36 protein-coding genes and 2 pseudogenes are annotated in these 41,734 nt (G+C 71.6%); 27 read left to right on the top strand and 11 right to left on the bottom strand.

Annotated features, from left to right (window positions below; all coding sequences use genetic code 11):
* Both E1289_RS16935 and E1289_RS16930 read right to left on the bottom strand, forming a co-directional pair.
* A partial coding sequence (locus E1289_RS16935) for an MFS transporter (protein WP_131981178.1) occupies positions 1-1,194 on the bottom strand: 1,194 nt, incomplete at its 3' end.
* Positions 1,195-1,347: 153 nt separating this feature from the next.
* Entirely contained in the window at positions 1,348-1,881 is a 534-nt protein-coding gene (locus tag E1289_RS16930; protein WP_131981176.1) for a TetR/AcrR family transcriptional regulator, read from the bottom strand.
* 148 nt (positions 1,882-2,029) lie between these two features.
* On the opposite strand from E1289_RS16930, the gene E1289_RS16925 reads away from it, so the two are divergent.
* Together E1289_RS16925 and E1289_RS16920 are read left to right on the top strand one after the other, a co-directional pair.
* Positions 2,030-3,205 carry a cysteine desulfurase family protein gene (locus E1289_RS16925; protein WP_131981184.1) on the top strand — a complete coding sequence of 392 codons (1,176 nt, stop codon included), beginning with the start codon at positions 2,030-2,032 and terminating at the stop codon, positions 3,203-3,205.
* Between the two features lie 74 nt (positions 3,206-3,279).
* Entirely contained in the window at positions 3,280-4,125 is an 846-nt protein-coding gene (locus tag E1289_RS16920) for a DUF1206 domain-containing protein (protein ID WP_131981174.1), read from the top strand.
* Positions 4,126-4,150: 25 nt separating this feature from the next.
* Here E1289_RS16920 and E1289_RS16915 read toward each other — a convergent pair whose 3' ends face one another.
* Positions 4,151-5,227: a DUF695 domain-containing protein gene (locus E1289_RS16915; protein WP_131981172.1), complete on the bottom strand. Its 1,077-nt coding sequence runs from the start codon at positions 5,225-5,227 to the stop codon at positions 4,151-4,153.
* Between the two features lie 67 nt (positions 5,228-5,294).
* Here E1289_RS16915 and mnmA point away from each other — a divergent pair, with 67 nt between their 5' ends.
* The 5 genes from mnmA (at position 5,295) to E1289_RS16890 (ending at position 12,910) form a co-directional block, all read left to right on the top strand.
* The gene (gene mnmA, locus E1289_RS16910) at positions 5,295-6,383 is read left to right on the top strand and encodes a tRNA 2-thiouridine(34) synthase MnmA (protein ID WP_131981170.1); all 1,089 of its coding nucleotides are present in this window, start codon (positions 5,295-5,297) and stop codon (positions 6,381-6,383) included.
* A gap of 70 nt (positions 6,384-6,453) precedes the next feature.
* A complete protein-coding gene (locus tag E1289_RS16905) occupies positions 6,454-7,272 on the top strand; it encodes an LLM class F420-dependent oxidoreductase (RefSeq protein WP_131981168.1) in 819 nt (272 codons plus the stop codon).
* A 25-nt stretch (positions 7,273-7,297) separates the two neighbouring features.
* A complete protein-coding gene (locus E1289_RS16900) occupies positions 7,298-8,314 on the top strand; it encodes a methionine synthase (RefSeq protein ID WP_131981166.1) in 1,017 nt (338 codons plus the stop codon).
* A gap of 51 nt (positions 8,315-8,365) precedes the next feature.
* On the top strand, positions 8,366-10,537 hold the full coding sequence (gene ligA / locus E1289_RS16895) for an NAD-dependent DNA ligase LigA (RefSeq protein ID WP_131981164.1): 2,172 nt from the start codon (positions 8,366-8,368) through the stop codon (positions 10,535-10,537).
* Positions 10,538-10,792: 255 nt separating this feature from the next.
* Positions 10,793-12,910 (top strand): EAL domain-containing protein, encoded by a 2,118-nt coding sequence (locus tag E1289_RS16890; RefSeq protein ID WP_131981162.1) that lies wholly within the window; start codon positions 10,793-10,795, stop codon positions 12,908-12,910.
* Positions 12,911-13,132: 222 nt separating this feature from the next.
* Here E1289_RS16890 and E1289_RS16885 read toward each other — a convergent pair whose 3' ends face one another.
* Positions 13,133-13,378 carry a DUF6458 family protein gene (locus tag E1289_RS16885; protein ID WP_131981160.1) on the bottom strand — a complete coding sequence of 82 codons (246 nt, stop codon included), beginning with the start codon at positions 13,376-13,378 and terminating at the stop codon, positions 13,133-13,135.
* 147 nt (positions 13,379-13,525) lie between these two features.
* Between E1289_RS16885 and E1289_RS39005 the strand changes: the two genes are divergently transcribed.
* The 4 genes from E1289_RS39005 (at position 13,526) to gatB (ending at position 17,226) form a co-directional block, all read left to right on the top strand.
* Entirely contained in the window at positions 13,526-13,837 is a 312-nt protein-coding gene (locus tag E1289_RS39005) for a hypothetical protein (protein ID WP_207929006.1), read from the top strand.
* A 94-nt stretch (positions 13,838-13,931) separates the two neighbouring features.
* A complete protein-coding gene (gene gatC, locus E1289_RS16875; RefSeq protein ID WP_131981158.1) occupies positions 13,932-14,231 on the top strand; it encodes an Asp-tRNA(Asn)/Glu-tRNA(Gln) amidotransferase subunit GatC in 300 nt (99 codons plus the stop codon).
* A complete protein-coding gene (gatA, locus tag E1289_RS16870; protein ID WP_207929005.1) occupies positions 14,231-15,727 on the top strand; it encodes an Asp-tRNA(Asn)/Glu-tRNA(Gln) amidotransferase subunit GatA in 1,497 nt (498 codons plus the stop codon). Before gatC ends, gatA begins: the two co-directional genes overlap by 1 nt.
* Positions 15,728-15,741: 14 nt before the next feature.
* A complete protein-coding gene (gatB, locus tag E1289_RS16865) occupies positions 15,742-17,226 on the top strand; it encodes an Asp-tRNA(Asn)/Glu-tRNA(Gln) amidotransferase subunit GatB (RefSeq protein ID WP_131981180.1) in 1,485 nt (494 codons plus the stop codon).
* A gap of 34 nt (positions 17,227-17,260) precedes the next feature.
* Here gatB and E1289_RS16860 read toward each other — a convergent pair whose 3' ends face one another.
* On the bottom strand, positions 17,261-18,376 hold the full coding sequence (locus E1289_RS16860) for a PQQ-dependent sugar dehydrogenase (RefSeq protein ID WP_131981154.1): 1,116 nt from the start codon (positions 18,374-18,376) through the stop codon (positions 17,261-17,263).
* Positions 18,377-18,845: 469 nt separating this feature from the next.
* Between E1289_RS16860 and E1289_RS16855 the strand changes: the two genes are divergently transcribed.
* The 4 genes and pseudogenes from E1289_RS16855 (at position 18,846) to ilvC (ending at position 25,264) form a co-directional block, all read left to right on the top strand.
* Positions 18,846-21,686: a GGDEF domain-containing phosphodiesterase gene (locus E1289_RS16855; protein ID WP_131981152.1), complete on the top strand. Its 2,841-nt coding sequence runs from the start codon at positions 18,846-18,848 to the stop codon at positions 21,684-21,686.
* Between the two features lie 229 nt (positions 21,687-21,915).
* Positions 21,916-23,670, top strand: a pseudogene (locus E1289_RS16850) (acetolactate synthase large subunit); the annotation flags it as partial.
* 5 nt (positions 23,671-23,675) lie between these two features.
* Positions 23,676-24,200 (top strand): acetolactate synthase small subunit, encoded by a 525-nt coding sequence (gene ilvN, locus E1289_RS16845; protein ID WP_131951572.1) that lies wholly within the window; start codon positions 23,676-23,678, stop codon positions 24,198-24,200.
* 80 nt (positions 24,201-24,280) lie between these two features.
* Positions 24,281-25,264 carry a ketol-acid reductoisomerase gene (ilvC, locus tag E1289_RS16840; protein ID WP_131981148.1) on the top strand — a complete coding sequence of 328 codons (984 nt, stop codon included), beginning with the start codon at positions 24,281-24,283 and terminating at the stop codon, positions 25,262-25,264.
* Between the two features lie 60 nt (positions 25,265-25,324).
* Here the strand turns inward: ilvC and E1289_RS16835 are convergent, their stop codons facing one another.
* Positions 25,325-26,113, bottom strand: coding sequence for a hypothetical protein (locus tag E1289_RS16835; protein WP_131981146.1), 789 nt, complete (start codon positions 26,111-26,113; stop codon positions 25,325-25,327).
* A gap of 580 nt (positions 26,114-26,693) precedes the next feature.
* On the opposite strand from E1289_RS16835, the gene E1289_RS16830 reads away from it, so the two are divergent.
* The 7 genes from E1289_RS16830 (at position 26,694) to E1289_RS16800 (ending at position 34,776) form a co-directional block, all read left to right on the top strand.
* Positions 26,694-27,332: a hypothetical protein gene (locus tag E1289_RS16830; protein WP_243712863.1), complete on the top strand. Its 639-nt coding sequence runs from the start codon at positions 26,694-26,696 to the stop codon at positions 27,330-27,332.
* 161 nt (positions 27,333-27,493) lie between these two features.
* Entirely contained in the window at positions 27,494-29,083 is a 1,590-nt protein-coding gene (serA, locus tag E1289_RS16825; protein ID WP_131981142.1) for a phosphoglycerate dehydrogenase, read from the top strand.
* A gap of 495 nt (positions 29,084-29,578) precedes the next feature.
* Positions 29,579-30,268, top strand: coding sequence for a (2Fe-2S)-binding protein (locus E1289_RS16820; protein ID WP_131981140.1), 690 nt, complete (start codon positions 29,579-29,581; stop codon positions 30,266-30,268).
* 38 nt (positions 30,269-30,306) lie between these two features.
* Positions 30,307-31,362: a 3-isopropylmalate dehydrogenase gene (locus E1289_RS16815; protein WP_131981138.1), complete on the top strand. Its 1,056-nt coding sequence runs from the start codon at positions 30,307-30,309 to the stop codon at positions 31,360-31,362.
* Between the two features lie 171 nt (positions 31,363-31,533).
* Positions 31,534-32,637, top strand: coding sequence for a branched-chain amino acid aminotransferase (locus E1289_RS16810; protein ID WP_131981136.1), 1,104 nt, complete (start codon positions 31,534-31,536; stop codon positions 32,635-32,637).
* A 243-nt stretch (positions 32,638-32,880) separates the two neighbouring features.
* Positions 32,881-34,458: a citramalate synthase gene (cimA, locus tag E1289_RS16805; RefSeq protein ID WP_131981134.1), complete on the top strand. Its 1,578-nt coding sequence runs from the start codon at positions 32,881-32,883 to the stop codon at positions 34,456-34,458.
* A gap of 36 nt (positions 34,459-34,494) precedes the next feature.
* Positions 34,495-34,776: a GNAT family N-acetyltransferase gene (locus E1289_RS16800; RefSeq protein WP_131981132.1), complete on the top strand. Its 282-nt coding sequence runs from the start codon at positions 34,495-34,497 to the stop codon at positions 34,774-34,776.
* 6 nt (positions 34,777-34,782) lie between these two features.
* On the opposite strand, the gene E1289_RS16795 is transcribed toward E1289_RS16800, so the two are convergent.
* Complete coding sequence (locus E1289_RS16795) at positions 34,783-36,108, bottom strand: cyclic nucleotide-binding domain-containing protein (RefSeq protein ID WP_131981130.1); 1,326 nt, start codon at positions 36,106-36,108, stop codon at positions 34,783-34,785.
* A gap of 381 nt (positions 36,109-36,489) precedes the next feature.
* Between E1289_RS16795 and E1289_RS16790 the strand changes: the two genes are divergently transcribed.
* Positions 36,490-36,735, top strand: coding sequence for a hypothetical protein (locus tag E1289_RS16790; RefSeq protein ID WP_131981128.1), 246 nt, complete (start codon positions 36,490-36,492; stop codon positions 36,733-36,735).
* Between the two features lie 24 nt (positions 36,736-36,759).
* On the opposite strand, the gene E1289_RS16785 is transcribed toward E1289_RS16790, so the two are convergent.
* The 4 genes from E1289_RS16785 to E1289_RS16770 all read right to left on the bottom strand — a co-directional run bounded on the left by E1289_RS16785 (position 36,760) and on the right by E1289_RS16770 (position 39,639).
* Positions 36,760-37,368 (bottom strand): GNAT family N-acetyltransferase, encoded by a 609-nt coding sequence (locus E1289_RS16785; RefSeq protein ID WP_165970516.1) that lies wholly within the window; start codon positions 37,366-37,368, stop codon positions 36,760-36,762.
* Between the two features lie 38 nt (positions 37,369-37,406).
* The gene (locus E1289_RS16780) at positions 37,407-38,294 is read right to left on the bottom strand and encodes a GntR family transcriptional regulator (protein ID WP_131981124.1); all 888 of its coding nucleotides are present in this window, start codon (positions 38,292-38,294) and stop codon (positions 37,407-37,409) included.
* Between the two features lie 88 nt (positions 38,295-38,382).
* On the bottom strand, positions 38,383-38,772 hold the full coding sequence (locus E1289_RS16775) for a DUF6292 family protein (protein WP_131981122.1): 390 nt from the start codon (positions 38,770-38,772) through the stop codon (positions 38,383-38,385).
* A gap of 45 nt (positions 38,773-38,817) precedes the next feature.
* Complete coding sequence (locus tag E1289_RS16770; protein ID WP_131981120.1) at positions 38,818-39,639, bottom strand: GntR family transcriptional regulator; 822 nt, start codon at positions 39,637-39,639, stop codon at positions 38,818-38,820.
* 220 nt (positions 39,640-39,859) lie between these two features.
* On the opposite strand from E1289_RS16770, the gene E1289_RS16765 reads away from it, so the two are divergent.
* From E1289_RS16765 to E1289_RS16755, 4 genes and pseudogenes are all read left to right on the top strand, one after another.
* On the top strand, positions 39,860-40,138 hold the full coding sequence (locus E1289_RS16765; protein WP_131981118.1) for a hypothetical protein: 279 nt from the start codon (positions 39,860-39,862) through the stop codon (positions 40,136-40,138).
* 176 nt (positions 40,139-40,314) lie between these two features.
* Positions 40,315-40,458 carry a hypothetical protein gene (locus E1289_RS38250; RefSeq protein ID WP_165970515.1) on the top strand — a complete coding sequence of 48 codons (144 nt, stop codon included), beginning with the start codon at positions 40,315-40,317 and terminating at the stop codon, positions 40,456-40,458.
* 279 nt (positions 40,459-40,737) lie between these two features.
* Positions 40,738-41,052 carry an SEL1-like repeat protein gene (locus tag E1289_RS16760; RefSeq protein ID WP_243712862.1) on the top strand — a complete coding sequence of 105 codons (315 nt, stop codon included), beginning with the start codon at positions 40,738-40,740 and terminating at the stop codon, positions 41,050-41,052.
* A 79-nt stretch (positions 41,053-41,131) separates the two neighbouring features.
* Positions 41,132-41,734, top strand: a pseudogene (locus E1289_RS16755) (hypothetical protein); the annotation flags it as partial.

Here is a 41,734-nt window from a genome sequence, read left to right as displayed (position 1 = left end):
GGCCCTGGTCATCGCCGCCGGGGCGGCGACGTCCGTGCCCGTGCCCAGCCGGACGAAGTGGGCACCGGCGGCGATGACCAGGGCCAGGACGATGACCGACCCTACGCCGACCCGCAGCGACGTGGCCTCCGCCAGGAAGCCGACGACGACCGGGCCGAGCAGGAGCCCGCCGTAGCCCATCGCGCCGACCTGCGCGACGGCCGCGGCGGGACGGTCCGGGGCGGCGGTGCCGGCCAGCGAGATCGCCGTCGGGACGACCGTGCAGACCACCAGCCCGGTCACGAAGAACCCGGCGATCGCGACGGCCGGGCCCGGGGACAGCGCGACCACGGTCATGCCGAGCGCGGTGCCCAGCCCCGCGCCGGTCAGCAGGCGCCGGGTGCCGACGCGCGTCCGGATCCGGTCGCCGACGAGCCGGCCGAGCAGCATCGCCAGCTCGAACACCGGGTACCCCGCCGCCGCGACCGCCTCACTGGCGCCCAGCTCCTCGTGCAGGAACAGGCCGCTCCAGTCGGCGATCGACCCCTCGGTCATGAACGCGAGGAAGCCGAGCACGCCGATCAGGTACACCGCGGCCGGCATGCGCCGCGCGCCGCGTCCGGTCCCGGAGGCGGCGCCCTGGCCGCCCGGGGCCGCCGGGCGGGGCGGGTCGGGCAGGTAGCTGCGGCCGAGCGCGAGACCGGCGGGCAGCGCCACCAGCGCGGCGGCCAGCACGGTCGCGGTGAACCCGAGCCCGGCCGCCGCCGTGGCGACGCCGAACACGCCGCCGCTCATCGCGCCGACGCACCAGCCGGCGTGCATGCCGCTCATCACGGGCCGGCGGTACGCCCGCTCGACGACGCTGCCCTGCGCGTTCATCGCGATGTCGGTGACGCCGAACGCCATCCCGAACAGGACGACGGCGCCGAGCAGCAGGCCGTAGGTGGGCGCGAGCGCCACCGCCGCGAACGCCAGCGAGGTCAGCGGCAGCGCGGCCCACAGGACGGCGCGGCTGCCGGCGCGGGACATCAGCCCGCGCAGCGCCTGCATGGCCGCGACCGCGCCGAGCCCCCAGACGAGGACGACGATGCCGATCTCGCCCTCGCCGGCCCCGAACTTCGCGGCCAGCGCGGGCAGGCGCGCCACCCACACTCCGATCAGCAGGCCCGCCAACGCGAAGGTCAGGAACGTCCCCGTACGGGCGCGGGACAGCATGGTTCACCTCTTTCTGGGCTCGGTTCTTCCCCGGTTCGCGGGGCGCGGCGGGGCGCACCCCGTGGCGGGACGGTGTGACGGACGTCATGGAACGATCCAGGCCGTTCCGGGCCCGGACCTCGGGTGGTCTCCCGGCGCGGCTCGCGCCGGGCTCTATCGCTCCAGCAGGCCCAGGAGCCGCTGCCGCAGAGCTTCGAGCTGGTCCGCGCCGTACAGCGCGGGTTCATGGCTCAGCACTTCCCACAGCCCCTCGGCCGCCAGCCGGACCACCGCCGCGAGGCCCGGGTCGGGATCCTCCGCGGGGTCGCGGCCGTGCCAGCGCCGCATCGCCTCGGTCAGCGGCTCGGCCTGCTCCGGGTCGGCCGCGGCCGCCGTGATGGCCGACCAGCGCCGGTAGGAGCGGGCCTCCCCGGTCAGGATCTCGAACGTGGCCTCGACGTAGGCCCGGGTGTAGGCGCCCGGTACGCCGTCGCCGTAGGAGGCGACGTAGGACGCGATCAGGTCGTCGAACTCCTCGATGACCCGCGCCACCATCGCCCGGACGAGCGCGTCCTTGGTGGGGAAGTGGTAGAGCAGCCCTCCCTTGCTGACGCCGGCGCGGTCGGCGACCGCGGTGAGCGTCAGCGCCTGCGTCCCCTGCTCGGAGAGGACGGTTTCGGCGGCGTCCAGGAGGGTGTCCTTCATCATGGTCCTCGCACTGTACCGTCTGGACGGTATACCGGCCAACGCCGGCCCCGCCGCCGCCATTCCCCGGCCGCCCGCCGTGCCCCGGACCGCCCGCAACCGGCGGGCAGCGGCGGGGAACACGAGTGCCGCGGCTACTGTTGACCACGTGGTGACCTACCTCGACCATGCGGCGACGACCCCGATGCTGCCCGAGGCGATCGAGGCGATGACCGCCCGGCTGCGCGAGCTCGGGAACCCCTCCTCGCTGCACGCGGTCGGCCGGCACGCCCGCCGGGTCGTCGAGGAGTCCCGCGAGATCATCGCGGAGGCGTTCGGCGCCCGCCCGAGCGAGGTCGTGTTCACCTCCGGCGGCACCGAGGCCGACAACCTCGCCGTGAAGGGCGTCTACTGGGCCCGCCGTGCCGCCGACCCCGCCCGGAACCGCGTGCTGGCCAGCGCGGTCGAGCACCATGCCGTCATGGACGCCGTGCACTGGCTCGCCGGCCACGAGGGCGCGCGGGTCGACTGGATCCCGGTGGACGAGCGGGGCCGCGTCCGTCCCGAGGCGCTGCTGGAGGCGATGGGCTCCGGCGACGACGTGGCGCTCGCGACCGTGATGTGGGCCAACAACGAGGTCGGCACCGTCCAGCCCGTCGCCGAGCTGGCCGCCGCGGCGCGCGAGCGCGGCGTCCCGCTGCACACCGACGCCGTCCAGGCGGCCGGGACGCTGCCCGTCGGGTTCGCCGCGAGCGGCGCGCAGGCGCTCACCCTCACCGGTCACAAGCTGGGCGGCCCGCTCGGCGTCGGCGCGCTGCTGCTGGCCAAGCCGAAGGAGCCCGTGTTCCTCGACCCGGTCCCGCTGCTGCACGGCGGCGGGCAGGAGCGCGACGTCCGGTCCGGGACGCTCGACGCGCCCGCGATCGCCGGGTTCGCCGCCGCCGTCCAGGCCACGGTCGCGCACCGGGACGCCGAGGCGCGGCGCCTCGCCGAGCTCCGCGACCGGCTGATCGAGGCCGTCCGCGCCGCCGTCCCCGACGCGATCCTGAACGGCGACCCGGTCGACCGGCTGCCCGGCAACGCGCACTTCTCCTTCCCCGGCTGCGAGGGCGACGCCCTGCTCATGCTGCTGGACGCCCGCGGCATCGCCTGCTCCACGGGCTCGGCCTGCTCGGCGGGCGTCTCCCAGCCCAGCCACGTGCTCATGGCGATGGGCACCGGCGCCGAACGCGCCCGCGGCTCCCTCCGCTTCACCCTCGGCCACACCTCCACCGAGGCCGACGTGAAGGCCCTCGCCGACGCGATCGGCCCGGTCGTGGAGCGCGCCCGCCGCGCCGGTCTCGGCTGACACGCGTTTGACCATCCCTTTAACGGGGACAGCCCTGCCGTCCTTGAGGGCCGTCCTTGAGAAAAGGGAGCGCGATGGCGACGGAAGGCGATGTGAAGCAGGCCGGCCGCAGGGCCGCCGGACACCCGTGGTTCCACCACCTCTCCCGGGTGGGCCTGGTCGCCCGCGGCCTCCTCTACCTGCTCATCGGCTGGCTGGCGCTCCGGGTCGGGTTCGGTGACGGCGGCGGCAAGGAGGCCGAGCGCAAGGGCGCCCTCCAGATGGTCGCGGACGGGCCGGGCGGCACGGTCGTCCTGTGGCTCATGGCGGCCGGGTTCGCCGCGCTCGCCGTCTGGCAGTTCGCCGAGGTCCTGTACGGCCGTCCCATACCGGACGGTGACAAGTTCCACGAGCGGCTGGGGTCGGCGGCCCGCAGCGTCGTCTACGCGGGCGGTGCCGCGGTGACCCTCGGTTTCCTGTTCGGCTACCAGGGCACGTCGAGCGACAAGCAGTCCCAGACGTTCACCGCGCGGGCGATGGGCGAGCCCGGCGGCCGATGGCTCGTGCTGGCCGTCGCGGCGGGATTCCTGGTGTGGGGCGGGTACGTGATCGTCGACGCCGTCCGCCGGGGATTCCTGGAGGAGCTGGACACCGGCCGGATGAGCCGGGCCGCGCGCCGCTTCGTGCAGCCGTTCGGCATCGCGGGCAACACCGCCCGCGGCCTCATCGGGGCGGGCGTCGGGGTGTTCCTCGGCTACGCCGCCATCACGTTCCAGCCGGACAAGGCCAAGGGCCTGGACGGCACCCTCCGCGAGTTCGCCGACGCGCCCGCAGGGACCTGGGGCCTGCTCGCCGTGGCCGCGGGACTGGTCGTCTTCGGCCTCTACTCCTTCTGCGAGGCGCGCTGGCGCAAGGTCGACGCATCGCGTCCGGGCTGGTAGGCCCCCGGCGGCTCCCCGCGCCGCGTCAGGGCTGGTAGGGCGCCAGGGCGCGCCAGCCGGGATCGCTGGTGGAGGCGACCTTGGCCTTGCCCTCCGGCCACGCGGCGGCGAGCTGGTCCAGCTCGGAGATGACCCCGGAGTCGGGATCGGCGTAGAGGTGGAAGACGCGCAGCCCGTCGCCGGTCTCGTGGACGGCGAGGACGGCGCGGTCGCCCAGCTTGGCGAGCTTCTTCTCGAAGGCGCGCAGCGCGCCCGACGACGGCTCGACGGGGAGGCGGTCGGGGTTGCTGTTGGCGTACGGGACGCTGATCGCCACGTGCAGGTCGCAGAGCGGGTAGTCCTGGCGGTGCAGCGGGAACCGGGCGCCCAGCCGGGCGGGGTGCCCGCGGGGCGTGCGGCCCTCGCCGGTGAGCCAGGCGGGCTCGGCGAACGGCTCGGCGACCTGCTCGACGACGGCGGCCAGCATCGACGGCGGCAGCGCGTCGATCGGCGCCTCCGTGGCGATGGTCACCTCGCCGATCCAGCGGGCGACGTCGTCCTCGCCGAGGGCCCAGTGCAGGACGTTCAGCGCGACCTGGAGCCGCTGCTCCTCCGACACGAACAGGAAGTCGGGATGGTAGGCGGTGATGTGCACGCGGGCCCGGTCGGTGTCGGCGCGCATGCCGAGGCGGACGTACTCCAGGTCGAACTCGTGGTCGCCGAGGGCGAGGTCCTGGGCGAGCATCTCGGGGTCGGGCTGGCGCGCCGGGTGGAAACTCCATCCGCCCGCCGCGGCGCCGGACGGCGCGGACCGCGCCCAGCGCTCGGTCAGCCCGCGCAGCTCGGGGGCGCCGCCGCCGGTCACGGTGAGCGAGGGGGCGCGGTCCTCGGCGCCGCCGATCTCCCACTGCAGCCCGGAGTGGATCTTGTGGACGCGGCGGGACAGCTCCTCGATCGCCTCCGCGGACAGGCCCTCGCCGGGCGTTTCGGGCTCGGGCTGGTCGGGCCCGGCGGCCAGCGACGCCTCGATCGTCGGGCGCGCCTGTGCCCACCACTCCCAGAACTCGCTGATCGCGGGCGGTGTCACCGGTGACGCCTCGCGCGGACGACGGAAGATTCCCATAGCGGCCCCAATCGTACGCGTAAATGCTGTCGGGGGATCGGGCCACGCCGCGTACGCTCGAAGGACTATGACTTTGCGCGTACTCGCCGCCATGTCCGGCGGCGTCGACTCCGCCGTGGCCGCCGCCCGTGCCGCAGAGGCCGGGCACGATGTCACCGGCGTCCACATGGCCCTGTCCAGCAACCCCCAGTCCTACCGTACGGGGGCGCGCGGCTGCTGCACCCTGGAGGACTCCAGGGACGCGCGCCGCGCCGCCGACGTGATCGGCATCCCGTTCTACGTGTGGGACCTCGCCGAGCGCTTCCACCGGGACGTGGTGGAGGACTTCGTGAGCGAGTACGCGGCGGGCCGCACCCCGAACCCGTGCCTGCGCTGCAACGAGAAGATCAAGTTCGCGGCGCTGCTGGACCGCGCGATGGCGCTCGGCTTCGACGCCGTCTGCACCGGCCACTACGCACGGCTGGACGCCTCCGGCCCGGCCCCCGTCCTGCGGCGCGGCGTCGACGCGGGCAAGGACCAGTCGTACGTGCTGGCCGTGTGCACCCCCGAGCAGCTCGCCCACGCCCTGTTCCCGCTCGGCGACACGTCCAAGGCCGACATCCGGCGTGAGGCGGAGCGGCGCGGCCTGCAGGTGGCCGACAAGCCCGACAGCCACGACATCTGCTTCATCGCCGACGGCGACACCCGCGGCTTCCTGGCCGAGCGGCTCGGCGCGGCGCCCGGCCCGATCGTCGACACCGACGGCAACGAGGTCGGCGAGCACGAGGGCGCCTACGCCTACACGATCGGCCAGCGCAAGGGCCTCCGCATCGGCACCCCGGCGCCCGACGGGCGTCCCCGCTACGTCCTGGACATCTCCCCGGTGACGAACACCGTGACCGTGGGGCCGCGCGAGTCGCTGGACGTCACCGAGATCGTCGGCGAGCGTCCGGTGTGGCTGAGCGACGTCCGGAGCGGTCCGTTCGACTGCGAGGTGCAGCTCCGCGCGCACGGCGAGGTGTACGCCTGCACGGCCGAGGAGGACGGCGATGACCTGCGCATCCGCCTGGCCGCCCCGGCCCGCGGCGTCGCGCCGGGCCAGGCCGCCGTCCTGTACGACGGCGACCACGTCCTGGCCTCCGCGACGATCATCGACACGGCCCGCGTCCCCGCTTAGCCGAGGGCCTGGGAATCAGGCCGGGCGCGCGGGGCTTATGGTCGCGTAGGCGATACATGGGAGGCGTGCCGTGGAGTTCGGTGTTTCGACGTTCGTGACCGATGACGGGATCGCGCCCGCCGCGCTGGGGCGGGCCCTGGAGGAGCGCGGGTTCGCGTCGCTCTACCTGGCCGAGCACACGCACATCCCGGTGAAGCGGGAGACGCCGTGGCCGGGCGGGAGCGAGCTGCCGCGGCACTACTACCGGACGCTCGACCCGCTGGTCGCGCTGACCGCCGCCGCGACCGTGACCGAGAGGCTGCGCGTCGGCACCGGCATCGCGCTGGTGATCCAGCGCGACCCGATCGTGCTGGCGAAGGAGGTCGCCTCGCTCGACCTGGTCTCCGGCGGGCGGGCCGTGTTCGGGGTCGGCGCCGGCTGGAACCGCGAGGAGATGCGCAACCACGGCACCGAGCCGGCGACCCGGATGCGGCTGCTCCGCGAACGCGTGCTGGCCATCAAGGAGCTGTGGACCGAGGACGAGGCGGAGTTCCACGGCGAGTTCGTCGACTTCGACCCGGTGTTCTCCTACCCCAAGCCCGTCCAGGACCCGCACCCGCCCGTCATGATCGGCGGCTCCGGGCCGACGACGTTCGACCGGGTCGTGGAGTTCGGCGACGGCTGGATGCCGATCTACGGGCGCAACACCGGCGAGCTGGCGGCGCAGATCACCGAGCTGCGGGAGCGGGCCGGCCGCCGCGTCCCGGTGACGCTCTTCGGCGTGCCGCGCGACCCCGGCACGGTCGAGGAGCTGAAGGACGCCGGGGTGGACGAGGTCCTGTTCAACCTGAAGACCCTGCCCGAGGACGACACGCTCCGCTACCTGGACCGGCTCGCGGAACTGCTGTGATCACCGCGCCGGTAGGGTGCCGTGTGTGACGACCAACTACCCGTGGCAGGCCGGGACGGCGACCGGGATCGGGTCGTGGCCCGGTGCGGACCCGGCGGAGGCGCTGCGGATCGTCCTCGGTGAGCTGCCGGAGCTGCCGCATCTGCCGGAACTGCCCGCGCGGGGCCCGGGCGCCGACATCACCGGCCGTACGGCCGGGCTGCTGATCGACATGCCGGTGCACCTGGAGCCGTCCGGGTGGCGCTTCTCCGACCGTCCAGGACGCGACACGCTCCGCTCCCGCGACCACCTCGCCCGGGACCTGGACGTCCTGGAGGAGCTCGCCGCGGCCCACGACGGGCCGTTCAAGATCCAGGTGTGCGGGCCGTGGACGCTGGCCGCCACGATCGAGCTGCGGCACGGCGACCGGGCGCTCAAGGACCCCGGCGCCGTCCGCGACCTGGCCGCCTCGCTCGCGGAGGGCGCCGCCGCGCACGTCGCCGACGTCCGGCGCCGGCTGCCCGCCGCGGAGATCGTCCTGCAGCTGGACGAGCCCGCGCTGCCCGCGGCGCTCGCCGGTACGGTCCCGACCGCCAGCGGCTTCTCCCGGCTGCGGGCGATCGAGGAGCCGGTCGCGGAGCACACGCTCCGGACGGTGATCGAGACGGTCTGCGCGGAGGGCGCCGCATACCCGGTCGTGCACTGCTGCGCCCGGGACGTCCCCTTCGCCCTGCTGCGGGGCGCGGGCGCGCGGGCGATCTCGGTCGATCTGAGCCGGGTGCCGCGGCGCGACGACGACGCGGTGGGCGAGACGATCGACGCCGGGACGGGCCTCCTGCTCGGCGCCGTCCCCGCCACCGACACCGCTCTGCCGTCCCTCCGGGCGACCGCGGAACCGGTGCGGGAGCTGTGGCGGCGGCTCGGCTTCCCGCCCGCGCGGCTGGCCGAGCAGGTGGTGATCACGCCCGCGTGCGGGATGGCCGGCGCGTCGCCGCGGTACGCCCGCGCCGCCCTCGCACGCTGCCGCGACGCCGCGAGGATGCTCTTCGAGGCGGCCGCGTAGCCGGGTGTGGCGGGGCTCGTATTGTCGGAGGCGTTGACGACAATAGGGGGCATGACCATGAGCGATGGCGTTCCCACCGAGGCCCGGCAGCGGCATCTGGAGCTGAGCCGGGAGATCGACGAGGCCAACTACCGCTACTACGTCCTCGACCAGCCGTCGCTCACCGACGCCGAGTACGACCGGCTGCTGCGGGAGCTCCAGGAGCTGGAGGAGCGGTATCCGGAGCTGGTCACCCCCGACTCGCCGACGCAGCGGGTGGGCGCGCCGATCATCACCGACTTCGCGACCGTCGAGCACCTCGAACGGATGCAGAGCCTCGACAACGCGATGAGCGCCGACGAGCTGGTGGCGTGGGACGAGCGCGTCGTCAAGGAGGTCGGCGAGGTCGCCGGGTACCTGTGCGAGCTGAAGATCGACGGGCTGGCCATCGCGCTCACCTACGAGAACGGGCGGCTGGTGCGCGGGGTGACCCGCGGTGACGGGCGCACCGGCGAGGACGTCACCAACAACGTCCGCACCATCGCCGACATCCCGCACCGGCTGGCGGGGGAGGGCTGGCCGGACCTCCTGGAGGTCCGCGGCGAGGTCTTCCTGCCCGTCGAGGGGTTCGACCAGGTCAACGCCGCGCAGGTGGAGGCCGGCAAGGACCCGTTCGCCAACCCGCGCAACGCGGCCGCGGGGTCGCTGCGGCAGAAGGACCCGCGGGTCACCGCGCACCGGCCGCTCGGCATGCTCGTCCACGGGTTCGGGGCCTGGCGCGGCGGCGGGACGCGGCCGGACAGCCAGTCCGGGTCCTACGAGCTGATGCGCGGCTGGGGGCTGCCCGTCAGCGACCGGTACCGGGTCCTCGACGGGATGGACGCCGTCCGCGCGTACATCGCCGAGTACGGCGAGAACAGGCACGGCACCCCCTACGAGATCGACGGGGTGGTCGTCAAGGTCGACCAGTTCTCGCTGCAGCGGCGGCTCGGCTCGACGAGCCGGGCGCCGCGGTGGGCGATCGCGTGGAAGTACCCGCCGGAGGAGGTCAACACCAAGCTCCTCGACATCAAGGTCGGTGTCGGCCGCACCGGGCGCGTCACCCCCTACGGCGTGATGGAGCCGGTCAAGGTCGCCGGATCGACCGTCGAGCGGGCCACGCTGCACAACGAGGGCGAGGTGAAGCGCAAGGGCGTGCTGATCGGCGACACGGTCGTCCTGCGCAAGGCCGGCGACGTGATCCCCGAGATCGTCGCGCCGGTGACCGCGCTGCGGGACGGGTCCGAGCGCGAGTTCGAGATGCCGTCGCACTGCCCCGAGTGCGGCACGGAGCTGGCCTACGAGAAGGAGGGCGCCGCCGACATCCGGTGCCCGAACACCCGGTACTGCCCGGGGCAGCTGCGCGAGCGGCTGTTCTTCGTCGCCAGCCGCAACGCGCTGGACATCGAGGCGCTCGGCTACGTGGGGGCGACCGCGCTGACGCAGCCGCTCGAACCGGCCGAGCCGCCGGTCAAGAACGAGGGCGACCTGTTCCACCTGACCGTCGACCGGCTCCTGCCGATCCGCAGCCTCGTGCTGGATCCGCGCACGGGGACCTCCAAGACCGACCCAAAGACCGGCGAGCCCAAGGTGGTGTCGTTCTTCGCCAACAAGGAGGGCGAGCCGAAGAAGACCGTCGAGGTCCTCTTCGAGGAGCTGGAGAAGGCGAAGAAGCAGCCGCTGTGGCGGGTGCTGGTGGCGCTGTCGATCCGGCACGTCGGGCCCTCGGCGGCGCGCGACCTGGCGCGCGAGATGCGCTCGATGGACGCGATCGCGAACGCCTCGGAGGAGGAGCTGGCGGCGGTCGACGGGGTCGGGCCGACGATCGCGGCGTCGATCAGGGCGTGGTTCGAGATCGGCTGGCATCGCGAGATCGTCGAGAAGTGGCGGGCCGCGGGCGTCCGGATGCAGGACGAGGGGGCGGCGGGCCCGCGCCCGCTGGAGGGCGTCACGGTGGTGATCACCGGGTCCCTGGAGAGGTACAGCCGCGACTCGGCGACCGAGGCGGTGCAGCGGCTCGGCGGCAAGGTGTCGGGTTCGGTGTCGAAGAAGACGGGCTTCCTGGTCGCGGGCGACAGCCCCGGGTCCAAATACGACAAAGCTGTCAAACTGGGCGTTCCGGTCCTGGCGGAGGAGGGCTTCCGCGTCCTGCTGGCCGATGGGCCGGATGCGGCCAGAAAAGTGACGGTGAGCGCCGACGGGTAACGCGGTGTGTTCGGGGTACTTCCACCAGGTTTGCGTTACTCAGGGGTACACTCCAACTACCCAACGGTGAGGGGTGGGTTGCAACATGGGCATAACGCAACGTACGCAATCGGTTTCGCGAAGTTGAGCGAAGGCCGTACTCTCCCTCTCATCACGACCTACACCTGAATCTCCGGACGTAACGCCCGGGGGGCGTCCCCCGAGGCCGGGGACGCCCGGTGCCGGGGGACGGCCCCCGAACCCCCCGAGGATGTGATGAAGGACCCGAACAACACGCGGAATACGGCCCCGCGCCGCGGCTCCCCGTTGTGGATCTACTTCGTCGTCGTCATCCTGCTCGGCGTGGCCGCCTGCGCCACCGCGTTCTCCGGGCTGAGCGGCGCCGACCTGGACGCGCTCGCCGGCGCGCCGGTCTTCTGGATCCTCGGCTGCTTCATCATCTACGGCGAGCTGCGCCCGATCATCACCCCGGGCTCCAGGGAGAACAACGGCGCGACCACCTCCACGACCTTCTCGTTCGCCGCGCTCCTCTACGCGGGCCTGCCGATCGCCGCCGCCCTCCAGGTCATCGCCGTCATCACCTGCGGGGTACTGCGCGGCCGCGGCCCGCAGCGCATCGCCTTCAACGCCGCCCAGTACACCCTCAGCCTCGGCGCGGCCCAACTCGTCCTCGCCGTCTTCGGCGTCCTCGCCACCCCCACGAACCCGTGGGTGCCGGACGGCGGCGACCTGCCCGCGATAGCGCTCGCCGGCGCCGTCTACTTCGCCTGCAACCACACGCTCGTCGGCTCCGCCGTCGCCCTGCACGAGCGGATCTCGCTGACGAAGGCGCTCCGCGTCGACCTCGGCTACCAGGTCCTCGTGCACCTCGCGCTGCTCGGGCTGGCCCCGCTGATGGTCGTGGCGATGGACCGCTCCGCCCTGTTCGTGCCCCTCATCGTCCTGCCGTTCATCGCGGTGTACCTGAACGCCTCGGTCTCCGTCCGGCGCGAGCACCAGGCCCTGCACGACGGGCTCACCGGCCTCCCGAACCGCAAGCTCCTCATCGTCCGGACCGAGGAGGCGCTCACCGAAGTGCGGGGCGCGGAGGCGCGCGGCGCCGGGAGGCGCGGCCCGTTCGCCGCGGTGGGAAGACCACGCCGCCGCAGCGAGCCGCCGCACGACCGCGCCGGCCTGTTCCTGCTCGACCTCGACCGCTTCAAGGAGGTCAACGACACCCTCGGGCACCCCACCGGCGACCGACTCCTCCAGCTCGTCGCGCACCGCCTCACCCACAGCGTCCGGCCCGGCGACCTCGTCGCGCGGCTCGGCGGCGACGAGTTCGCGGTGCTGCTGCCGTCCGTCCGCGACGAGGCCGCCGCCCGCGAGGTCGCCGCCCGGCTCCGGGCCGCGCTCAGCGAACCCGTGCGGCTCGACGGCATGTCGTTCGAACTGGAGGGCAGCGTCGGCATCGCGCTGTTCCCCGACCACGCGCCCGACTTCGAGCTGCTCCTCCAGCGCGCCGACGTCGCCATGTACAACGCGAAGGAGGCCCGCACGGGCGTCGAGATCTACTCGCCCGCCAAGGACCGCAACTCCCCGGCCCGGCTCAGCATGCTCGGCGACCTCCGCCGCGCCATCGACCGCTCCGAGCTGGAGCTGTTCTACCAGCCGAAGGTCTCCCTCCGGGACGGCCAGCTCGTCGGCATGGAGGCCCTCCTGCGCTGGCGGCATCCCGACAAGGGCGTCCTCGAACCGGAGGCGTTCCTGTCCGTCGCCGAGCAGACGTACCTGATGCGCTCGATCACCCACCACGTCGTGGAGGCGGCCCTCACCCAGGCCGCCGCGTGGTGGCGCGAGGACCTCACCGTCCAGGTCGCGGTCAACGCCTCCGGACGCGACCTCCTCGACACCGGCCTCACCGAGACGATCGAAGAGGGCCTGCTCGCCCGCGGCCTGCCCGCAGCGGCCCTCCAGCTTGAGATCACCGAGCGGATCCTGATGAACGAGCCCGCCTACGCCTCCGACACCGTCAGCGCCCTCGCCGACCTCGGCATCCCGCTCAGCCTCGACGACTTCGGCACCGGCTACTCCTCGCTCGTCCGCCTCAAGCGCCTCCCCGTCGAGGAGATCAAGATCGACGCCTCGTTCGTGGGACGGCTCGCCGACTCCACCGAGGACGCCGTCATCGTCCGCTCCATCGTCGACCTCGTCCGCACCCTGGGCCTGCGCTCGGTCGCCGAAGGCGTCGAAGACCCCGCGACCGCCCAGACCCTCCGCGAGATGGGCTGCGACGCCGCCCAGGGCTGGCACTTCGGCCGCCCCATGGACGCCGACACCGCCACCGACTGGCTCCGCCGCCACATGCAACGAGCCCCCGAACCCGCTGCGTAGTTCATTGCATTGCCCTTGGCGTCAGGCGCTAGGGCGCCTTCCTTCGGCGGGCAATGCGCGCGATCGCTGCATCGCTCCGGCTCGCCTTGCGGCTCGCTGCGCGATCAGGTTTCTCGCTTCGCTCGAAACCTGCCTCCGGACGCGATCGCAGGCGTTGAGGTTGCCGCGGGGTTGCGGTGGTGGCTGATGTGGTCGCGTCAGTGAGTGCGGCCGGTGTGCAGCTCAGTATCCCCGGCGGTACTCGTCCTCGTAGTAGTGCTCTTCGCGGACTACGGGTGGGGGCGGGCGGCGGTCGACGGCGCGGCGGGCGGACACCATCCGGACGATGCCGATGACAAGGCCGACCAGGCCGCCGATCATCAGGATCACGCCGACCAGGCGGATGTCGATGCCGCTGACGTCGTAGTTGACCGCGTAGGCCAGGATCGCTCCGATGATGAGGAGCGCGATGCTGCCGCCGATGGTCACGGCGGTCTCCTCTCGCTCGTCCTGAGGGACGACCAGAGAGTTCCCGCACTGGGCGAACTAAACAATGTGGGTTGATTTCTGGAAAATTCATCGCAAGATCGTTGGACTCGGGGTCAACAGTCGGTGGGCGTCGCTACTGTTCCGCCCATGGGTAACAGTTCCCGGGTGGCCGTCGCGCTCATGTCCATGGCGGGCGCGATCGCCTGCTTCATCTTCTCCATGATCGCGGTGACCGCCGACAGCAACCAGAAGTACGCCGTCCAGGTGGCCATCCTCGGCGGGTTCGGCGTGCTCGCGCTCGCCACCTTCGCGGGGAGCATCCTCTCGGGCGCCTCCGCCGTCCCGCCGCCGTACCGGCCGCAGCCCATGCCGCCCGGTGCCGCGGGCTACCCGCCGTACCCCGGCCAGCCGCAGCCCGGCTACCAGCCCCATCCGGGCCAGGCGCCTCCCGGGCAGTAATGGCGGCTTGCCGGGTGGCGATCGGGTCGGGTGAGAGGGGTGCGGGCCATAGGATGGGCGGCGAATCCCATCGATCCGCAGGAACGGTTTTCTCATGTCCGCCATCACCCGTGATGAGGTCTCGCACCTCGCCCGGCTGTCCCGGCTGGCGCTCGGCGACGATGAGCTCGACCATCTCGCCGCCCAGCTCGACCAGATCATCTCCGCGGTCGCGCGGGTGCAGGAGGTCGCCGCGGAGGACATCCCGCCGACCTCGCACGCGCTGCCGCTGACCAACGTCTACCGGGCCGACGAGGTGCGGGAGTCCCTCGCGCCCGAGCAGGCCCTCGCGGGCGCGCCCGCGGCAGAGGAGCAGCGCTTCCGCGTCCCGCGGATCCTGGACGAGGAGGCCTGATGGAGCTGGTCGGGAAGGGGGCGGCGGAGCTCGGGGAGCTGCTGGCCGCCGGCGAGGTCTCCGCGGTCGAGGTCGCCGAGGCGCACCTGGACCGCATCGCCGCCGTGGACGGCAAGGTGCGGGCGTTCCTCCACGTCGATCGCGAGGCGACGCTGGCCCAGGCCCGCACGGTGGACGAGCGGCGCGCGGCGGGGGAGGAACTCGGCCCGCTGGCCGGGGTCCCCATCGCGCACAAGGACGTGTTCACCACGACGGACATGCCCACCACGGCGGGGTCCAAGATCCTGGAGGGCTGGCGGCCGCCGTACGACGCGACGGTGACGGCCCGCCTCCGCCGGGCCGGGCTGGTGATCCTCGGCAAGACGAACATGGACGAGTTCGCGATGGGCTCGTCCACGGAGAACAGCGCCTACGGCACGTCGCGCAACCCCTGGGACCTGGAGCGGATCCCGGGCGGGTCGTCGGGCGGCTCGTCCGCGGCCGTCGCCGCGTTCGAGGCGCCGCTGTCCACGGGCACCGACACGGGCGGCTCCATCCGGCAGCCCGCGGCGGTCACCGGCATCGTCGGCATGAAGCCCACCTACGGGGGGTCGTCCCGGTACGGCGTGATCGCGTTCGCGTCCTCGCTGGACACGCCCGGCCCCTTCGCCCGCAACGTGCTGGACGCGGCGCTGCTGCACGAGGCGTTCAGCGGCCACGACCCGATGGACGCGACGTCGGTGCCGGAGCCCGTGCCGCCGGTCGTGGAGGCCGCGCGCCGCGCCGACGTCGCGGGGCTCCGCGTCGGCGTCGTCAAGGAGTTCGCGGGGGAGGGCTACGAGCCGGGCGTGTCGGCGCGCTTCACCGAGGCGGTCGAGCTGCTGGAGTCCCTCGGCGCGAAGGTCGTCGAGGTGTCCTGCCCGAACTTCACGTACGCGCTGCCCGCGTACTACCTGATCGCCCCGTCGGAGTGCTCGTCCAACCTCGCCCGCTTCGACGCGATGCGCTACGGCCTGCGCGTCGGCGACGACGGCACCCGCAGCGCCGAGGAGGTCATGGCGCTGACCCGCGCCGAGGGCTTCGGGCCGGAGGTCAAACGGCGCATCATGCTCGGCACGTACGCCCTGTCGTCGGGCTACTACGACGCCTACTACGGCAAGGCCCAGCAGGTTCGCACGCTGATCAAGCGCGACTTCGAGGCCGCGTTCGAGCAGGTGGACGTGCTGGTGTCGCCGACCACCCCGACGACCGCGTTCCCGATCGGCGAGCGCGCCGACGACCCGATCGCGATGTACCTGGCCGACCTGTGCACGATCCCGGCCAACCTCACCGGCAACGCCGCGATCTCGGTGCCGTGCGGCCTCGCCGACGGCCTGCCGGCCGGCCTGCAGATCATGGCGCCCGTCCTCGGCGACGACCGCGTGTACCGCGTCGGCGCCGCCGTCGAGCGGGCCCTCGAAGACCGCTGGGGCGGCCCCCTGCTGGCGCAGGCCCCGGCACTGGTGGAGGCGAAGTGACCACTCCGACGCTGATGGACTACGACGAGGCGCTCGCCAGGTTCGAGCCGGTGCTCGGGATCGAGACGCACATCGAGCTCGGCACCGCGTCGAAGATGTTCTGCGGCTGCGCGACCGGGTTCGGCGCGGAGCCGAACACCCAGGTGTGCCCGGTGTGCCTCGGGCTGCCCGGGGCGCTGCCGGTCACCAACCGCGCCGCGATCGAGGGCATCATCAAGATCGGCCTGGCGCTGAACTGCGACATCGTCGAATGGTGCAGGTTCGCCCGGAAGAACTACTTCTATCCGGACATGCCGAAGAACTTTCAGATCTCGCAGTACGACGAGCCGCTGTGCGTCGACGGGCACCTGGACGTCGAGGTCGAGGGCGAGACGTACCGGATCGAGATCGAGCGCGTCCACATGGAGGAGGACACCGGCAAGTCGCTGCACGTCGGCGGCACGACCGGCCGCATCCACGGCGCCGAGTACTCGCTGGTCGACTACAACCGGGCCGGCATCCCGCTGGTCGAGATCGTCACCAAGCCGATCGTCGCGACCGGTGCCAAGGCCCCGCTCGTGGCCCGCGCCTACGCGACCGAACTCCGCGAGCTGGTCCGCTCGCTCGGCGTCTCGGACGTGCGCATGGAGCAGGGCTCGATGCGCTGCGACGTCAACGTCTCGCTCATGCCGCGGGGCGCGACCGAGTGGGGCACCCGGAGCGAGACCAAGAACGTCAACTCGCTGCGGTCGGTGGAGCGGGCCGTCCGGTCGGAGATCGAGCGGCAGGCGGGCGTGCTGGCGGACGGCGGCCGCGTGGTCCAGGAGACCCGCCACTTCCACGAGGACACGGGCCGCACCACCAGCGGCCGGAGCAAGGAGGAGGCGCAGGACTACCGCTACTTCCCCGAGCCCGACCTGGTGCCGATGGCGCCGGCGCGGGAGTGGGTGGCGGAGATCCGCGCGTCGCTGCCGGAGCTCCCGGCCGCGCGGCGGCGCCGCATCCAGCGGGAGTGGAACCTTTCCGACCTGGAGCTGCGGGACGTCGTCAACGCCGGCGCCGTCGACCTCATCGAGGCGACGGTCGCGCACGGCTCGGACGCCGCGGCCGCCCGCAAGTGGTGGATGAACGAGCTGTCCCGCCGCGCGACCGAGCAGGGCGTCGAACTGGCCGACCTGCCGATCACGCCCGAGCAGGTCGCCCGCGTCCAGGCGATGATCACCGCCGGTGAGCTGAACGACAAGCTGGCCCGCAAGGTGTTCGAGGGCGTCGTCGCGGGCGAGGGCACCCCGGACGAGGTCGTCGCCGCCCGCGGCCTCAAGGTCGTCAGCGACGACGGCGAGCTGTCCGCCGTGATCGACCAGGTCATCGCCGACAACGCCGACGTGGCCGACAAGATCCGCGCCGGGAAGGTCGCCGCCGCCGGCGCCCTCGTCGGCGCCGTCATGAAGGCCACCCGGGGCCAGGCCGACGCCGGCCGCGCCCGCGAGCTCATCCTGGAGAAGCTCGGCGCCTCCTGACGCCGCGCCGCCGTTCCCCTCGGCCGGCCGCCGGCTAGCCGAGGGGAACGTTCATGATGCGGTCGTCGTCGGGGGCCGGGTCGCCGCGGCCGTCCTTGTTGCTGGTGGCGAACCACAGGGAGCCGCCCGGAGCCTCGGCGACGGCGCGGATCCGGCCGAAGCCGAACGCGAAGCGCGCGGCCGGGCGGCCCGCCTCGCCGTCGTCGAGGGGCACCTGCCAGAGGCGTTCGCCGCGCAGGGCGGCGGCCCAGAGGGAGCCGTCGGCGTAGGCGAGGCCGGACGGGGACGCCTCGTCGGTCGTCCAGGTCAGGAGGGGGTTCGTGAACCCCTCGCGGTCACCCTCGCCTTCGACCTCGGGCCAGCCGTAGTTGTTGCCCCGCTCGATGAGGTTGATCTCGTCGAAGCGGTTCTGGCCGAACTCGGTGGCGTACATGCGGCCCTCGTCGTCCCAGGCGAGCCCCTGCACGTTGCGGTGGCCGTACGTCCAGGTGCGGTTGCCGAAGGGGTTGTCCGGGGCGGGCTTCCCGTCGGGGGTGACGCGGAGGATCTTGCCGCCGAGGGAGTTCCTGTTCTGGGACAGGCCGCTGTCGCCGGCGTCGCCGGTGGCGATGTAGAGCATCTTGTCCGGACCGAACGCGATGCGGCCGCCGTTGTGGTTGCCGGCCTTCGGGATACCGGTCACGACGGGTTCCAGGGAGCCGAGTTCGCCGCCGTCGTAGGAGGCGCGGACGACGCGGTTGTCCGACGCCGCCGTGAAGTAGAGGTAGACGAGCTTGTCGGCGGAGTACCCGGGGGAGACGGCGACGCCCATCAGCCCGCCCTCGCCGCCGGGTTCCACGCCGGGCACCTTCCCGATGACCGTCTTCTCGCCGGACCGGGTGACGCGCATCAGGCGGGCACTGTCGCGTTCGGTCACCAGGGCGTCGCCGCCCGGCAGGAACGCCACCGCCCAGGGGACCTCCAGACCGGTGGCGACGGCGCGCGGTTCACCGGGCTCGGCGGTTCCGCCTGCCCCGCCGCCCGTCCCGGCCGTGCCGCTCGCGGTCGCCGGCGGCGGGGTGCGGGCCCCGCCGTCCTCGTCGGAGGACGGCGACCCGCAGGCCGCGAGCACCAGCGCGGCCGAGACCAGGACGATCGTGTGCCTTGGCATGAGCAGATTACCTCCCGTAGGTAGTACGGATCCGCGTGGCCCGCCGTTCCAATCCGGCCGCGGTCATTCCCGCACGGCGCGAGGTTCGTACCCGGACCCGGTCCCCGAACAGTGTTCACTCTCCGTGCCGCCGGGCAGGGCGCCATGTCCGTGACGACCGGCTTTCGGGTGTCCTAAATAGGTTTTCGACAAGGTCGTTTGTCTCCGGGAGGACGCTCAGCCTCAATCGCTCCGTGACCTATGGAACGTACATTGAGCGCGACGGTGATCCCGTAGGGCAGCGACGACGCTGATCTCCGGCGGGCGAGGCCGACCCGCCCGCCACCGGCCCGCGCCGACCCCGCGCGGGCACGATTCACGATCTTCCGTCCGTTATATGGCGAAGATCGGGAACCCGAAATCTCCCCTGGCGCGGTGCGGCGTCTGCAGGGACCGAACGCTCCACCGGGGCAGGAAGGGACACGGCGCGATGAGCGGCGACTACGCCAGGCGGGTGCCGCCGCGTGCGCTGCCGGTCGCCATGGCCGCCGTCGTCGGCGTCCTGTACGCCACCGGTTCGCTTCTCGGCTGGGGCGGCAGCGCCTTCATCACCTGGGCCGAGGCGGGCGCCGCCGGCGCCGCCGCGGTGTCCCTGCTGCTGTCGGCCCGGCGGCCGAGCGGGGGGACGCCGGGCACCGCGCCCGGCGGCGTCTGGACCGCCTCCTGGCGCTGGTACGGGATCGCCGCCGCGTCGTGGTTCGCGGGCGCCGTGGGCGCCGCCCTCATCGACGGGTACCGCCGCAGCGCCCTGTCCCTGTCGGTGCCCGACCTCTTCTACCTGCTCGCCCTGGTGGCGCTCGTCATCGGCCTCGTCGCGCCGATCAGGCTGCCCCGGGACGGGGGGACGTGGCTGCGCTACGCGGCCGACACCTACGTCTGCGCCTGCGCCCTCTTCGTGCTCGGATGGGTCGCCCTGTTCGGCGCGCTCTACCACCGGTCGGGGGAGTCGCCGCCGGAGTTCCTGCTGGAGCTGCTGTACCCGCTGATCGGCATCGTCTTCGTCTGCGGCGCGCTGCCCTTCGTGCTCGGGGCCGCCCGCGGGCACCGGCGGCTCGCCTGGATGGGGTACGGCGCGCTGACCGCCATCGCGGCCGCCGACATCGTGACGACGTTCGTCCGGCTGGACGGCGGCGGACCGGCGGACGACCCGTCCGACATCCTGCGCCTGGCCGGGCTGCTGCTCCTGCTGCTGGTGCCGTGGACGGGCCCGGCCGCCGAGCCGGCGCCGCCGGTCGACGACATCCCCGACGACGTGGCCGAGCCGGACGCCGTCGCCCGCACCGGCGGGAAGCAGGGCCGCATGATCGGGCCGGGCATCGCCCCCGCGGCCATCGCCGCCGCGGCCGCCATGTTCATCGCGGGCCACGCGCTGACCGGGCACAACGGCCTCGAACCCGGCATCTCGATCGTGGCGGGCACGGCGGCGCTGGTGCTGCTCGCGCGGCTGGCGGGCCTGCTCCGTGAGAACGACGCGCTGCGCCGCGCCGTGGAGACCGGCGAGGAGCACTTCCGGGCGCTGTCGGAGAGCATCAACGACGCGGTGCTCATCTGCGACGTGGACGCCACCGTCCAGTACGCCAGCGCGGGCGCCCTGCGGACGTACCACTACGAGCCCGACGAGCTGCTCGGGCGCCCGCTGCACGAGATCGTCCACCCGGAGGACCTGCCGCGCGTCGAGGAGGTCTTCCTCGAAGTCCTGGACGACGAGTCCGTCGACGAGGCGCTGCGCGTGTCGTGCCGGGTGCGCGCGGCGGACGGGACGTGGCTGCCGACCGAGTCCACGATCTCCCGCTACAGCGGCTCCGACGGCGCGCCCACGCGGCTGCTCGTCACCACCCGGGACCTCAGCGAGCAGGCGGCGCTGCAGCGTCAGGTGGCGCACCTGACGTTCCACGACGGCCTGACGGGCCTGCCCAACCGGTCCTACTTCGAGGAGCGCACCCGGGAGGTGCTGTCGCGGCACGAGCCGTCCGGCGGCGAGGTCGCGGTCGTGTTCGTCGACCTCGACGGCTTCACGGCGGTGAACGACTCCGCCGGGCACGCCGCCGGTGACCAGGTGCTGGCGCAGGCCGCCAGGAGGCTGCGCGCGACCGTCCACTCCGACGACACGGTGGCCCGCTGGGGCGGTGACGAGTTCGCCGTCCTCGTCCAGCTACCGCCGGACGACGGTGAGACGCGCGCCACTGTGGAGCTCGCGGGACGGCTCCTGCGCGCACTTTCGGCCGACCCTTATCAGGTCGGCAACAAGCACATCGTGCTGACGGCGAGTGTCGGCATCGCCTTCGCCGGGGACGAGGAGCGGCCCGCGGGCGCGGCCGGGAACGCCGCCGAGGCGGGCCGCCGGCTCCGCCGCACCGCGGCCGACCTGCTCCGCAACGGCGACCTGGCGATGGCCCGCGCGAAAGCGGCCGGCGGCGGGCGCGTCGAGGTGTACGCGCCGCACATGCACGCGGACGTCGTCCGGCGCCTGGAGCTCGGCAGCGACCTCCAGCAGGCGCTGGCCGAGGAGGAGTTCGCGATCGAGTTCCAGCCCATGGTGGACCTCGCGACGTCCCGGGTGACCGGCGTGGAGGCGCTGCTGCGCTGGTGGCGGGGCGGCGAGGCCGTGCCGCCCGAGGAGTTCATCGGCCCGGCGGAGGAGTCCGGCCTGATGATCCCGCTCGGCGACTGGGTGCTGCGGGAGGCGTGCCGGGAGGTCGCGCGGTGGCGCGGGGACGCGTGGGACGTCGGCCTGTCGGTCAACTTCACCGCCCGGCAGATCGCCGCGCCCCGGTTCGTGGAGTCGGTCGCGGCGGCGCTGGAGGAGACGGGGCTGCCGCCGCAGGCCCTCACGCTGGAGGTGCGCGAAGAGGTCCTCGTCGAGGACGCGGGCCAGAACGTGGAGCGCCTGTCCGAGCTGCGGAACCTCGGGGTGCGCCTCGCGATAGACGACTTCGGCACCGGCTACGCCTCCCTCGCCTACCTCGGGCAGCTCCCGGTCGACGTCATCAAGATCGACCCGTCGTTCGTGGCGGGGCTCGGGTCGGACGAGACCCGCACGCTGCTCACCCGGACGATCGTGCGGCTCGGCAGCGACCTCGGGCTGACCGTGGTCGCGGAGGGCATCGAGCGGCCCGAGCAGCTGGAGGCGCTGCGCGAGATGGGCTGCCCGCGCGGCCAGGGCTTCCTGGTGGCGCGCCCGATGGCGGCCGGGCGGGTCGAGTCGCTGGTGCGCACCAACCTCGAAGGGCACGCCCCGTCCGGCGATGTCGCGCTGCCGCTGCCGGGCTGAGCGGCACGGGAGATCGTCTCGACATTTGAGACAAAGCGTCCACAGATTTGACCGGGGGCCGGACATCGGCGAAAGTGGGCTCGTGCAGAGCACCAGCACCATCCTCGTAGTACTTGGTCGGCGCGCAGGCTGATCAAGCTCCTCGTCCTGCGCGCCTCCCCTCGACCGCCTCACGGCGGCGGGGGTTTTTTGTTGCCCGGCGAGCCTCCAACCACTCCCCAAGGAAACGCAGATCATGACGACCGAACAGATGACGGGAGCCCAGGCGCTGGTCCGCGCCCTGGAGAACGTCGGCGTCGACACGGTGTTCGGCATCCCGGGCGGCGCGATCCTCCCGGCCTACGACCCGCTCTTCGACTCCGCGAAGCTGCGCCACATCCTCGTCCGGCACGAGCAGGGCGCCGGCCACGCGGCCCAGGGCTACGCGATGGTGACCGGCCGGGTGGGCGTGTGCATGGCCACCAGCGGGCCGGGCGCGACCAACCTCGTCACCGCGATCTCCGACGCCTACATGGACTCGGTCCCCATGGTGGCCATCACCGGGCAGGTGGCGTCGTCCCTCATCGGGACGGACGGCTTCCAGGAGGCCGACATCGCCGGCATCACGATGCCGATCACCAAGCACAACTTCCTGGTCACCGATGCCGCCGACATCGGCCGCACGATCGCCGAGGCGTTCCACATCGCCGCCACCGGCCGGCCCGGCCCGGTCCTCGTCGACATCGCGAAGGACGCCCTGCAGGCCACGGTCGACTTCGAGTGGCCCGTCGCGCTGCAGCTCCCCGGATACCGGCCCGTCACCCGGCCGCACGGCAAGCAGGTCCGCGAGGCGGCGCGGCTGATCGTCTCGTCCCGGCGCCCGGTGCTGTACGTCGGCGGCGGCGTGCTGAAGGCCGGCGCGTCCGCCGAGCTGAAGGTGCTCGCCGAGCTGACCGGCGCTCCCGTCGTCACCACGCTGATGGCCAAGGGGACGCTCCCCGACAGCCACCCGCTGCACATGGGCATGCCGGGAATGCACGGCACCGTCGGCGCGGTGGGCGCGCTGCAGCGGGCCGACCTGCTGGTCACCCTCGGCGCCCGGTTCGACGACCGCGTCACCGGCAAGCTCGACGGCTTCGCGCCCGGAGCCAAGGTCGTGCACGCCGACATCGACCCCGCGGAGATCTCCAAGAACCGGCACGCCGACGTCCCGATCGTCGGGGACGCCCGGGAGGTCATCGCCGACCTCATCGTCGCCGTGCAGAACGAGCACGAGGCCGGGCGCAAGGGCGACTACACCGACTGGTGGCGGCAGCTCGACGCCTGGCGCGACACCTACCCGCTGGGCTACGACACGCCGGACGACGGGTCCCTGTCCCCGCAGTACGTCATCGAGCGCATCGGGAAGGCCGCCGGGCCGGACGCGTACTACGTCGCGGGCGTCGGCCAGCACCAGATGTGGGCCGCGCAGTTCATCAAGTACGAGCGGCCGGGCGCGTTCCTGAACTCCGGCGGCGCCGGGACGATGGGCTACGCCGTCCCCGCGGCGATGGGCGCCAAGGTCGCCGCGCCCGACACGACGGTCTGGGCGATCGACGGCGACGGCTGCTTCCAGATGACCAACCAGGAGCTCGCGACCTGCGCGATCGAGGGCATCCCCGTCAAGGTCGCCGTGATCAACAACGGGAACCTCGGCATGGTCCGGCAGTGGCAGACGCTCTTCTACAACGAGCGCTACTCCAACACCAATCTGCACGCCGCCAAGCGCATCCCCGACTTCGTCAAGCTCGCCGAGGCGTACGGTTGTGTCGGCCTGCGCTGCGAAAAGGCCGAGGACGTCGACGAGGTCATCGCCAAGGCCATGGAGATCAACGACGCCCCGGTCGTGATCGACTTCATCGTGCACAAGGACGCCATGGTCTGGCCGATGGTCGCGGCCGGCACCACCAACGACGACATCAAGATCGCGCGGGACATGGCTCCCGAGTGGGAGAACGGAGACTGACCCCGATGAGCCTGCACACCCTGTCGGTGCTCGTGGAGAACAAGCCCGGCATCCTGGCCCGGGTCGCGTCGCTGTTCTCCCGGCGCGGCTTCAACATCGAGTCCCTCGCGGTCGGCGTCACCGAGCACCCGGAGATCTCCCGGATGACGATCGTGGTGAACGTCGCCGACCTGCCCCTGGAGCAGGTCACCAAGCAGCTCAACAAGCTGGTGAACGTCCTGAAGATCGTCGAGCTGGACTCCTCGGCGTCCGTCCAGCGCGAGCTCGTGCTGGTCAAGGTGCGCGCCGACGCCGAGACGCGCTCGCAGGTCCTGGAGACCGTCCAGCTCTTCCGTGCCAAGGTGGTGGACGTCGCACCCGACGCCGTCACCATCGAGGCGACCGGCACCCGCGACAAGCTCGACGCGTTCATAAGGATCATGGAACCGTTCGGGATCAAGGAACTGGTGCAGTCGGGCATGGTGGCCATCGGCCGCGGCGCCCGCTCCATCACCGACCGCTCGCTGCGCGCCATGGAGCGCAGCGCCTGACGGGACCCGGCACCCGAGCCGCACGCCATCGGGCGCGTGACACAACCACCACAACGAAAGGCAACAGCACTGTGGCTGAGATGTTCTACGACGACGCCGCCGACCTGGGCGTGATCCAGGGCCGGCACGTCGCGATCATCGGGTACGGCAGCCAGGGGCACGCGCACGCGCTCTCCCTGCGCGACTCCGGCGTCGACGTGCGGGTCGGGCTCCGCGAGGGGTCGGCGAGCCGTGCCAAGGCGGAGGCCGAGGGCCTGCGCGTCGTCACCCCGGCGGAGGCGGCCGAGGAGGCCGACCTGATCATGCTGCTGGCCCCGGACCACCACCACCGGGAGATCTTCGAGAAGGACATCAAGCCGGCGCTCGTCGAGGGCGACGCGCTGTTCTTCGGGCACGGCTTCAGCATCCGGTACGACCTCGTCCAGCCGCCGGCGGGCGTGGACGTGGCGATGGTCGCGCCGAAGGGGCCGGGCCACCTGGTCCGCCGCCAGTTCGTCGCCGGGCGCGGCGTCCCGGTCATCGTGGCCGTGGAGAAGGACCCGTCCGGCAACGCGTGGCCGCTGGTCCTCTCCTACGCCAAGGCCATCGGCGGCCTCCGCGCGGGCGGCATCAAGACCACCTTCACCGAGGAGACCGAGACCGACCTGTTCGGCGAGCAGACGGTGCTGTGCGGCGGCGTCTCCGAGCTGATCAAGACCGGGTTCGAGGTGCTGACCGAGGCCGGCTACCAGCCGGAGGTCGCCTACTTCGAGGTCCTGCACGAGATGAAGCTGATCGTGGACCTCATGTACGAGGGCGGCATCCACAAGATGTACTGGTCGGTGTCCGACAACGCCGAGTACGGCGGCTACAGCCGCGGGCCGCGCGTGATCACGCCGGAGACCAAGGCCGCGATGAAGAAGATCCTCGGCGAGATCCAGTCCGGCCAGTACGCCAAGGAGCTGGTGGACGAGTTCGAGGGCGGCCAGAAGCAGTTCCAGCAGTACCGCGACGAGCTGGCCGAGCACCCCATCGAGAAGACGGGCGGCGAGCTGCGCCCGATGATGAGCTGGCTCAACGACTAGTCACCGCCTCGACCCGCGGCGCGCCGTCGCCCGCCGAGCGCACGGCGGCGACGCCGCGGGTCAGCGTCCGAGGCGGCGCAGGAGCCGCGCCCGCAGCGAGGTGTCGCCGGGCAGCTCGCGCACGATGAGCGCCAGGTGGCCGCCCCGGGTGAAGTAGAACCCGGCGTTCCGCGCGCCCGCGGTGCGGCCCTGCGGCGCGGTCCTCAGCTCTTCGGCGCGCACGGACCCGAAGCGGGCCTCGCGCGTCACCCCGTGCGCCGTCGCCGCGACGTGGACGTCCCAGCGTCCCGGCCGCACGACGGCCGGGTCGATGACGACCTCGAACCCGCCGGGCCGGTCCTGCCGGGGGGCGGCGGGGAAGCCGTGCTCCTTGCCCGACGCGCGTTCCCGCAGGAGGACGTCCACGGCCGTCCGGTTCGTCTCGACGCGCTGCAGCGCCGCGAAGCCCCGGACGCGGATCCTCTTGCCCTGCCAGGAGACCGCGTCGAGCCGGTGGTCGACGCCGACCTCGGTGGTGATGTCGGCGTCCTGGCGGGGGACGCCGCGCAGGTACGGGTACATCGCGTAGATCCGGCCGCCGACGACGACGGCGCCCCCCGGCCCGCCCTCGACCTCGTCGCGGATCAGCCGCTCCAGTTCCTCGCGCAGGCCGTGCTGGATGCAGAACGCCCTGAGCCGGGCGGAGGCGGGCATCGCGGCGCGCACGGCGTCGCTCAGCCCCTCCTCGCCGATGACATGCCGGGTGCCGTCCACGAGCCGCTCCCGCTGGAGCCGGTCAAGGCCCAGGTAGCGGTGGTCGTACACGCGCAGGACGTCGCGCAGGACGCTGGCGGTGCAGTCCGAGGTCACGTTCACTCCTGATCGGCCGGCAACATCGGTCACGTTAAGGCTCCGGGCCCTCGCACACAGTGAAACCTCGTGGCGTGTCCCCGCCGGCGCCTGTTCTATATGGCCGTCCGGCCATGGAGACCTGCCCGTCCCGCGACAACGGCCCCCGTGCCGAGCGGCCTGGCGGCGCGGTGCCGGAGCGATCGCGGCCGGGAGTGCCGTCGCCGACTCGCGATGCCGATAAACACGGTTTTTGGACAGATTGTCCAGGTGACTGGTGCCCATGGCACGCGTCAGAATGCCGGTGAAGGTACCTTGCCGATAAATTACCCTATCCTTTCGGCGCGCTTTGCCTGATACTTGAAGAAAGCCGTGACGGCCGCGGCCGGCGCGGGGTGAACCTGCGCGAACGTTCATGTGACCGCCGCCGGAGCGGGTGTTGGGGCGGAGCGCATGAGTGGTGTGATGCTGTTCAGGAACGACGGAGGGTCACAGGCCGGAGGCAGGGTGGAATTCGTCTTCGTCCGGTCAAAGTCACCGGCGGGCAATTACCGGATCCGCGCCATGGGTCATGGGACGAATTGCGGCGGGGAGTCGTGACGTGCAGGCGCGAGACGACAGGGCCGTCCGGCGCTGGGAGACCTGCGGGCAGGCGTGGATCGGCGTCCTGCGGCACGTCTGGGCGGCCGGCGAGGCCGGCATGGAGGACGCCGGGCCGATCATCGAGGGCCCGCCGGTGCTGTTCGAGATCTCCTCGCTGAGCTGGGAGGACCCGATCCTCCACGAGCACGGCGACCGGACCCGGCTCGTGCGGCGCGCGCAGGAGCGCACGCGCCGCAACGTCCCGGGACGCTACTGGCCGAGGCTGCACGACCTCCAGGGCCACGACCAGATCCGCTGGGTGGTGGATCTGCTGCGCGCCCGGCCGTGGACGACCAGCGCGTGGATCTCCCTGACGATCCCGGGCGAGCCGGCGGAGGGGCTGCCGTGCCTCACGGCGCTGTCGTTCCGCATCCGCGGCTACCGGCTGATCATGACGGCGATGTTCCGGTCGCAGAACGTGTACCGGGCGTACCTGGCCTACATCCCGCTCCGCGAGGTCCAGCTCCGGGTCTCCGACGAGCTGGGCCTTCCGGCGGGGCCGCTGCGGGTGTTCCTGGACGTGCCGCACGTCCACGTCGCCGACGCCGAGCGCGTGGCGTCCGTCCTGGCCGCGGTGCCGGAGCCGAACGCGGCCTGAGCCGACACGGGACGAACCGGAGTTACCGGTGGGTGTCTCCCTGCCGGGAAACCCGCCCTCCACCGGGAGATAGACTCCCGTGGGGGCGAGGGCACGACGAGGTGACCCGCGACTTCACCTGCACACACCACACGAACATCCACTTCCGAAGGAACGTTTCCTTGAGCAAGCCCGTCGTCCTCGTCGCAGAAGAACTCTCACCGGCCGGGATCGCCGTGCTGGAGGCCGACTACGAGGTCCGCCACGTCGACGGCGGTGACCGGGAGCAGCTGCTGCCCGCCGTCGCCGACGTCGACGCGATCATCGTGCGAAGCGCCACCAAGGTCACCGCCGAGGTGTTCCAGCACGCCAGGAAGCTGCGGGTCGTCGCCCGCGCCGGCGTCGGCCTCGACAACGTCGACGTCGAGGCCGCCACCAAGGCCGGCGTCATGGTCGTCAACGCGCCGACGTCCAACATCGTCACCGCCGCCGAGCACGCCGTCGCGCTGCTGCTGGCGACCGCGCGGAACGTTCCCCAGGGCCACACCGCCCTCAAGCAGGGGGAATGGAAGCGCTCCAAGTACACCGGCGTGGAGCTGCAGGGCAAGACCGTCGGCGTCCTCGGCCTCGGCCGCATCGGCGTCCTCGTCGCCCAGCGCCTCGCCGCCTTCGACATGAACGTGCTCGCGTACGACCCGTACGTCCAGGCGGCCCGCGCCGCCCAGCTCGGCGTGAAACTCGTCACGCTGGACGAGCTGCTCCGCGAGAGCGACTTCATCACCGTCCACCTGCCGAAGACGCCCGAGACCCTCGGCCTCATCGGCGACCGCGAGCTGCAGAAGGTCAAGCCGACCGTGCGGATCGTCAACGCCGCCCGCGGCGGGATCGTGGACGAGGCGGCGCTGGAGGTCGCCCTCAAGGACGGCCGGGTCGCCGGCGCCGGCATCGACGTGTTCAGCACCGAGCCCTGCACCGACAGCCCGCTGTTCCAGCACGACAACGTCGTCGTCACCCCGCACCTCGGCGCCAGCACCCACGAGGCGCAGGAGAAGGCGGGCACCCAGGTCGCCCGCTCGGTGAAGCTCGCGCTGTCCGGCGAGTTCGTGCCGGACGCGGTGAACGTGCAGGGCGGCGCGGTCGCCGAGGACGTCAAGCCCGGCCTGCCGCTCGCCGAGAAGCTCGGCCGCATCTTCACCGCCCTCGCCGGCGGCGTCCCGGTCCGGCTGGACGTGGTGGTCCGCGGCGAGATCGCCGAGCACGACGTCAAGGTCCTGGAGCTCGCCGCGCTCAAGGGCGTGTTCGTCGACGTGATCGAGGAGACGGTGACGTTCGTCAACGCGCCGCTGCTGGCCCGCGACCGCGGCGTCGAGGTCACCCTCACCACCAGCGAGGACAGCCCCGACTGGCGCAACGTCGTGCAGGTGCGCGGCACGATGTCGGACGGCTCGGTCGTGTCGGTGTCCGGCACTCTCACCGGCCCCAAGCACGCCGAGCGGATCATCGAGATCAACGGCTACGACATGGAGCTCGTCCCGACCGAGCACATGGCGTTCTTCTCCTACGTCGACCGCCCCGGAATCGTCGGCTCGGTCGGCAGGCTGCTCGGCGACGCGCAGGTCAACATCGCGAGCATGCAGGTCGGCCGGGACGTCAAGGGCGGCAAGGCGCTGATCGCGCTGACCGTCGACTCCGCCATCGGCCCGCAGCTCATCGACGCCATCACCCGCGAGGTCGGCGCCGACATGGGCCGCCGCGTGGACCTGGACGGCTGACCACGACACTGGGCCGAAAGTCACGGGCGGGCGCTTGCGGGCGCCCGCCCGTGGCGTCCCGCGCGCCGCGCCGCATCTCAAATGCTGAGATTCTTGGCCACGAGTCGGGACAACCACCCGTGATGGCGGGTAACCTCGCAGGTAATCATGCGGCGCTTCGTGGTAATCCTTCGCTGCCGCAGCGGGGCCTGAACATCGGCAGGCCGGCACCCGCTGCGGAGGCTCTGCCTGGCCGTCAGCCCGATGTCCACGCCGGACCGTGCGAACCACGGCATCCCGGCGGCCCTCTGGCACCAGCCCAGCGATCGGAGCGAATCATCATGAACGACACCTGGACCAACAAGCCCGAAGACGACGCCCAGGAAGAGGCCGCCCGCGCTCTGCAGACGGCCCTGGACCGCCGCGCGGACTGAGTTCGTCGAATTGCCCTCGGCGTCCGGGCGCTTGCGCGAGGTCGGTTCGGCAGGGGCGTGCCCGGGCCGCCAGACTGGTGGCATGTTGCGCGAAGCCGGCCGGGACGACGTTGCAGAAGTGCTCGGTGACGTCGCCGCGCTCGGGCCGTACTTCGAGATCATTACCGGCCCGGCGGAGGTCGCCGGTGTGGCCTGGCGCCGCTTTCCGGACGCCGAACGGCTCTTCGCCGCGACCATGGATTGCGGGGAGCGGCTCGGTACGGAGGAACGGCGTGTCGCCGCGTCCATCCTTCTGCAAGGGCTTGCGTCACGGTTGTGGTCGCCCGTGGTCGCGGCGGCCGCGCGCGGGATCGTTCCCGACCTGGCGGGTCTGCACTGGCGCTGGGCGCCAGGCGAATCCGTCGCGCTGGGGCTCGCCGATCCGCGCGGGTGGCGGGTAGCCGAGGTCGGGCAGGCCGCCGACCTCATTCATCCCATGGTCGTGGACGGTCATCTCAGGCCCTTGCGCGAGATGATGCTGAGGTTCGTTTCGCTTGCGGACGGGCTGGTTTGGGGTAACGCTGCGTCCGCGCTTGCCGGGAGCCTCAACGTGGGGCCGCCCGGGGGGTTCCGGGCCGAGCTGGTGCGCGAGTTGCTCGGGCGTGCACCGCTGGCCGATGCCGGGCACTTCGGGGCGGAGGGGTTCGTCCGGCGCAACTGCTGCCTCTACTACCGCGCCCCTGGTGGGGGTATGTGCGGTGATTGCGGGCTCTTGTCCCGGAATCTGAGATGAGGGCCCAAGCAGTGAGACGTTTGCAGTAGAGTGCGCGCATGGCTTCCCGCAGCATTCGCCTGGCCGTCATTCCGGGTGACGGCATCGGTCCCGAGGTCGTCGCCGAGGGGCTCAAGGTCCTTGAGGCCGTCGCCCCGTCCAGCGGTCTCGCGTTCGAGCAGACCTCCTACGACCTGGGCGCCGCCCGCTGGCACCGGACGGGCGAGACGCTGCCCGACGCGGTCCTCGGCGAGCTGCGCGAGCAGGAGGTCATCCTCCTGGGCGCCGTCGGCGACCCGAGCGTGCCGAGCGGCGTCCTGGAGCGCGGGCTGCTGCTGCGGACCCGGTTCGAACTGGACCACTACGTCAACCTGCGCCCGGTGAAGCTCTTCCCGGGCGTCACCACGCCGCTGGCTGGTGTGAAGCCGGACGACATCGACATGGTCGTCGTCCGGGAGGGCACCGAGGGCCCCTACACCGGTGTCGGCGGCGTGCTGCGCAAGGGGACCCCGCACGAGGTCGCCACGCAGGAGAGCGTGAACACCGCCTACGGCGTGGAGCGGGTCGTCCGGTACGCGTTCGAGGTGGCCGCGTCCCGGCCGCGCAGGAAGCTGACCCTCGTCCACAAGGACAATGTCCTCACGTTCGCGGGCGACCTCTACCAGCGCGTCCTCAGGCGGGTGGGCGAGGAGTACCCGCAGGTCGCCACCGACTACGTGCACGTGGACGCGGCGACGATGTTCTTCGTGAACCAGCCGCAGCGGTTCGACGTGGTCGTCACCGACAACCTGTTCGGCGACATCATCACCGACATCGGGGCCGCGATCGCCGGCGGCATCGGGCTCGCCGCGTCCGGCAACGTCAACCCCGACCGCACCGCTCCGTCGATGTTCGAGCCGGTGCACGGCAGCGCGCCCGACATCGCCGGGCAGGGCAAGGCCGACCCGACCGCCACGATCCTGTCGGTCGCGATGCTGCTCGACCACGTCGGCGCGGCTGACGCGGCCCGCCGCGTGGAGCAGGCCGTCTCCGACGACCTGGCCGAGCGCGCCGGTCTCGGCGCCCGCTCGACCGCACAGATCGGCGACGCGATCGCCAAGCGAGTAACCGGCTAGGGGCACGCCTCCGCCGGAACCGAGCACTCCGGGCGTGCCACGCGGCGCGCCCGGTTTTTCGTGCGCGCCGCGCAGTTGAGGAGTGGGACTAGACGAAGTACGACAATAGGGACTAAGGAAGCCGAAGCGGCAAAGGGGCCGCCCCGGCGATCCGCGAGAGGACGAACCGCGATGACCAGCACCCTGGACTTCGAGATCACGCGCAACGAGCGGCCGGCGAGCGCCGCCGAACGCGAGCGCGTCCTGGCCGACCCCGGCTTCGGGCGGCACTTCACCGACCACATGGTCACCATCCGGTACTCGGCGGACCGGGGCTGGCACGACGCGCGGCTCGAACCGTACGGGCCGATCCCCATGGACCCGGCCAGCCAGGTGTTCCACTACGCGCAGGAGCTCTTCGAGGGCCTCAAGGCGTACAAGCAGCCGGACGGGTCGATCGTCACCTTCCGGCCGTACATGAACGCGGCCCGGATGAATCGCTCGGCCCGCCGGATGGCGATGCCCGAGATCCCCGAGCAGCTGTTCGTGGCCGCGATCGAGCTCCTCGTCCGCACCGACAAGGACTGGGTCCCCGACACCGAGGGCCACAGCCTCTACCTGCGGCCGTTCATGTTCGCGACCACCCGCGCGCTCGGCGTCAACAGCCCCGCGGACGAGTTCCTGTTCGCGGTCATCGCGTCCCCGTCCGGGCTGTACTACCCGCGCGGGATCAAGCCCGTCTCGGTGTGGCTGTCGCAGAACTACACCCGCGCGGCGCAGGGCGGCACCGGCGAGGCGAAGTTCGGCGGCAACTACGCGGCCTCGTTCGCCGGGCAGGCCGAGGCCGTCGAGCAGGGCTGCGACCAGGTCGTCTGGCTCGACGCGGTGGAGCACCGCTGGGTCGAGGAGGTCGGCTCGATGAACCTCATGTTCGTCTACGGGTCCGGCGCGCGGGCCCGCATCCTCACCCCCGCGCTCACCGGGACGCTCCTCGCCGGCGTCACCCGCGACTCCATGCTCAAGCTGGCCCCCGACCTCGGCATCCCCGCCGAGGAGGGCAAGATCAGCATCGAGGAGTGGCAGTCCGGCTGCGAGTCCGGCGAGATCACCGAGGTGTTCGGCTGCGGCACCGCCGCGATCATCAGCCCGGTCGGCCGGGTGAAGGGCGCCGACCGCGAGTGGACGATCGGGGACGGCGAGCCCGGCGAGGTGTCGATGCGGCTCCGCGGGGAACTGGTCGGCATCCAGTACGGCACCCGTCCCGACCCCTACGGCTGGGTCCACGGAATCGTCTGATCTCCACGTTCGCGCAGCCCCGGCGCCATGTGCGCCGGGGAATCGCCGTCTCAGCATCCGGACGGACGGCACGAGCACCGCGACCCGTGTGGCAGACTGGACGTCATCATGCGCCACAGCCTCGTGATTATCGGCTGGCGCGCCGGCAGCAGCTAACTGGACGACGCCGGCGCGCAGACCTCTCACGTCCGTGAGGGGTCTTTTTTGTGCCCTGGCGCTGATCACTCCCTTGGGGGCTCGACCATGCAAGGCGACGCGTTCCATGTCTACGACACCACCCTGCGCGACGGCGCACAGCAGGAGGGGCTCAACCTCTCCGTGCCCGACAAGCTCGCCATCGCGCGGCACCTGGACGACCTGGGCGTCGGTTTCATCGAGGGCGGCTGGCCCGGCGCCAATCCCAGGGACACCGAGTTCTTCAGGCGTGCTCGGACCGAGCTGGACCTGAGGCACGCGCAGCTCACCGCGTTCGGCGCGACCCGCCGGGCCGGTGTCAAGGCCGCCGACGACCCGCAGGTGGCCGCGCTGCGCGAATCCGGCGCGCCCGTCGTGACCCTGGTCGCCAAGAGTCACGACAGGCACGTCGAGCTGGCCCTCCGCACGACGCTGGCGGAGAACCTCGCGATGATCCGCGACACGGTCTCCCACCTGCGTGCGGAGGGCCAACGAGTCTTCCTGGACGCCGAGCACTTCTTCGACGGCTACAAGGCCAACCGCGCCTACGCGCTGGAGGCCGTCCGCACCGCCGCCGAGGCGGGCGCCGACGTCGTCGCGCTCTGCGACACCAACGGCGGCATGCTGCCGGACGAGCTGGCCGAGGTCGTCCACGACGTCGTCTCCGCCGGGGTCCGCGTCGGGATCCACTGCCACGACGACTCGGGCTGCGCGGTGGCCAACTCCCTCGCCGCCGTCAAGGCCGGCGCCACCCACGTCCAGGGCTGCGCGAACGGGTACGGCGAGCGCAGCGGCAACGCCAACCTGTTCACGGTCGTCGGGAACCTGCAGCTCAAGCGGGGCATGACCCTCGTCACCGACGCGCAGCTCGGCGAGATGACCCGTATCGCGCACGCCGTCTCCGAGGTCACCAACATCGCGCCCGCCTCGCAGCAGCCGTACGTGGGGCTGTCGGCGTTCGCCCACAAGGCCGGCCTGCACGCCTCCGCCGTCAAGGTCGACCCGGACCTGTACCAGCACATCGACCCGGCCGCCGTCGGCAACGACATGCGGATGCTGGTATCCAGCATGGCCGGACGGGCGTCGGTCGAGCTCAAGGGCCGCGAGCTGGGCTACGACCTGTCCGGGGAGAAGGCCAAGGCCGTCGTCGACAAGGTCAAGGACCTGGAGAACACCGGCTACACCTTCGAGGCCGCGGACGCCTCCTTCGAACTGCTGCTGCGCGAGGAGCTGACCGGCGTCCGGCAGCGGCACTTCGAGGTCGAGTCGTGGCGGTCGATCGTGGAGCGCCGTCCCGACGGGTCCATGGTCAGCGAGGCGACCGTCAAGCTGCACGCCAAGGGCGAGCGGATCATCGCGACCGGCGAGGGCAACGGCCCCGTCAACGCCCTCGACAACGCGCTGCGGATCGCGCTCGGCCGCCTCTACCCGGAGCTGGCGCGGCTGGAGCTCGTCGACTACAAGGTCCGCATCCTGGAGGGCGCGCACGGCACCGACGCCCGCACCAGGGTCCTCATCGAGTCCGGCGACGGTGAACGCGAGTGGGGCACGGTCGGCGTGGAGGACAACGTCATCGCCGCTTCCTGGCAGGCCCTTGAGGAGGCCGTCACCTACTGCCTGCTCCGCGCGGGATACGACGCGGGCTGAGGGAATCAATCGGGCACGGCACGCATTGTCGGGACCATGAGCACCGAGATCAGCGACAACGCCGGGCAGAGCCGCTACGAGATCAGGCTGGACGGGGAACCGGCCGGGTTCGTCACGTACCGGAAGAGCGATGGCAAGGTCTCCCTCGACCACACCGAGGTGGACCCGGCGTTCAAGGGCAAGGGCGTGGGCGGTTCGCTCGCCCGCGGCGTCCTGGACGACCTCCGGGCGAAGAACCTCTCCGTCGTCCCGCTGTGCCCGTTCATCAAGGGGTGGATCGACAAGCACCCCGACTACCGGGACCTGGTGGCCACCTGACCGGCCTCAGACGGCTCTGAGCTGCGATTCTCCGCCTTCCAGCGTGAGCCACGCCGACAGCGACGTCTCCTTCAGCCGGACCCGCACGCGTGCGTAGCGGCCGGGGTCGACGAAGCCCGGGGCGGACGTGATCACGTTCTCGAACACGAAGTCGGAGGCGACGAAGGCGAGGTCGGCGCCCGTCTCGGCGACGCGCTTCTTCACCGCGGGCGCGTCCACCATCCGGCGGGCGGTGATGATCGAGATGCCGGAGACGCCCTTCGGGCCGCGCTGCACGGGACCCACGTGCAGCGCGGCCCGCAGCTGCATCCGGGTGGCCTCGGCGGCGCGGCGGTTGTGCCGGCGCAGCGCCGCGGCCAGGTGCGCGAGCATCGGGTCGACGACCGCCTCGGTCGGCGTGGTCGGCGGGACGACGATGAGGGCGCCGTCGCCGCGGTCCTCCTGGTAGAAGTCCGAGAGGGCGAGGCCCGAGGCGGTGAACGCCTCGTCCAGGAGCCGGTACATGGTCTCCAGCACGTCCCTGCGGTCGGCGTCGGTGCGCGCCGGCGAGCTGAACCCGGTGATGTCGGTGATCAGCACGGTGCAGTTGCCCCCCGACCACTCGGGCAGGACGCCCTGCGCGGGCCGCTCGATCTGCCGCCGGTAGACCTGCTGCTCCAGGACGCCGCGGACGCGCGGGTTCCCGTCCAGGAAGGCGGAGAAGTCCCTGGCACCGACACGGAGCACCTGGACGTCGCCTTCCGCGGTGACGGTGGCGGACCGGTCCTTGACCATCAGCGCGGCCCGCTCGCCGACCAGCTCGCCCGCGCCCCGGAACGCGATGATCCGCTGCTCGGGGCCCTCCTCGACCGACACCCGCGTCCAGCCGGACAGGATCACGATGACCTCGCCGGCGGGCCCGCCCTCGCGGCAGAGCACGTCCTCCTTGCCGTACGTGTGGGGGCGCGCCACCGCGTACAGCGCCTGCCGCTCGTCCGGGCTCAGCGCTCCCCAGAACGTCGTCCCGCCATGGGAGCGGCCGGGCAGGGGCAGGTGCTCGGCCACCTGGAGGCGGCCGGCGACGGAAGGCGGGGGAGCGGGCGGCGGCCCGCTCGTCTCCCGCAGCGACCCGGCCCGCAGGTACTGGACGAACGCGTTCGTCATGGTCACCGCGGGAAACGACAGGAACGTCAGGCCGCCGACGACCATCGCGCCCGGCGAGCCGTCCAGCGCGTATCCGAGCAGGACGGCGAGGAGCGTCACGGGGGTCGTGACCTTCGCGTTCAGCAGGCCGGCGCCGCCGTGGGAGGTCGCCTGCCTCCACAGCCGCGCCGCGGAACGGTCGGTGCTCACGAATCAGTCCTTCCCCCGGGAAGGTGCGGCGTAGTGTACGCCGCCATCCCGGCGTTCGTCGTGTCCCCACTTCTCCCAACCCCGAGGCTACAACCGCGGTCATACAAAGACCATACATTTGATGTACGAAATCAGGTGACTATGAGCTAGCCTGATGGCGACAATCAAGCGAAGTCGAGATGGCGGAGGTTTCCGGGGTGGAGAGCAGGGGAAGCACTAACGTGCACCCTGTACCAGGGGCATGGGTTTGCTGACGGAAGGCTGTATCCTCGCCTCACCGGCGGCGGCCCCGGCGCCTCCCGCCGGACCGGCCTCCGCCCCCGATTGGAGTACGCGCTCATGACGAACTCTCGAGCAGCCTCCGACAACTCGGGTGGAACCATGGACGCCGACGACCCCCACCGCGCCGAGGCGATCCCGCAGGGCGAGCGCGTGACGATCAACCTCACCGGCAAGGCCGTCCAGGCCCTCCAGCGCCTCCAGGAACTGACCGGCTACAACAAGACCGACTGCATCAACCGCGCGCTGATCATCGCCAACGAGGTCGAGAACATGTCCCGCGAACCCGGCGCGGTCTATTGGCGCGAAACCCCCGACAGCGACCTGATGCTCGTCCGCTTCGTCTGACCACACCCGCCGGCCGGGCATCTCCTACGGCCGGTGCCGTTCGGTGATCCGGGTGACCGCGGTCGTGTGGAGCGGTCTTTCGAAGAGGGCGCCTGAGGGGATGTTGTCGCTGGTGGTGCGGATGGCGACGTCTTTGAAGCCCAGGCGGCGGTAATAGTCGTGGAGTTCGGTGTTGTCGGTCCAGACGTCGATGCGGATCAGCTCGGCCTTCCGCTGCTGGGAAGCTCCCTTGCGCCCGGCCCAATCGATCAGCTCGGCGCCCAGGCCGAGGCCGGCATAAGCACGGTGGATGACGAGACGGTGGAGGTAGACGGCCGCGGTCTCGCGCTCCTGCGCGGTCCAGAGCTCTTCGTGGCCGAGCAGTCTGATGCTGACAGTGCCGATCGGCCGTTCCCTATCGGACAGCAGCCACGTCTCCCGGTTAACCAGGGCCTCGTAGACGCGCTTCTGACGGCCGTCCCGGCTGGGCCACGGCCGGGCCCACTGTCGCGTGTTCTTCTTCTCTCGCACCCATGCGGCCGCGTGGTCGATGAGCCCGAGGATGGAGTCGAGTTCGTCGGGGCGGGCGATGCGAAGGCAGTAACCGGTGTAGGGGATTCGAGGACGCCGGTGAGGTCTGGTCGCTGTGTCCACGTGCTCCTGAACTCCGAGGAGAAAGAACAGCCGCCGAATCAGTCGCTCGCGGCGCCTTCGACCGGCGGTGATTCGGGCGGATGGCTCGGAGGTGCTTCCGAGCCCGGCGCCCAGAGAACATCGTCGGGGACCTGCCCATGGTTGTAGTGCAGCCGCGTGCGGTCGGCCGGCCATACCGTCACGGTGAGCCGGAACGCCTTGCCGTCGGGGGAGTACGCCGTCCGGACGGTCTCGAAGACGACGTCGGCGGCGGAGTCGCCGAGGTTGAAGAAGCGCTTCTCGTTCTCGTCCGGGATCCGGGCCCTAATCTCGTCGTGGAAGCCGACCTCGCTGTAGCCGAGCGTCTCGCCGAGGTAGGCGACCGCGCCTTCGGGGATGTCACGGGGGGAGAGCAGCCGGGACGCGCCTTCGGTGGCGAAGCTGAGCGGGTAGAACGATGTCTGCAGGGCCCAGGGCCGCTCGTCGAAGAACAGTTCCTGGTGGCGGGAGACGAACTCCGAACCCGGGTTGCTCTGCAGGTACCGGGCGATGACCTTCGTGCCCTCCTGGACCTCCACCTTGACCGGGGACACCGTCACTTCGCGGTTCGCGGGAATGAAGGCGTCCCGGTTGTACCACTGACCCGACCTGTTGCCCGGCGCGAGCCCCAGCTCGGCCGCCGACAGCGTGACGTGGACGATGTTTGGGCGGTGGACGACGAAGGTCCCCTTGCCCTGCTCGGAGACGACGAATCCCTGCTGCTGCAGCCAGGACAGCGCCTCCCGGACGGTGTTGCGGGACGCGCCGTAGTAGGCCTCCAGCTCCTTCTCAGGCGGGAGGCGGCGCCGGCCAAATTTGCCGTCTCCGGGAGAGAGGTCGCCGGCCTCGATGCGCTGGAGCAGGTCACTGGCGATGTCGCGCCAGCGGCGAGGGGTTGTGCGGGCCACGATGTGCTTCCTTCCCGGCGGCCGGTGGTTGCTATCGGGGCACTTTGGCCGGTCGTGGCCGGATGGACGGCCACGACCGGTTTGCGGATCAGAAGCGGCGGAGCGTGTCGAACAGCCCGTCGCGCGCGTGCGGCTGCCGCGTCACCAGCGGAAGAGACGAACCGCTCGTGACGAGGTCGGCGATAGCGAGCGATGACGCCAGCACGCCGCCGCCAAGCTGTCGCGGGTCCTTGAGGACGGTGCGCACGCCTTGCCGCCCGGACAGGTAGATACCGATCCTCCAACCGGTCCACTCGTCCCACACGAGCGCGTTCTTACCGGTGATGATGGTTGCGTCCACGGGACCCTTCGGGTCGAGCCAGACGTCGCTCACCGGGATGCCTCTGGCGGCAAGCGTTTGCGTCATGTTCGCGACGTAGCCGTGCGCGGTGTCGACTTCCGGGTCCGGGTGATGGGCCGGGATCATAGAAACGGACATCTTGGTCCTTTGTGGATGATGGTGTCGCTGATGGATGGAGACGAGTCAGGAACCGCGTTCCCATACCTCGTGAGGCACCTCTCCGGCGATGAAGCGGATTTTGTTGGTGCCAGGCTTATAGATGGTAACCGTGAGGCGGAACGGTTCGCCGTTCTGATCGTAGGCAGTCCGTCTGTGTTCGATCACGGCAAGACTGTCCTTGGAGAGGCCGAAGAACTTCAGCTCCTCCGCCGTTGGCGGGCGAGCGTCGAACTCGTCCTCGTAGCCGGTCTGCACGTGGCCGTGGCTCTGCAGGTAGGCGACAGTGCCCTCCCCGATGTCCACCGTCTTGATCAGGGCCTGCGCCTTGATCGCCAGTTCCAGTCGGAAGTACGAGTGCTGAAGCGAGTTCGGCTTGCCGCCGACAAATCGTTCCTGTGACCGGCGGACGACCTGCGGATGCGGCTGGTTCGAGGGGATGCCCAGCGCCTTGATCTGCGCCTCCTTCGCGTCGATGACCTCGACCGTCGGTTCCGAGAAGTGCGCCTCGTGTTTTTGGCGCTTCGCCTCCGCGACGAACGCTTTACCTTCCCCTCCGCCGAAGCCCCGTCCGGGAACGTCGTCCTCCCCTAGATCCATGTGGTTGAGGGTGATGACGAACGGCTGGACCGGCTTGGTGACGAAGCTGCCCTTCTGTGGGACGGTCTCGACGTGGCCGCCCTTGCGCAGCTCGTTCACGGCCTTCTTGATCGTGTTCGCTGAGACATCCCAGTGGCTGGCCAGTTCCTTTTCCGGAGGCAGCTGATCGCCGGGCGCCAGGACGCCCTCCTCGATCTGTCCCTGCAGGTCCGCCGCGATCCGCATGTACTTGGGGCGCATCTCCGCCATGACGACCTCTGATTGCAATCAGACATATTGATACCGATGATCAGGTTTTGCCCTGTCTGAAGGTGGTTACACCTCTGATAGGGCAAAACCCTAGTAAGCCAGTCCAGACCCACCGAAGAGTTCAATCCTATCGAGGGGATCAACAGGTTGTCAGGGGTTCCCTCCGTCTGGTCGGGCTGATCGGTTTCGCCCTCGGCACCCCGCTGAGAGGAGCGTGGAAATGATCGACAACCTGGCCCTCTACCTGTGGGTACTCGTCCCGGCGTTCGTCTTCCTGTCCTTCGCGTGCTACGTGCTGGCCCTCGGGCGGTCCGCCGGCGCCCAGGTGTTCCGAGGGCGACTGGTCGGCGGCGAGCCGACCGGTGGGCGCTCGGGACTCCTGGTCAACGTGGTCGTACGAAGCACTGCGGTGCCGGTCATGGCGCCGGCATCGGCCGAGGCCGCCGTTGAAACCGAATCACCCGTCGCCGCAGGGGCTCGGCAGTCACGAGTCCGGTGAGGAGAGCCGAGATGGAAAGCGATGGCCGAAGAGAGGCACCGCGCGAGGCGGCTATGCAGGGTGCGGCAGCGACACGGGCGCCGACGGAGTGGTCTGAGTTCCCGACCGCGCACGCGCACCCGCGTCTGGTCCTGACGCGGGTGTGGCACGCCGACGCCCCCTCATCACCGCCCCCCGTGGACCTCGTGGGCGCCCTGGTGGCGGGCGGAGCGGCTCTGCTCGTCACCGCGGAGATCGGCCGCCGTGTCGGGGCGCCCACCCCCGTTACTCTGGTCTGCGCGGTAGCCGCCTTCGCCGCCGTGGTCCGGCCCCGCCGGTGACAATGGTCGGGCAATGGGCTACTCGGATGGCGGAAACCGGTCGTTCGCCTGAACGGGGGTCTTTGCGCCGGTAACGGAATGCATGCGGAGGAATTTCGCCAAACATGGCGAAAGCGGTGGCGGATTTCGGGTGGAGCGTCCACCATGGGTTCGGCACGGCGCGTGCGAGCCTTCCGCGCGCCGTCATGCACCGACCCGAACCACCGGAGTGATCGTATGCCTGTCCGACGCTGGAGCCCCGAGGATCTTGGGCGTCCGACGGACGGCACATGGACGGACGTGGCCTTCGGTCTCGGGGAGATGTACGAGCGCGAGGGCGATCTGAAGCAGGCCGCGAACTGGTACCGGCGCGCCGCCGAGTCCGGCCGTCCCGCCGCCGCGCTGCGGCTCGGCGCCGTCCTCGGGCGGCGGGCGGACGCGGGCGCCGCCGACGACTCGGTCTCGGCCGAGGACCTGCTGGCCGAGGCCACCCGCTGGCTCAGCGGCGCCCAGAACGCCACCAGCCCGGACGCGATCGAGCTGATCACCGACACGCTCAACCGGCAGCTGCGCCAGGCGGCCCGCCGCGGCCTGGAGCCGACCCCCGCCGGCTGACCGCTTTGCGGTACCTCTGAACCGAATCGCCGCGTCCGTCGTCGGACTCCATGAGATCGACGACTGGAGGGGTGACGAGTTGAGCGGCGAGGAGCCCGGGTATGTTCCCCCGGACCACAAGACGACCGCCGAGTTCCGCGTCCGCGGCCGGGCCGCCGAGCCCGGAACCGCCGCGCCGGGCCCCGAGGAGACCTTCGTCGACCGGCCCGTGGACGGCCTCGTCGGCTCCGGAGCGACGCTTCAGGACGTCCCGCAGGACGCTCTCGTCGAAGACGATGTCGAGGACGACCTGGACGTGACCTTCCAGGATTCCCCGGTCCCCGGCCTGGACGGCGAGGCCGCCTCGAACACCGTCACCGACGGACCGGCGACCTCGAACACCGTCACCGACGTGCCCGTCCCGCCGGTCCGGTCCGCGCCGGAGGCGGCCGTGTTCGAGATGCCCGCTCCGGCGTACGCGCAGGCGCCGCCCGTGCCCGCGCCCGTCCCGGAGCCCGCCGCCGAGAACGAACCGGCGGCGATGGAGGAGCAGGCGCCGGCCGTCCCGGAGCCCGCCGCGGCACCGGAGAACGGCGGCCAGCCTCCGGGCACGGCGGAAGAGGGGCCGTGGACGGGGCAGTTCGCCGCCGAAGCGGAGACGCCGAGCCCCGCCCCACCGAGATCGCGATCCTCGCCGACTCCA

This window comes from Actinomadura sp. 6K520, assembly GCF_004349245.1.
In the GTDB taxonomy this organism is placed as follows: domain Bacteria; phylum Actinomycetota; class Actinomycetes; order Streptosporangiales; family Streptosporangiaceae; genus Spirillospora.
This window is presented reverse-complemented; position numbering and strand designations above follow the sequence as displayed.

Bases quoted from the DNA above. Each gene is read 5' to 3' on its own strand.
- E1289_RS16930 (WP_131981176.1), bottom strand. From the start codon at position 1,881: ATGATGAAGGACACCCTCCTGGACGCCGCCGAAACCGTCCTCTCCGAG.
- E1289_RS16920 (WP_131981174.1), top strand. From the start codon at position 3,280: ATGGCGACGGAAGGCGATGTGAAGCAGGCCGGCCGCAGGGCCGCCGGA.
- E1289_RS16915 (WP_131981172.1), bottom strand. From the start codon at position 5,227: ATGGGAATCTTCCGTCGTCCGCGCGAGGCGTCACCGGTGACACCGCCC.
- mnmA (WP_131981170.1), top strand. From the start codon at position 5,295: ATGACTTTGCGCGTACTCGCCGCCATGTCCGGCGGCGTCGACTCCGCC.
- ligA (WP_131981164.1), top strand. From the start codon at position 8,366: ATGACCATGAGCGATGGCGTTCCCACCGAGGCCCGGCAGCGGCATCTG.
- E1289_RS16890 (WP_131981162.1), top strand. From the start codon at position 10,793: ATGAAGGACCCGAACAACACGCGGAATACGGCCCCGCGCCGCGGCTCC.
- E1289_RS39005 (WP_207929006.1), top strand. From the start codon at position 13,526: ATGGGTAACAGTTCCCGGGTGGCCGTCGCGCTCATGTCCATGGCGGGC.
- gatC (WP_131981158.1), top strand. From the start codon at position 13,932: ATGTCCGCCATCACCCGTGATGAGGTCTCGCACCTCGCCCGGCTGTCC.
- gatA (WP_207929005.1), top strand. From the start codon at position 14,231: ATGGAGCTGGTCGGGAAGGGGGCGGCGGAGCTCGGGGAGCTGCTGGCC.
- gatB (WP_131981180.1), top strand. From the start codon at position 15,742: ATGGACTACGACGAGGCGCTCGCCAGGTTCGAGCCGGTGCTCGGGATC.
- E1289_RS16860 (WP_131981154.1), bottom strand. From the start codon at position 18,376: ATGCCAAGGCACACGATCGTCCTGGTCTCGGCCGCGCTGGTGCTCGCG.
- E1289_RS16855 (WP_131981152.1), top strand. From the start codon at position 18,846: ATGAGCGGCGACTACGCCAGGCGGGTGCCGCCGCGTGCGCTGCCGGTC.
- ilvN (WP_131951572.1), top strand. From the start codon at position 23,676: ATGAGCCTGCACACCCTGTCGGTGCTCGTGGAGAACAAGCCCGGCATC.
- ilvC (WP_131981148.1), top strand. From the start codon at position 24,281: ATGTTCTACGACGACGCCGCCGACCTGGGCGTGATCCAGGGCCGGCAC.
- E1289_RS16820 (WP_131981140.1), top strand. From the start codon at position 29,579: ATGTTGCGCGAAGCCGGCCGGGACGACGTTGCAGAAGTGCTCGGTGAC.
- E1289_RS16815 (WP_131981138.1), top strand. From the start codon at position 30,307: ATGGCTTCCCGCAGCATTCGCCTGGCCGTCATTCCGGGTGACGGCATC.
- E1289_RS16810 (WP_131981136.1), top strand. From the start codon at position 31,534: ATGACCAGCACCCTGGACTTCGAGATCACGCGCAACGAGCGGCCGGCG.
- cimA (WP_131981134.1), top strand. From the start codon at position 32,881: ATGCAAGGCGACGCGTTCCATGTCTACGACACCACCCTGCGCGACGGC.
- E1289_RS16800 (WP_131981132.1), top strand. From the start codon at position 34,495: ATGAGCACCGAGATCAGCGACAACGCCGGGCAGAGCCGCTACGAGATC.
- E1289_RS16790 (WP_131981128.1), top strand. From the start codon at position 36,490: ATGGACGCCGACGACCCCCACCGCGCCGAGGCGATCCCGCAGGGCGAG.
- E1289_RS16775 (WP_131981122.1), bottom strand. From the start codon at position 38,772: ATGTCCGTTTCTATGATCCCGGCCCATCACCCGGACCCGGAAGTCGAC.
- E1289_RS16770 (WP_131981120.1), bottom strand. From the start codon at position 39,639: ATGGCGGAGATGCGCCCCAAGTACATGCGGATCGCGGCGGACCTGCAG.
- E1289_RS16765 (WP_131981118.1), top strand. From the start codon at position 39,860: ATGATCGACAACCTGGCCCTCTACCTGTGGGTACTCGTCCCGGCGTTC.